Below are 56,651 nucleotides of genomic sequence, written 5' to 3'. Positions count from 1 at the left end.
GAGAGCCCTTGGCTTGAAAGAAAAGAACGAACGGTACTAGAAAGCGGGCATAGTTCACTGTACGTCTATGCGCAAAAAGATAGAGATATACAATTTGCTAAATGGGCACAAGACGAACATTATGCAATTTGTGGTGGTGGTTTTCCAATTATCGAAGACAGAAAAGTCACTGGTGCTATCTGTGTGTCAGGTTTGGCTCATTTAGAGGATCATAAAGTGATCACCGAAGTATTGAAACAAATGATTTAAGAAGATAGAAAAGGGGAAGCAAGATGAACTTAGCGATTTTAGGGGCAGGCATGATCGTCCATGATTTTTTAACGGTGGCAGGGGATGTCCCACAACTTGAACTGTCCGCTATTTTTGGGACAGAAAATGATTTAGAAAAAATGAATCACTTAAAACAGCAATACAAGATTCAAACCGTCTACACAGAGTTAGGGGCATGTTTGGCGGATCCATCCGTTGACACCGTGTATGTCGCACTGCCCAATCATTTGCATTATTCCTTTGCCAAAGAAGCAATCCTCGCTGGCAAACACGTCATTTGTGAAAAGCCATTTACGTTGCAGACACGAGAATTAGTAGAATTAGCAGAATTGGCTGCTGCCCACAAGGTGCTTTTGATCGAAGCCATCACAAATCAGTACTTAGCCAACTATCAAGGAATAAAAGCGCAGCTTGAAACATTGGGAGAGCTGAAAGTGATTGAATGCAACTATTCGCAGTATTCTTCTCGTTATGATTTATTCAAAGAGGGAACCGTTTTACCTGCATTTAACCCGAAAATGGGTGGTGGGGCATTGATGGATATCAATATCTATAATATTCATTTTGTCGTCGGGCTTTTAGGAAAACCAAAAAGTGTCCGCTATTTTGCTAATGTCGAACAGGGGATCGATACTTCTGGCATGCTGTTTTTAGACTATGAACAAACAAAAGTCGTTTGTATCGGCACCAAAGATTCGACAGCGACGATTCGTTCAACGATCCAAGGGACGAAAGGATCGATCATCGTCAATGGGCCGACGAATATGCTTGCCAGCTATGACGTTGAACCGGTCCATGGGGCAAAAAGCCATCAGGATCGCAGCGTTCACGGACATCGTATGTTTGAAGAATTTGTCCGTTTTGCACAAGCCATTCACGAAAATGATCAGGCCTTTGTCAAGGAACGTCTTGCCCATAGCAAGCTGGTGATGGAAGTCGTGGAAAAAGCATTGGCAGATGCCCAGATCGTATTAGGATAATCGCATCAATGAGGAAAGACACCAGCTTCTTAGAAAAGTTGCTGGAGTCTTTGTCTGTTGTCTTATTTTTTCTTCTTTAAACTCAATAAGGTTAGTGGGATACCCAAGGTGAGGTAGCCGACAATCGTCATCAAACAGACTACCAGCCAAAAGTTATCTACTGCTAGAAATGCAATCAGCCCATATGCCACCAGAATCGAGAGAAAATAAAAAAGAAAGAGCTGAAAAAAACGTTTAAAACTCACAGTCATTCATTCTCCTTTGTCGTTAAACTGACAAGAAAAGTATACCACATCAAATGCAACTTCAAGGGCTGAATGTGATCTTTCGCAGGAGCCGCTAAAGGCGAATTGTTTTGTCGACTGGCCGTGATTCGCTATACTTGAAGGGAACAGAAAGCGCAGGAATATTTTTTTAGGAGAAGGAGGAGACAGATGAAAAAGGTGGATGTACTGATTATCGGAGCGGGTCCAGCTGGAACGGCTGCTGCCTATGGGTTAAAAGCCAAAGGTAAGACAGTGGCGATCGTTGAAGCCGATTTATGGGGTGGCACTTGCCCCAATCGCGGGTGCGATCCAAAAAAACTACTGATGCGAGGCGTAGAAGTCAAAACAGAGGCGAAACGTATGCAAGGCAATGGTGTTCAAGGGCAGGTAGCCATTGATTGGCCGGCACTGATGGCGTTTAAGCGCTCGTATACCGATCGGGTGCCAGAGTCAACCAAACAAGGGTTAATAGCAGAAGGGATCACTACTTACTACGGACAAGCCGCTTTTCGTGATGCCCATACGGTCGTCGTGGACGCAGAAGAGATTCAAGCAGAAAAAATAATTATTGCGACAGGACAGCGTCCAGCCGTACTGCCCATCGTCGGCAAGGAGCATTTACAAAGCAGTACTGATTTTCTTTCCTTTGAAAAGATGCCAGCAACGATTGCTTTCATAGGTGCTGGGTATATTACCTTCGAATTGGCTATGATCGCTCAAGCAGCAGGTGCTGAAGTTCATGTGATCCATCATAATGACCAGCCGCTAAAAGGATTTGATGCTGAATTGACCGCAGAAATGGTTCGTTCAATGCAGGACCAAGGCGTTTCGTTCCACTTTAATCAGAACACGCGGCGAATCACGAAAGAACAAAACCACTATACGATCCAGACACAAGCATTGTCTCTCACCGTAGAAGCAGTGATTGGTGCCACGGGACGCAGACCCAATAGCGATCAGCTGCAACTGGAAAAGGCAGGGGTAGAAACGTCAAAACAAGGGATCGTAGTAAATGAGTTTTTGCAGACTAGTCAAAGAAACATCTATGCAATTGGGGATGTGGTAGCGAAAAAGCAGCCCAAACTGACGCCTGTTGCCAGCTTTGAAGCCGCCTATCTTGTCGATCATATAGATGACCAGAAAACACCCATCCGCTATCCGCTGATCCCTACGCTGGTTTTTGGTGCGGAAAAACTAGCAAGAATCGGGATCAGTGAGCAAGAGATTGCCGATAATGCCTCAGAGTATCATAGCGAGGTGATGGATCTTTCTTCTTGGTATACCTATCGACGAATCAATGATCAAGATGCAAAAATCAAATTGGTTTATGACACATCTGATACCATCGTTGCGGTCACGATTGTTTCTGCATTGGCCGATGAGTTGATCAACCACTTCGTTTTTGTGTTGGAGAATCAGCTATCGAAAGAAGCGCTGGCCCAAATGATTTTTGCCTACCCAACACCTGCTAGCGATTTGTCCTATTTTCTATAAATAATCAAACAAGCCTGCGCTAGTTTCCGCTAGCACAGGCTCTAAATTATTATGTCCGTATTGACTATAGTCCGTGAACCTTAAATGAACCTTAAAGTTAGGCTGGGTTTCATTTAGGCAATGTCTTTGTTTTCTAGTAACCCTAGGTTTAGGCTTTTTTTGACAGTCGGCGGACAGCTGCAATCAGTAAGATCGCTGACAAGAAGAGTCCGACCAAATAGATGATGAAAACAGAATCTGGCTCATAGTGCCGATAATTGAATATTTTTACCATAAAAAAGAGAAACGGGATCGCTGCAATAAGGGTTGAAACGAAACGTTTCCGCCATTGTATGAAAAACGATCCAATCACTAGAAAAAGACAAAACGGGATCCAAAAGACCAAATGTCCGATAAGTTCGATTTTTCACACCTCCTAGCAAGTAAAATCATCATAACGTTTCTTCCTAAAAAGCAAGCGTGAAGGAAAAAATAATCCCATTAGGCATGTATGAAATTATGAGTGGAGTCTTCTGAAAAGTTCACAAGAAATCTGAGAATTTCAAAAGGAAATGAAAAAACGAACGGTTAGGAATATCCCAATAGTCCGAGACAAAAAATACCTCTTGCAGCATTCATTTTGACTTGAATCCTGCAAGGGGTACTCTTTTTTAGAAAATCTGGTGCTTTATTCAATTGATATAAAAGAAATGCCTAGGAAGGAGCAGCAGTCCTTTTTTATGGCAAGATGTTCTTACTATAAAAAAGGGAAATGACCATACCTATGTCCAACAGATCCTTATAATAAAATCCTTTTAGTGGACCAATGTGTAAGAAAAATCCGAGAATCATTAATACAAACAGCAGCAGAAAAAGCAGGTTGAAAGCGGTCATCAAGCGAAAACTGAAATGCCAATTACTCAGGAAATACTGATATTTCGCTGCTCGGTAAACTTTGTTTTGAATCGGAATTTTCTTGAGTGCAGGGATCGATTCATGATAGGACGTAAATAATTCGTAGTCTTTTTTCGTCAGTACTTCTGAGAAAATGTGCGTCCCTGCCTGAAAGTCGAAATAGCCCCAATGGAATTGTTCTTTATCCTCTGGTGATTCGTGCTTCATCAGCTTTCTTGGCTTGATCGTGAACGCCTTGATGGTCTCATAGGGGTAACTGAAATAGGTGTTACTTTCTAAATAGTCGATGATGACCAGAAAAAGCATGCGGGTTTCTGTGAAAACTAACAAACGATTGCCGCGGGTATCATGAAAGATGTCCCGGTATGCTTTTGCTTTCTCGGTTTTTGCATAGGCATAGGCGCCAAGTCCTTGATTGGCGAAGGCGAGGTTTCCATCTGGCGTCAAAGGCAGATAGCCAAGAATCGTTTCGTCTTTTGCTAAAAGCGTCTGAAGCTCCTCTAATAGATCTTGCAAGAAAACATATTGTTTGGACAGCTCGAAAGTTGTTGCTTTTACTTGTTCAGATATTTTTGTCAGTGAATTGTTTTCATTTAAGACTAACTGTTTAAAATCCATCGATAGTCATCCTTTCTTTTAAGCGTTTGCGGCCACGGGAAAGACGATTGTAGATCGCTGAGACATTTAAGTCCGTCTGCTCTGCGATGGTTTCGGGTGACTCTTGGTAAAAATAGTAGAGCAGAAAAATCCTTTGATCGAGGGCTTCAAGGTCTTCAATAAAGCCCAAAAAGGTTTCCTTTGTCAAAGGTGATTCTTCAATAGCTAGTTCCTGCTCATCAACAGGTTTTTCTTCCAGTGAGCGCTTGTTCAATTTCCGCTTGTGGTCAATCGCACGACTACGACTGATCAAAAGCAGCCAAGTAATCAAGCGGCTTCTTTCTGGTTGGTACGCAGCAATCTTTTGCCAAACCTCGTAAAAAACTTCGTTCGCTACATCTTGGCGCTCGCTCACTTCATGCGGTTGGGAGAGGACACTATGAATCGTCCTCAGCATGCTATCACCATAAACAGCTAACAGTTCTTCTAAGCCGGCATAGTCTTTCTTTTTGATTCGTTCAATGATTTCTTCATCCTGCACCTTCTTCACCCCTTCACACTATATACGAAGAATGTTTGCCTTTTCTATCAGAAAAAGAAAAAAACCTCTGTTAACGAGGTTCATGTTCTTTGGCCAGAAGATCTGTTGCCAAGCGCTGGGCCAAATATTCCAAAAGAATGCCGCCAAAAAAAGCGCCTATCATATAAAGAATGACTGCTTGCAGCTCCAATGGATTATTTGCTAGCCAGAAAGAAAATAGCGAGCCGATGATGAATAGGTAGCTGCCAAAAAGCACTTGCCGCCACGAGCGTTTTTTAACAAACTTGCTAATGAGAAAGGTTGAAAGGATCATCAAGAGAATTTGGATGAATGCCAGCGAAGGCAAAAGTGCAAAGTCAGAAACAACCATTTCCCAAAATTGTTGAATCAAGAAAAAGAAAGCAAAGAGAATGAGCCCGCTTGATAATGTACTAAGCCGCAAGGAAGATATTTTTTTTCGCATTGGTTTACTCCTTGAAAGGTTCTCTTTATTATAGCAAATTTTTAATTAAATAATGTAAAAAGATGAACGAGAAGATCTGCAAAAAAACTTCTCCTACATGTGCCTACTTTTAGAATACTTGAAAGAAACGAGTGGATGGACTCGATACATAAGGAGGATTTCATGCCAACGATTCTTTTTGCGCCTGCGGTATTCAACTTGGCTGAAACGACAAGGATGATCGAAGTCGCTAAACAAATGCAAGGAAATCACCACTGCGAGTTCTTTGGTTTTTCAAAAACCTTTGCTTCACTTATCACTGAAAGTGGCTTTACGTACCATTTGCTGACGCCGAATCTGACAGAAAAACAAGAGGAACAGATCATAAAATTAGATCAACTACGCTCAATAAAAAATCCCTTCACCAAAGAGATGGTTGTCGCGCGTATTCTGAGCGAACAAAAGCTGATCGATAAACTTGCTCCTCAGGTCATTGTAACTGGATCGAATGTCACGATCTTTCTATCTGCTCGCAGCAAACAGATTCCCTTAGTCTACGTAAAACCCTATGCGATGAGCGATCCCTTTTTTCGATCAGATAGCGCATTTATCCCTTCTAGTTTGCGTTTCTTCGGACCGCTAAGGAAACCACTTTGGTATTGGATAAGAAAACAATTGGTAAAATCCCGCTGGATGCCCCGAGCATTCAAACACGCTGCTCAAACAGAAAAACTTTTTATGCCTGAAACGAGCTTACGAATGATGGACGCTGATTTAAATCTCATCACCACTCCTGATTTATTTTTAACGAAAGAGCAGCTGCCAGAAAATTATCAAATCGTTGGGCCGATTTTTGCGAAGCTCGGGTCTTCTTTACCAGACGAAGTGTTGACTTTTATTCAACAAAAGCGGCGGGAAAGAAAACGAATCGTTTATTTTGCGATGGGCAGTTCGGGGAATCCGCGCATGGTGCGAAAAATCTTAGCTTTCTTGCGAAACCGTTCGGAACTAGCGATCATTGCTCCGGTTACACATCTACTCAAGGGGAAACACAACGACTCAGAGAATCTGTTCTTGACCGAATATCTGCCAAGTCATCTATTGCATGAGCATATCGATTTTTCTTTTATCCATGGTGGGGAAGGGACTGTTCAAACAGCTTGTGCATCTGGGAAGCCGTTTATCGGAATTGGGATGCACTATGAGCAATGCTGCAATATGCAGTACTGCGTGGCGTATGGCAATGCAATCGCGCTGACAAAACCATTAACTGAGAAAAAGCTGGAAGCTGCCCTGACTGAGGTTGGAGCTCCGAAGATTTGCCAACAAGCCTATCAGTTAAAGAAGGATTTCCCGACAAATGGTCCTCAGAAAGCGATGCAGGAGATTGAACACTTTTTAGAAAAAAACAATTTTTCTAAATTTTCCTATTAAAAAAGAGCGATTATCATTGAGATAATCACTCTTTTTTAATAGAGATCTACTAGCATCAGCAAGCCTGGGACCCACGTAGTGAAGATACCACAAGCGATCGCAAAATAATGAATCTTACGACCAAAGTTTACCTTCACGATCGTATCCAAAAAGCCGCAAAACCATAACGCTCCCCATGCTAACCAAATCAATGCAAAGAGGGGATCTTGCTCCCATTGCCAAGAGACCCAAGCAAAAGGTAAGGTATTGATGGCTACGAATAGTGCGAAAATCCCATAAATACGTAGATCTAAATCAAAAAGGTAAATGATCCCTACCAACAAATACGTGAAGGCAAAGAGAAAGCCAGTGCCTGCTTCATAATAAGCGCCTTGAAGCATATAGATTAGATTGATAATAAAAGATAACGTACCTGTAAAAAGATTGATCAAAGCAAGTGAGCGGTAGTCAATGTGAAGTAAGCTGCCCCAGCCGTTGATTATCAAAGTAATTCCTACAAAAAATAAACCGATCCCTAACATAAAATCCTCCTTTACTTAAATTTAGAATAACAAATTCTAAGAAAAAATAATAGCTCTATTTATTTTTATGTCAATAAAAAGGAAAATAATTTTGAAATTTGCTATATTTTGCTGCTAAATTTGATAAAATCAATACCAAAGAGCGCTGCTAGCCGATGCTTTTCTCGTTAAGGGGAAAATTTCAGCGTATAAAAAGATCTTTTACTCGTTGGAAGAAGGGGAAAAGAGACAGATCAATAGATTTTCAGTGTATTGATCGGACAAAAAGCAGACCAGGTAGCAGTTTATCGGTTTTTACGAATTTGCAGCAGTGAAGACTGTTTTGCGGAAAGGAGGACTTATGCCTAGAAAAGATCGAATCTTACTTTTCATTGACGAATATATGCAAGCTCAAGGTTGCGCACCTACCATACGAGAAATCTGTGCCAATGAAGAAATAAAAACGACCTCTTTGGTTTATCGTCATTTGCTGCGTCTCGAAAAAAGAGGCCTAATTTACCGAGCTTATCGCTTTAAGTCACGTTCGGTTCGTTTTACAGACGAAGGGAAGGCCTATGTCAAAGCGTTGCGACAAGCACTTTTAGCAGACGAAAAACTAACGCATGGCAATGAAGAATAACTTAACACCAAAATAAAAAAGCCTCTAGGCTTTTTTATTTTGGTGCACGGTAGCCAGCGGCTTCCGCTTCAGCGATCGTTTTGAACCATTCTTTCGGATTCGTCGTATCATCATAGTATTTAGATCCTGGTAAATGATAGATGCCGCTTCTTGATCCTTTGATCAAACCATTTCCTTGTTGATCGACATATTCTTTCTGTTTCTCCTCTGTTTCACTGTTTTGAGAAGTGGCTGTTGTCGTGTTGTTCTCACTACTTGTAGCATTCTCCTGTTGCGTCATATCTTCGTTTGAAATCTCGCTGCTGCCATCCGCATAGTTGATCGTGACGCTATCTTGGATGTTGAAGATATAATAGTTGAATTGGATCGTATCGTCGCCAATAGATTGGGCTTGCATCTGTACCCCACGGGCAACCAGCTCGTCATCACGATAGATTGGAGTGACAGAATATCGAACATAATGGTTTTTGTCTTGCTTGAGATAGTAGTTGATATCCATTTCTAAGCGCAACATCTCTGGATTGTTCAATTGACTAGTTCCCGTGATCAAATTCTTCCAGTTTGCATTTTCGCCAGCTAAAGCAAACCCAATCAAATGCGTCCGATTATATAAATATTTCCCATTGGGGAGCTGTTTATTACGCCAGCCTGTCGGTTTCACGCTGGAGATATCGCCACGTTTTTCCGTAGGCATTAAGGATTGATTCAACATTGCTTCAGCCGAAGTCGCTCGATTGAGGTGGTCAAGGTCGCCGTATGCTTCCCAGGCACCATTTTCAAGTGAAAGGTCGTCTTCTGAAAACTCAGGGATGTTTTGATTGACTTCAATTGTTTGGGTGCCTTGGTAGGTTAGCTGTGCCAATTCGTCTGCGCGAATATCTTTAGCAGAAGGGGTGCTTACCTCTGATTGTTGCGTTTCCTGCTTTGGAAATAGGTCATTGTTTTGTAGGAAACCAAAGCCAACTGCTGCGAGTGCGAGAAGCGCAGTGACCGATCCAATCAATGTTTTTTTCTTTGCCATCTCTTTATTGCCTCTCTTTTCATTGATATAGGTTTAGAATAAACGGTGAGTAAAAAAATCACAACTAGTTTATCATACCATTTGCGGGGGATGTTTTACAGCGTCTGCTAGCTTCTTTTGCCTTTTGTTCTTGATAAACTTCAGTCAATTTTCTTTACAAGCGACGTCCTTTAAAAGAATTTTTCGTTTGCGAGTGATATTTTTCATATTTTAAAAAAACTATGTGATATAATGAATAAAGTTGCTGCTCTATCCCTTTGATGCTTGTTTTAATAACAGTCATCTCCAGCTGCGGAACAAACTTTCAGCTGTCTAGCAGACAACGTTCAAACGAAAGAATACTGGACAATTTTCTGAACGATTGCCTTTCTTTCTTTGACCAAAATTATAGGAGAAGGAGTGTATCCCATGAACCAGCAAGAAACCATCTTACATTATTTAAATAAGAAAGACTCTGAAAAGTTAAAAGAACTCGTATCAGGAATGGAAGAGCTGCCGCTATTACAATTATTCAGCAACTTATCCGCGGATGAAAAAGTGATCGTTTTCCGACTGTTACCGAAAGACAAAGCCCTTATCCTGTTTGAAGATTTGACACCAGCTACCCAACAACACTTATTACGCTCTTTCACCGATGAACGAGCAACCGAATTTGTGAATGAGATGGCGCCAGATGTTCGTGTACGGCTTTTAGATGAGTTGCCAGCGACCGTAACACAAAAACTTTTACAATCGTTGGCGCCTGATGAACGAGCTGCAACAAACCTCTTACTAGGGTATGAAGCTGAAACTGCGGGTCGCTTGATGACACCGGAATTCATTACATTGAAAAAAGATATGACAGTCAATCAAGCATTGGAAAAAGTGCGAATGCAAGCCAAAGAAAAAGAAACAATCTATACGCTTTATGTTACTGATCAAACGAAAACGTTAGAAGGTGTTTTGTCGCTGAAAGATCTCTTAATGGCACAAGGGGATCAACGCATCAGTGAGATCATGTCCCAAAAAGTTATTTATGTGACCACTGACACCGACCAAGAAGAAGCAGCCCGTTTGCTAAATGAACTAGATATCATTGCGCTGCCAGTCGTAGACAAGGAATCAAGAATCGTTGGGATCATTACCGTCGATGACGCGATCGATGTCATCGAGTTGGAAACAACGGAAGACATGTTTAATGCCGCTGGTTTGGTCGATGTCGCCTCCAACGAAGCAGACCGTAGTAATGTTTTGATCAATGGCAGCCTGTGGCAAATCTGGAAAGTCCGCTTGCCATTCTTAGTGATCACTTTAGTGGCTGGACTTTTAGCTGGGTCGTCATTGATGAATTTGAACAAACGTTAGAGTCGGTGGCAGCCGTTGCGATTTTTATTCCTTTGATCATGGATATGGGTGGAAACGTTGGTACACAATCCTCTACTGTATTTGTTCGGGGGATGTCGTTAGGGCATATTGATCTTTCAACCTTCACCAGACATTTCTTTAAAGAAGTTTGGATCGGTTTGAGTCTAGGCTTGATCGTCGGGATCATCTCAGGAACCGCTGCTTCACTTTGGCAAGGGATCCCGATGTTAGGGGTCGCTGTTGGGATTTCATTAGTTTTTGCTATGACTTTAGCCGCAGCACTTGGCTTTTTAGTCCCGTTTGTACTTATTAAACTAAACATCGACCAAGCAGCCGGCTCGGCACCGATCATCACCTCGATCAAAGATATTGCTGGCTTGTTTATCTACTTCGTTTCAGTAAATGTTCTTTTGGGTCATTTGCTTTAGCATACTGTCCGTTCCAGTGGTATAATAAAGCGACATCACATGATGAGCACAACATAGAAAGGGGAAATGTCCTATGACAAATCAAATGAAGCAACATCAACTCGGAGGTTTCTCTTTTTAAGTGCGGCCTCCTAATTAACTGGAGGGAAATCATGGAAAAACAAGGAATCGTGGTTTTTCAGGCTAAGGATATCGCAAAAGTCCGCCTGACTACAGGAGAAGAATGTTTAGCAACCGTTTCAGGAAAATTTCGTCAACAGGCACGAGCGCCAAAGGATTATCCTATTGTTGGTGATTTTGTCCAAGGGCAGGTGTATGATCAAGATCATTTCTTGATTGATGCTTTGCTCCCACGAAAGAGTTTTTTACAACGAAAAGTAGCCGGAAATCGGACGGATGAACAAGGGATCGCTGCGAACATCGACACGGTTTTTATTGCTACTAATGCCAATGAAGAATTTAATTTCGCTCGGTTAGAGCGCTTTGTCACGATCGCTTGGGACAGTGGCGCTAACCCAGTGATTCTCTTGACCAAAGCCGATCAAGTCACAGCTGATGAAAAAGCAGAGCTGCTGCAAGCATTAAACGATGCTTTTGGTGTGAAAGCATTCGCTACTTCTATTTATGAACCGAACGAATTGCTGGCAGAAGCCTACTTTTCAGACGGAAAAATCAGTGCATTTATCGGTTCGTCAGGCGTCGGGAAGTCCAGCTTATTAAATCAGCTCATGGAACAAGCCGTTCAAAAAACCAATGACATACGAGAGGATAGTCGAGGACGACACACGACGACGAGTCGCCAGTTGTTCACACTGCCCTCTGGCGCAATGATCATCGATACTCCTGGCATGCGGGAAGTTGGCATCAGTACCGTTCGGTCAGCTTCGATCGAGCAATCCTTTGAAGCGATCAATCAATATGCTGAAGGTTGTTTCTTCAGAGACTGTCAGCATGAAACAGAACCGAAATGTGCGGTAAAAGCAGCTATTGCTGCCGGTGAGCTTTCAGAAGCAGCCTTCGCTCGCTATCGCAAAATGGAAAAAGAGCTGGCGTATTTGAAACGAAAAGAACAGATCAAAGAAATGAAAAAGTAATAGTTAGCACTCCTTTCTATAAGAGGAGTGCTTTTTTGTACGTGTCAAGAGCGCCTTGTTGAGTAAAGAAGAGGAGAGCCGCAGCCAATGTTCTTGTGTTTTCATGAAAAGGCGGCCAATTTCAAAGGGCACTACATGCTAAGTGGTTGAACTAAACTAAGATCGCCTGCCTGGTTACAAGCTGTCGTCAAGAAAAGCAGGATAAAAAAACACAGCGGGGTGTTGTCCCACTGTGTTTTGAGCAATGATTTGCCCCTGCCAAGGTATTTCTAGTATAAAGCGTTGATTCTTAAATAGCAACTCGAAAAAAACGCCTCATTCAGCAGAGCGCAGAATTTTCGTCATGGCTTTTCCTTTCGCCAATTCATCGATCAGTTTATCTAGGTAACGAATTTCTTGAACTATTGGCTCTTCGATCTCTTCTACCCGAATCCCGCAAATCACACCAGTAATCTGTTTTCGTGCAGGATTGAGCTGAGGGGCTTGCTTAAAAAAGCGTCCAAAAGAAACATCATCAGCCATCTGTTGGAGTGTTTCTTGGTCATACCCAGTCAGCCAGGTAATAATCTGATCTACTTCTTCTTTTGTCCGATTTTTCCGTTCTGCTTTGGCAATATACAGAGGATAGACTTTCGCAAAACTCATTTGGGTAATCTTTTGATTTTTCATGATAAACTCCTTTAGTCTTTACACAAAGTATACTTCATTTTTTTCTTTTTGCCGAGATTTTCAACGTTTGTTGTGTGCCAAAATAGGCGAGGGGACTAAAGGATGATTTTTTCTTCTTGTTCACGAAACCCCAATACCTTTTGTCGTGACTCGCCATCCCAATAGAGCAAGTCCAAATTCTTATGCAGCATTAGCTGTGTATATAATTCTTTCAGAGTCAGAGCAGGCTTTTTGGGTTCGAAAAATAAAATCAATTGGTTATGACTATCTTGTGCGATCGTCGTAAAAGGAATCAGGTTTTCTTTGTAAGTTAAATAAATTCCTTGGTAATCTGCTGCACTCGACGACGTTGTCAGTGCTGTCAAGAGGTCTCTTGCTCTCATAGTGAACCCGCCTTTACTGTTTTTTGTCGATAAGCATCGATATCCAACATGATTTTTGTTTTGCCGTACACCGTATACTTTTGCACCACGAATTGGTGGCGCTTATTCCAATAGCCACCCACAGTTAGAAACATGCCCTCATCAACATCCCCTAAAAAATTCAAACTGTGCTTCGCAATCAAACAGTTGGTGGTGCCTAGTGTAAAGCGGACCAAAGGGGAGGGGGCAAAGGAGACGATCCTTATTTTTGAGACAGCGCCTTTTTGTGTTTGCATCAGGTATTCCTCCTTTAGTAAGTAGTAAAAAGCGGATCATTCGTTGAGATCAAACCATTTTTTCTCTTCATAAAAAGCAACATGACGAATCTCATCATAATGGATTTTTTCTATGGTTTCTCCCGTCAAATAAATGCCCAATGTGTCGTATCCGCTGATTTTTCCGACAATATCTGGGGGATAGCCGCCTTCTTCATTGACTTCTTCTCGTTGGATCGCCACAGTTACGTTCTTTTTCATCGCTTCGAATAAGCATTGATTGATTTCTTCCGTTGTGAGTGACGGCTTAGGCGGACAATCAAACGTGCGTGTCGGCTCTTCTTCAATTTCAGTTGTATGCTCAGATAAAAAGAATCCTTGCCACTTTAGCTTTTTCCGATCTTCATATGGTTGCAGCATACCCATAGCAATCACCTCTTATCTATATAATACAAACATACGTTCTCTTTTGTAAAGCGAACAGATTTTTAAATTTCTGATTCTTCTATGAAACATCTAAAAAGTGCATCAAACAAGGGGATAGTGGCGGGTATCGTTTTTTTATACTATATATGTTATAATTTATCCTGAAGGAATCATGAACGTTTTAGAAAATAGCTGGCGAAAAAGGAGAATAGTATGTCTGGATTAATTGTGGTCCTGCTTACGATCTACTTTGCAAGTAGGAAAGATAAAGAACAGTGGCTTTTTGATCGCAAACGATTGACTATTCTGGCGCTTATGTTTGTGATCATCGGCATAAGTTGGGGCTTAAATGACAAAATAATGAAGGATCCTCGGAACCAAAATATTAGAAGTGATTTACTGTTTAATTATTCGTTCCCCTTATTGATATGTATGCTAGGTCTATTTATCAAAGAAATACCACGGTGGGGACGGATCGTGACTTTGTCATTTGGCTTTATGATTTTCGGGTATTTAGCTATGCACTATTTGATAGGGTTTCACAACCCGTATTGGGAAAATCTACAGCTAAGTCCATTGTATTGGCTACCAAGTGACTAGTCATACGAAAGTATCGCCAATGGAAACGAAAAAAAGCACTCCCTTTATTGAGTGCTTTTTTTCGGCTAAATCACTGCAGCAAGATGTTTCTTTTCCCAAAAATTGGGTTGGACCTAAGTAGCAAAGGGATCATATAAGGAGAAGTCACGACTGTTTGAATCAAACCGATTGATTCTTGACTAAACCGTATCTTTTGATCATTGCCAAAGTAAAATATGCGACGAGCGTTCCTGCAATCCCAAAAAGTAAATCGATTCGATCAGGGGTGTTCATAAAGCCCAAGACAGTCTCGCTCAATAGATTGGCAATGAGTAAGAGCAGGGGCAATAGCGTGACGGCTTTAAATGGCGCACCTACGAGAAGCCAAAAGTACCCCAGTAAGCCAATAATCAAACTAATCGAAAAATTGGAGATATGAAAATAAAAGTCAGGATACATCGAAGTAAAGAAAGAAATGTCCAAGTACTTTGATAAGTAGAGGAAGAGGGCTGTGAACACGAAAAGCAAGTAGAGGAGTGACGCCCAGATTTTTGGTAAAAAGACTAGCTTTAATTGCTTCTTCTTTTTCATTTGTATTCTCCTTTTAGAATTGTCAGCTTATACGGATGGAATTGCTTTTATCGGGTGTTAATTACACAAATGGAAAAAACAAGCTGCAAACTAGGCAAATCAGTAGTCTGCAACTCATTAATGGTAAAATGAGTTGAGGTGATAAAATGACAATAATAAACAATCAGCGATTATGGTTCTAGTATTCCAAGGAATGATCAACGGCGCTTTATTCAGACTTTTTTAGCAAAATATGGACGTTTATGGCGACCTATGAACATTACAATTATATTAAATAACGAAATACCCTAAGTTATCTACATGATTTTAGGGTTCTTTTTTATCGAATCATGTAGTAGATATTTGTTGGCATTTGCAACGTCTAACTACTTGTGTCAGAATTTTGAAACGGATTGGCTATATGAATAAAGTTCTAGGTAAAAGCTCAAAGATTTTCAAAATGATTATAGCATACAATCAAACCGATTGGTTCGTGAATCAAGGCTGATAGTTTGAATCTGTATTTGCTGAGATAAAAAAGACGAATCCGTATGTAACTTGCTACAAGACCGTTAACAATCTGTTGATCAGTAAATCATAAAAAAGAATCTGAAGAAACTTGTAAAATAAGAAATTCTTAGCTTTAGTTGAAATTTAGATGAATTAGTGACAATTTCCTGATAAAAGTCATTCGGAGGGAGGTAAAATGATGCAAAATTGACTTGAACTGTCTAAAATATCACGAACTCTTTTTCGAATACAACTTTGTATAATATATATTATGTAAACTAAATTATAAAATTTTTCGAACACCGTATTTAGCGGATAATTTTACGGCTCTCCTCCCTCTTATTTAGGATTATTTCCTTCAAATTCACCTAATTGGCAGCATAATCTAAAAAAATGGTCATTTGAGCGATAGTTTTTGTTTTTGTTTGTTCTACAATTGATAAGAGAATCAACTGACAAATTATCTCTGTACCTTTGTCTGCATTTGATCTTGTTGATTCTTGAATCTTTGAATTCAAGCTTTGTTTGCAGCTGCTGACCAAACTCAATGAATCAGTCAAGTAATCGTTGTTCACGATCTTATCAGTAATGATTCGTACTTAACCCAGCAAATTTGTGCTAACTAATAGCCTAATGGGAATCTTGATCACAGGCAAACCAGCAACGATAAACAAGAAACGTTTCGTTGCGTTCAGTTTTCACCTAAACGGATCAGATTCCCATAGCGAGTCCTAATCAAGGGTGCACAGTCATCTAAGTACAAGTTTCGTTTTGTTGCTGCCAATAAAGCAATGACAGCTACGGAAAGTTTCAAACTATGTAATACAGGATCGCCGAAAAGACAATGATCAAAATGACCAAGACAACGATTAGTTGATTTAAACGTCGAATAAGCAGGTTTTTCTTGTTTTTTTCAAATTCTTTTCCTTCATTTCGATAATATTCTCTATCTTTTGTTCCCACGAGCGCCAACTCCTTTTCCCTGATTTTATCACTATCCTGAAAACAATGGGTGCAATCAAGGTGTTTTGTACAATAAATGGCAGTATTTTGTTAGAGCCTACAATCGTATGCGTATAGCGACTAAATAAGACGACTGACGAGTTCCAAGTGATTCATAACGGCAGCTTTCCGAATAACGCCCATACCAGGAAACGACCTTTGCTGATAGGCAGCAACTAATAGCTGCAGCCCAGCTGTTTGCGTAGGATACTCTTCCTCATGCTGCAACAAAGCTTCCATGACTTCGAAAAACTTTTCTTTCTGACTTGGTAATTCTTCCTCAGAAAATAAGTGAACGATTCGCAAGTCTTGCTCTGCTGTCGGATAGATCCAATGCAAAACCAACCGTTTTGAGGGATAACTGTGCTCATAATAAATTTTGCTATCGACAGAAAAATCACTAAATCCCGCATAGCCCAATTTATGATAAAGATGATGGGTTTTTGAAAATCCTTCCTCCGGACATTCTGTATAAAAACTATTTTTAGGTAAACGGGTAAACGGATCTTCCATCAGTAGTTTCGGGCCGTTGATTTTATTTAACAAACGAAACTCTTTGCTTACCAGCACCGGCAGTGTATTTTCCCGCCAATCACTAGCGAGTGCTTGGTCCGCTTGATGGATGATCCAAAGATCAGGCTTTTCTTCCACTGTCTCAATGGGGCGATCTACGATCATTGCTTTAGGGGCAGTAACATTTTGCAACTCTGCTAACCCCTCTGCCGTCAGAAAAGCCCCCGCCTGTGGATTGCGAACCAGATAAAAAGGATGCTGCTTCCTTTGAAACAGGTCAATGGTCGTCCAAAACGTTTTTGATTGCTTGACTGGTTCAATGATCGGCTGGATCGCGTCTGACAAACAATCTTGTTCCAACAATGCTTTCAACGCCAATAAATCAAATTGTTTGCCACGAATATACGGGAAGTACATCTTCTTCTCTCCTTCTTACTCGCCTGATAAAAAACGTTTTTCCAGCGCTTCATAGGCTGCTCTCGTAGCGGCCAATTCTTCTTTCAAAGCTTCGATCGCTTGCAGCTGAGTATCTTCAATAAATCGATCATAGTAATTGACTCCACCACCGAACAAGTCATACTCAGGCTGACGTTTCTTCAGTTCTTGGTACAAACGTTCTGTTGAAAATACCCGCAATCCTCGAGCAGTCTGTTTTGCTTTGCCGACTTCTCGCGCTTGTGCCGAAATCAACCGAAACAATAAGGCATTTTCTGGAACCTGCAGCTCTTGCCGTTGGGGCTTCTTTTCGACACTGAAATACCCTTTGCTGCCCGTTTCTTTTTCAAGAAATGCATGATAGACCAGAACACCAATTGTAGGTCCAATCTGATCTTTGACTTTTTCATACAATGCCTTAGGTAAGACAAAATAATTATAATTCCCAATAAAGGATAGTTTTGCTTTTGAGCGAAAATCTGCCAAACTAACTTTGAGTTCGTAGCAACGCCATTCAAAGGTATTTTCAGTCGTCAAGCGACAACTCAAAGTATCCACGATGCCGTGATCATCTGGCATGACTACCTCTTCTACCACAATATCACTGTTTTCACGACAATAATAATAAAGTGCCTCTTCCATTTCTAAAGTTAAGGATGTCTTCACAAATTCACGACCTTTGTCTTGTTTCACCTATTATAAAACATACGTTCGCATTTTGGAAGAGGGAAATAAAAGCAGCCTATCATCCCCTCACCCATTCGGGCATCCGTTAACGAGAATCTCTTCAACCGTCCTCTTTGTACCGCGGAATCGTAACAAAAAAAGCAACAAGAGCACACCAAGTTGAGCGATTAATGGACCTTTAATGGGAAATTCAAAAGTAAAGCCTGTGGGAAGATGAAAGAAATGGAAGAAATCCTGCAGTGCTTTTTGACTAAGCCACAAACCGCTGACAAGCCCTATCAAACTAATAACAGTGCTTTGAATGCCTACAAAGAAAAGCTCTTCAAAGGTGACCAACAACGGAGACTGTCCTAACAACAACCGAATACTCAGAGATTGCTGCTCCTCCCCCATCAAATGAAAACGATACATGTGATTGCAGTGCCATAAAAAGGTGGCGATCAAGCCTACAGTTAGAACGCCTAGTACGAAGCGTAGCAACTGCAAAAAGAAAAGCCAACTGGCATACGTGAGATCCATATGATTCTCACTGCTATTTGTTTCATATTGTAGCCATTGATGAAAAAACACTAGCCAATGCTCTGCAAAGATGGCGATGATCAGTAGAAGAATCGCCAAAACACCACTCATCAGCAAATTGCGCCTACGAAGTGCTGCGTGCCAGCCGAATTGGCAAGGATAGTAGAAGTACCGCCATTTGTTCATGATATCCCTCCTTTTGGCGTCTATTTTACAGAACTATCCAAATTTAGACAAATATCATCTTGTTTACATAATATAATTATGATCAAAAAAAAGAGTGCGGCATGCAGTCCACACTCTTTTCCCTTTCCCTTTCGCTATCGACGTTTACAGATACCTTGTTAGTAGCTGCAACAAACGCTGCGGAAATTCTGTTAGATTGGAAAGATCAATAAAGCGTTCTTCCCCATAAATCGCTTTGATCACCTCTTTGTCTTGCCCAATAGCAGCTGCAAGAAACAGCACCCCTTGTCGTTCATAGTCAGCGATCACCTGCTGAATATCTTCTTTGGCTTTTACCCCTGTATAATCAGGAAGAGCTTTTGGCTGGCCATCACTGATATTCAAGAGTAATTTAGTGGTTGCCGGCTGATGAGCGAGCTTTTCAGCTAGCACGCGCAAGACAGCTCCATCACGGTTATTTTGCCGAGGCTTCATTGTCATGAGTTTCTCTGGCACAAATTCAAAGCCTTCATTAAATTCTTTGTATGCAAAAAGCGAGGTTTTTTCACGAGCGGTCACGTCCGCTGTATCGCCATAGATCATCAATGGCAAAGATAAACGTTCGGCAAAAGCATTCACCGCTAAGACCGCCTGTTGGGCATACAATATCCGATCTTCTCGAATCATCGAACCTGATTCATCGATGCGCAAAGCAAGAGCTAAGGAAGGCTGTTCGTGAGGTGGATTCTTCTTGTCAAAGGTCCGGAAATCCTGATACGCAACCTTGCTGGCATCAAAGCGTGTACCACTGTACTTACCTTTACTGTATGCCGAAGCTTGTTCGTTTTCCAATACTTCTTGGGTTTGCTTGATCAATGACTCTACGATCGGCAGCAACGGCTGCAAACGCTGTTGGGCCTCAGTCGCTTTTTCTAAATCGACGGGTGGTCGATGAACGATCAGCCCTTCTTTGGCATGGATCGATTCTTTCAATGCTTGTCGTGCTGCCTTTGATGCCGTGGTTTTCTTTTCTTTCTCCTGGGCTTCATACGCTTCGATCGACAAAGAATGAGAAGCAGGAGCTGCCTCTTGTGTCTCACTCCCAGCTTTTGCTTGGCCATCATGACTATTGCGTTCTAGTTCTTCTGAAAACGTCGCCTCAGTTGCTGCGCTTTTCGCTTCTTGTTTGTCAGAATCACTGGTTTCCATCGTTTCCGCCTCAGTTTCTTGATTGGCGGTCTCAAGGACTTGCTCATTTTTTAGGATGGGCGTGCCTTCTTCCACTACATTGCGTTGGTCAGCCTCTTCGCTGCTGACTCTGCGTCCTTTGATTTGTTCTTTAAAGGCATTTAGCGGTTGTCCAGAAAACAAAAGCCGCAATTGCGCCAATAACCCTGAAGCTTCTAACGCCTGTTGTAACAGAGAAAGCTCATTTGGATCGGTAGTGATTTTGTAGAGCACTTTGCTATCAATTGCTGTAAAGGGATCTTGTCCTTGTTTGACTGCATTTAACCAATAAAAATAAGAACGCATGCCCGCCACCCCTTTGATGGCGTTGGCTTTGGCGGTCACGTCTAGTAAGCGGATGATTTCAGCCATTTTCTCTGCAGTCGTTTTGTCCGGATAACTGGTTTTGGCAATGCCTCGCTGCACCATGACTGCTAGCTCAGGTAAATCCATTTTTTCAGCATGCTGCATCCGATCTCGCAAGGATTCGTTCAAGGGGCGGTTGCCTTGGTAATTCCGATTCGTTGTGATGATCACCACACAGTCAGGGTGTCGTCGAACAAAACCAGTCGGGATATTTAGCATCCCGTTTTGTTCAAGGGCCGAGTTTAGTGCCACTAGTACCGAAGCATCACGAATGACCGTTGGTTCTTGAATCTCAAGCAAATAGCCTTTTTCCAGCGCCCGTACGATTTCGGAGGGATAAAATTTGTATTGAATCGTCGGTTGCTGATCACTGGTTTCAATCCGTTCGATCAGTTCCGCAAATTTCGCCCGTGCCCGCTCACGAGTCAAGGAAAAATGCCGCTGGATCAATGCCAAGACATCTTCAAAACAATCACTTTGATAAATCGCATCCAGCAAGTCCTTGTCCTCTTCTTGGTCGGTGTTGATCACTGGTAATAAAGCACCAAATACATCTGACTTATCCATATCCGCAAAGCAGGTGATTTTGGTGTAGGGCAGTTGCAGGTCGGCAGAAAGTGCCTTTGCCAACTGAGTCTTACCCGACCCAGCATCGCCTTCCAGCAACACATTGAAGATCTTCATCTCTGGATCCGCCCAATTCAACGCGATCTCTGAAGCAATTCGTAGTTCTTCAGCACTGGTCTGATGACTTTGTGGTTTTTTCCAAATCATGGTTTGTTCTAATTTGCTAAAAGCGCGTCCTTTCGTTACGACAAAAGACGGTTGATTTTGTGTCATGGCAATCTGCTCCTTTTCTTAATAACCTAGCTCATCTAAAAGCCGCTTTAGGATTTTGAAGCGTTCGCCGTATAGCTCGCCATCTTTTTGCAAGGAATCATAAAAAAGCAGAATGTCTTCATCGATTTTAGGATTTTCGGTGTCTACTTCAACGGTCATACGATTTCCTTGCAAGCCAATGATCTCGATCAACGGATTTTCAGGATCGTAAAACTTTTCATGGCGATAGGCCTCTTGAAAATACAAACTAGATTGCGCCACTAAGATTGCTAGATCTAAGATTCTAGTGAGGGGTAGTTCTTCTGACTGACGAGACCATTTTTCACCTGTATGGCGCCAAACCTTGCCTGAGATATCGACTTTTCCGCGATCATTCCATTGTGCTAATCCGAGGGAAAGGCCTTTTGCATCTGTATGTAACGCATTTTTTCCGTCAACAGTATCATAGTCTTCAACTTTAATGACGGGCTTATGTTTCAAGTTTTCTGGTATTTTCATTATTCTCACTCCTTGTTTAGTAAATTAGTAATTTACTAGATAGAGTAAGTATAATGAGGAAGCTGGTTTGGAACAAGCAAAAGGTCTTTTCTAGTAGCTAGGGACAGATGTCTATAGAAAAAGCACTTGATAAGAAGCATCTAAAAACAAACGCTCTTAAAAAATGCTTTTTTATGATGCATTACTTCACTAACTCAATTGATTGAAAAAAAGGCGCAACGCTTGTTTTCTCTGATATGTAAGCTGTGCTTTAGGAATGCCTTGGATCGCCCCTTCAATGCCGTAGAACATATGCAAGCAAGCGTCCGTATCACATTGGTGGCGGATAGCGAGAAAAACCTCTTCGGCCGTTTTTGTGCGTAGTTGTTCAGGGGTATTGATGCCGATACGAACCAGGTGATCCGCTAAAACCTGACCTACATTTGGTAATTTTTGCAGTTCATTCATAGGTTTCTCCTTTTTGATTGTGGTCATCTTGCCCCTCTTTCTCTTGACGAACCAACGCATAGAGCTTCATATCGAACAGCTGCTGGTTTTTCTCCGCATGCTTTCGCAAAACGCCTTCTAACGTAAAACCTGCCTTTTCCAACACACGACAAGAGGAATGATTCTTCGCAAAAGATTCAGCAGAAATACGAACGATAGTTGATGTAGTAAATACATAGTCACATAGTTGCTGAACGGCTTGGGTCATCAAGCCTTTTCCCCAATACTCTTGTGCAATCGAGTAGCCAATCTCAGCCGTTCTATAATGGATATTTTCTTTGCGAACAGCACGGATACTGCCGACTGCTCGGTCATCCACAGTGATCGCAAAGGCAAATTCTGCTTCCTCCACAGATCGAATATAGGCTTGTGCATCTGCGACCGTATAGGGGAATGGCAACCCATCTCGTAAATAATCGTGGATGGTTTGATTATTTAACGCATGGGCTAAATCTTGCGCATCGCTCATTTGCCACCTTCTTAAGGAACACTTCATAGCAATTCCTCCTTTGTCAGTCCTTCATTTTGATCTTATTGTACGAGTTTGTGTGATTTATTACAAGCGAATCTCAAAAAAGCAGAAAAAAGAACCAGCTAGACAAACGTCTAACTGGTTCTTACATACATCGTCTTGAAAAGATAATGGCGTGATAAACATAGAAAAAATAAAAATTATTGCGCTGAAATAGCGATCCCAATGGCTTTTTCTCCTAAATGCGTGCCGATAACTGGTCCGAAGTGACCAATCTCAATTTCTGCATTTGGGTATTTCGCTTGTAGCTTCGCTTTTTCTTCTTTCGCTACTTCTAAATTGTTGGCGTGGATTACATAAAATTTAACAGGCAATGCGATTTCTTGCTCCCGTTGACCAATGATATCTTCTGCGCGATTGAATGCTTTTTTACTGGAACGAATGCGCTCGTAAAGCACAATTTTTCCTTGATCAAAGGTCAAGATCGGTTTGATTTTTAATAATCCGCCAATCAAGGCTGCCCCATTGGTTAAGCGACCGCCGCGAACCAAGTTATTCAAGTCGTCCACGATCAAATAGGCATAGGTATTGTCTCTGATAGTGTCCAGATGGGAAATGATCTCTTCGACGGTTTTGCCTTGACTTGACAGATCAAGAGCGGTTTCTACCATGTGACCCATCGGCATACTTGTGATTTTCGAATCGTAAGGAATGATTTGAACGCCTTCGATTTCATCGGTGATTCCATAAAGCGTTCCGATAAATCCAGAGATCCCGCTTGATAAGTGGATACTAATGATCGTGTCGTAACCGCGATCTTTCAATGACTCATATAAGGCTAACACTTCCCCTAATACCGGTTGAGAAGTGGTTGGGAATTCTTTGCTGTTTTTCAGCAAAGCGTAATACTCATCAGCTTCAATGTCGATACCCTCATTGTAGACTTTTCCATCTAAAATAACAGGGATCGGTATGATAAACAAATCTTCATGGTTTTTGATCCGTTCCGGCAGATAAGCTGTACTGTCAGTAACAACGGCTAATTTCATTCTTTTTCCTCGTTTCAACAAATTTCAAACGTCATTAATAATATAGCATAAATTTACTTACTTTCAAATGGTTTTCAGAACTTTTCATTCTGCTTACTCATTAAGAAAATTCCTGATCGCTTGTTGATTGGTTTCAAGATTGACGACTAACACACTTCCAGCACTCGCACTTGAACCGTATTGCCAAGAGTCAGCGACTGGGACAGTCAAGCTGTCGACGCCTCCCGCCCCTCGAGCAATCGAGAAGGTATTTTTTAATAGGAAAGACATTGGTAGGTTGGTGGAAGCATAGCCTAAGACTTTTCCTGCTGCATAAGGCAATTTTAAAATAGCTAAAGGATTTTTCATTTCGCTAAAGATCGCATCCATTACTTGCTGCTGTCTTCTTACACGACCGAAGTCCCCTTCTTCGTCCATCCGAAAGCGTGCGTATTGCAACAGCTCAAGCCCATTCATTTGTTGTTGCCCTTGTTTGATGGCAACTTCAAGATTTTTACTCATATCTTTTTCCGCGTTGATAGCAACGCCTGAGGGAAACAGTGTGTCGATCACTTTTTCAAAGGAACGAAAGTCGACTTTTGCATAATAGTTGGTTTCTAAACCGAAGTTTTCCGCTAACGTTTGTCTAACTAAATCAGCACCACCAAAGGCATAAGCCGCATTGATCTTGTTTTCGCCATAACCGGGAATCGTAACTAAAGTATCCCGCATAAAGGAAAGCAGCTTCGGTTGCTTACTGGGACCATCTAATTGCAAAACCATAATAGTGTCTGCGCGTCCAGCTTCTCCTTCACGACTATCACTACCAATGAGCAATATATTACGAGCACCATTTGTAGCGGCCGTACCATTAAAGGTCTCTTCATCAGTCGTAGCAAAAGCAGCGTCACTTCTTGCGACTTGCTGACCGACAAGAAACGCAATCAATGAATAGGCAAAAAGCACCAATAGTACCCGGACCACAATACGTAGAACTGGGTGCTTCCGCTTTTTCTTTTGTTTGGGTTGCTTGCTCTTCTTAAGCTTTTGCGGTTTTTGTTTGCTTTGTTCCTGGCCTTGATGCATCGCAGGTCCCTGAGCAGATAGCGGGGGGATTGCGCTTTTTCGTCCCTCAGATTTTTTTATTCCTACTTGTGACTGTTCTCGGGAACTTTGAGCCGCACGAGGGTCGCTTGCCCTAGGATGCTCGGTGTTTTGAGACAAAATGTCTCTTACTGGCTCATCAGCAGACGAAGTAGAATCACTCGGTCTGACGCGCTGGTTTCTTCTTTTGGCTTCTCGGCGGGCAAAGATACTTTCTTTGGCTGCCTGACTGGATTCCTTTTCTAGCCGTTCATGCAGTTTTTTATTTTTTTCCATCCTGCTCATTGCTTCTGATCCTCCAACTAAAAAATAGCTCTCTGTCTATAAGGATACCCTAGACCTTATAGAAAGAAAGCTATTTTCTGAAATTTTAACCTTTTTCTAGGAAATTTCTTCATTTTTCTACCTTAGATGCTTTGATGCTCCTTGTCGTGTGCTCACAAATCCTGCTTGCTCATAAAATGATTTCACTTGATTTGCCGACCAAAAGTTTAGTGAGAGATCATCGAAGCCTTTTTCCAGCGCAACGTTTTCAGCAAATGCCAACAATTGTTTCCCAATATGCATCCCTTGGTACCGAGGGTCAACAGCGATCGCTGCAATTTCCAGCCACTTTCGTTCATGCATCATCGCATTTTGTGGCAAACAGACCTCTTGAAGATGCACAAAGCCACAAGGCTGTTCCGCCAACCAAGCGATAAAAAAGTGGTGGCTTGGCTCTTGCAGCTGCTGTGTGATTGCTTGTTCAAATCTTGGCTGATCAAAGGGCTTAAAAATCGTTGGGTACCATTGATGGTGCTGTGTTTGGATCTCTTTATGAAACGTTGCTAAAAGTGTTTCATCTTGGCTAATTTTTATTTTGACTTGAGTCATTTTTTGTCACTTCCTCAACAACATTTACCGAATACACGCCGAGAAGATGGACGTGTCCACCCAACAACTGAATCTCTTCAAAGGCATTTACAATCAGTTGCCACGGTTTGTCCATCACTAGATCGATCACGAAAAAGTATTCCCCTAAGGTGGTTTTTGACGGTCGCGATTCAATTTTGCTTAAATCAATTTCTCGCCAGCCAAAGGTTGCTAAGATTTTGTGCAAGATTCCCGGACGATTTGCTGGCAGCGTCACAAAAATCGTTGCTTTCTCGATGGTCTGCTCTGGTAATTGGGTGTTTGCTGCTTTCTTCGTCAAAGCCCAAAAACGGGTTTGATTAAAGGCAACATCTTGAATATTGGTTTCTTTGATCGTTAACTGATAAGCCAAAGCGGCTTCTTTGGAAGCAATCGCCGCAACTGCTTCTTCTGGATGTTTTGCTACGTAGGCTGCTGCAGTCGTTGTGGAAGCAACCGCCTCAACAGTAGCTCCAGCAAATCGGGCTTCGATGAAGTCGGCACATTGCGCCAAGGCTTGCGGATGAGAAATTATCTTAGTGATAGGACGGTTGTCTTTTGCTGTTTGCTGAGAAACTAACAATTGATGATTGATCGGTAAAATAATTTCCTGTTCGATGCTCAATTGATTTTGACGAAACAGTGTATCAATAGTGGCATGAACGGACCCTTCTAATGAGTTCTCGTTCGGAACGACCGCGCGATCGATCACGCCGTTAGCTAGCGCTTGAATACAAAGTGGAATCGATCCATAAGGGATACAGGCATTTTCTGGATACGCTTCTTGCGCAGCTAAATGCGTAAAGGAACTTTTCGGTCCTAAATAACCAATCTTCATTTTATGCACCTGCTTTGATCAAAATTTCCTGTACGATTTCTTCTGGTGTTTTGTTCGTCGTTTCAACGATCAATGAAGCAGTTTCTTCATAAAGAGGGATCCGAGGACGGTAAACAGCCAATATTTCTTCTGGTGATTTTGAGACGACTAAGGGACGAATGCTGCCAGTATCCGCCTTTAAGCGATGGATCAGTTCCTCGGGATCTGTTTTTAAATACACGACGAGCGGCATCTCTTTTAAAAGTTGACGATTTTCTTCTTTTAACACGATGCCCCCACCAGTGGAAATAATTTGTTCCTTTACCAAAGTTTTAGCTAAAATATCCGTTTCGATTTTGCGAAAGGCTTCCTCACCGTGTTGATCGAAAAAGTCTTGAATGGTCATGCCGATCTCAGCAACGATCAAGTCATCAAAATCCACATGAGACTGTTTCGTTTCTTCAGCCAAAAGACGACCAATCGTGGTTTTTCCAGCACCCATAAAGCCAATTAATACCACTTTTTTCACTCGCTGTTTCCTCCTTTAGCCAAACGTGCAACATCCTCAAAAAAATCAGGATAAGAAACTGCTACGGCTTCGGCTTTTTCTAATTCTACCTCTTCATCTGTCAATAAGGCGGCAATTTGCAGCATCATGCCGATACGATGGTCCCCCCGACTTGACACACGTCCGCCATGCAAAGGGGTTGGACCGTTGATGATCAACCCGTCCTCGGTGGGAGTGATGTCCGCTCCTAGTTTTGTCAACTCTTCGGCAGTTGCATCAATTCGGTTAGTTTCTTTTACTTTTAGTTCTTCCGCATCTTTGATCACCGTTTTGCCATGCGCCTGCGTGGCTAACAACGCAATGATCGGCAATTCATCGATCAAGCGTGGGATAATATCGCCAGCGATGGTTACTGCCTGCAAGGTAGAACTTTGAACGGTAAGGTCAGCTGATTGATTCTGATCGTCTTGATTAGAAAAAGCAATCGAAGCACCCATCTCCTCTAGCACGTCAAGAATTCCTGTACGAGTGGGGTTGATCCCGACATTTTTTAAAACGATCTCACTTTCTGGCATAATCGCGCCGGCTGTTAAGAAAAAGGCAGCGGAGGAAATATCACCGGGAACAACTACTTCTTGTCCTTGGAGTGTTTGAGGTCCCGTCACAGTGATTGTTTTGCCTTGTGTTGTGATGACACCACCGAATTGACGGATCATTTCTTCGGTGTGGTTGCGGCTTGTTTCTTTTTCAATGATCGTAGATGTACCTTGTGCTTGTAGTGCCGCAAAAATCAGCGCTGATTTTACTTGAGCACTTGCTACGGGCATCTGATAATTGATGGGATGTAATGAAGCCGTGCCATTGATGGTGATCGGTGGGAACTCCGTCTGTTCATGCCCTCTCACATTGGCACCCATTTCTCTTAATGGCAGCATCACGCGATTCATTGGTCGTCTATTCAATGAGTCATCACCGAATAAGGTAGTTGTAAATGGCTGTCCAGCCAAAATCCCCATCATTAGACGAATCGTTGTGCCAGAATTACCGATATCGATTGGTTCGTCAGCAGGCTTAAGACCATTAAAGCCCTGTCCTTCAATCGTGATCGTCTGACCGTCATCATGGATCGGAACCCCTAATGATTGAAATGCATGAAGGGTGCTATAGCAGTCTTCTCCACGTAAGAAATTTCGGACAGTCGTTGTTCCTTCAGCTAACGCCCCGAACATGATACTGCGATGTGAGATCGATTTGTCAGCAGGGACCGCTATCGTCCCTTTTAAATGTGTTGCTTTTTTTAGTTTCATCCCAGCCTCCTATTTTTTTCGACACGAATAGGTCGTCTTGTTTTGGATCAGCTGCTCTGCTTGCAGCAAATCATTTTGCGTTTTGAATGAAATCTGTAAAACACCAATGATGTCTTCTCGAGTTTCAAGAATTTTTAAGTTGATCAAAGAGAGCTGATGCTCGCTCAATAGCCCCGTCACTTCAGCGACAACACCGGGATGATCCGGTACATCGATGAATAGATCATAGAATGCCGGGATCGCGCCATTTTGATGAACCGGCAATTGATCCCGTGTTTCCTTCGCGGATTCAAAGAACCGAAAGATCGCCCGTTCGTCTTTTTCCTGCAACCAGTGAGCCATGGTCGTCATTTGTTTTTGCCACTCATCGATCAGCTGCAGCAGTTCCTGTCGATTACTCAATAAGATATCGGTCCACATGCGAGGATCTGAAGAAGCGATGCGAGTGATATCGCGAAAACCGCCTGCTGCAAGTTGTTGCGCTCTGGGGTGGGCTTGGTTGAAAGCGTCTGCCTGATTGACTAATCCAGAAGCAATAATATGGGGCAAATGGCTCAACATCCCTGTGATTTGATCATGCTCTTTTGGCGCAAGCGCCACATATTTGGCTCTGGTGCCGCGAAAAAGCTCTTGCAGCTCTTCCATCCGCTGACTTTTCGTCGGTGTGAAGATATAGTAAGCATTCTCGAAAAGGTTCTCATCGGCTGCTGTGATCCCTGATTTATGAGAGCCAGCCATCGGATGGCCCCCAATAAAATCAAAGGAAAAGGACTCGGCGAATTGGGTGATTTCCGCTTTGGTACTGCCGGTGTCTGTTACTAGCACCGAAGGCTTTAATGAAAGTGCCCCCAGTTCGGCAAGATATTTTTTGGTGATCTCTACCGGCAATGCCAACAAAATCACGTCGGCACGGACAGCACCTTCTGAAAATGAAGGGGGCACTTCGTCTACTAAACTTGTTGCTAATGCGATCTCATTGGTTTCCTGACAATCCCAGCCCATCAAATGCACTTGCGGATGTGCCTTTTTGATACATTTTGCTAAGGAAGCGCCGATCAATCCTAGACCGGCGACAAAGATATTTTGGTTCATGAAAAGAATCCTCATTTCTACTGGAATTTTTGCTGGTTCTTTAATCAGTAGGTTAACAAGTATTCTCGATACGCCTGAACAGATGCGGTCAATTCTGCGAATGAATCACTTGGGAACTTTTCTAATAGTTCATTGGCCACCACTGTCGCCACCACACTCTCACAAACAACGCTGGCTGCTGGTACAGCGGTGCTATCTGAGCGTTCGACGCTTGCTTTATACGGTTCTTTGCTGTCGATATCCACACTTTGCAACGGCTTGTACAAGGTCGGGATCGGCTTCATAACACCACGAACCACGATTGGTTCACCGTTCGTCATGCCGCCTTCAAACCCGCCAAGGTTGTTGCTGCGACGGGTATAGCCTCGTTGTTCGTCCCATAAAATCTCATCCATGACTTTGGAACCTGGCAAAACACCAGCCTCAAAGCCAACGCCGAACTCAGCACCTTTAAAGGCATTGATGCTGACCACGGCTTGGGCGATTTTCGCATCAAGTTTTTTGTCCCATTGCACGTAACTGCCTAAACCAGCAGGAACGCCGCCAACAAGTACTTCCACTACACCGCCGATCGTATCGCCATTTTTCTTCGTTTGATCGATCAGCTGCTTGATTTCTTCTTCGACTGACGGATCTAACACCCTTACTTCTGAAGCTTCAGAGCGTTCTGCGATTTCTTTGACGGTCAACCCTTCAGGAATTTCCGCTTTGATGCCGCCTAACATTGTTACATGACCCGCCACATCGATGCCAAGCTCCTTTAAAATTTTCTTCGCGATTGCTCCGATGGCTACCCGCATGGTCGTTTCACGAGCAGATGAGCGTTCCAAAACGTTTCGTAAATCTTGATGATGGTATTTCATGCCACCGACTAAGTCAGCATGACCAGGTCTTGGTCGTGCCACTCGTCGTAGTTTGCGGTCTTTTTCTGGTACCTCTTCGATCGCCATGACCTTGGTCCAGTTTTTCCAATCTTTGTTCTCAACCACTAAAGTCACAGGAGAGCCTAGTGTTTTTCCATGACGGATACCCGAAGTGATACGGACTTGGTCTTTTTCAATCAGCATCCGTCCCCCACGGCCATAGCCGGTTTGTCGTCTCGCTAATTCAAAATTAATGTCTTCTGCTGTTAATGGCAATCCTGCCGGTAAACCTTCGATAATGGCGGTTAACTCTGGTCCATGTGATTCGCCTGCTGTAATATAACGCATGATCCGTTACCTTCCTTTCTTATAATAGGTAGTCTTTGATTTTTTCAGTCGGGATCGTCACGATTTTCGCCTGTCCGATCGCTTCTAATAGAATAATCTTCAATTGTTGCCCGCGGGCTTTTTTATCATGAGTGATTGCTTGGTATAATTGCTCTTTATCTATTTCACTTGGTGTGATCGGCAAATGAAACTTCTCAACCATTTCTGTAAGCTGCTGGGTCGTACCTTTTGGTGTTAATCCGATGGCTTCTGCATGACGGGTGATCATGATCATCCCCATTGCAACCCCTTCGCCATGACTGGTGTCAAACGCGGCTGTTCTTTCTAAGCCATGCCCGATCGTATGACCGAAGTTCAGTGTCAGACGACTGCCATGATCAAAAGGATCTTCTTCTACTACTTTTTGTTTTACCTTTAAAGAAGCAGTGATTACTTTCTCAGCATGTGCCAAAAGATCGACTTCATCTTTCAAACCTGCTAACGTTTGCCAAAGCTCAGGATCTGCAATAGCGGCTGACTTGATGATTTCAGCAATGCCTTCTTGGACGCGTTTGAGGGGCAAACTTGTAAGTAAATCTGGATCGATCATCACACCGGCTGGTTGTGCAAATGTCCCGACGAGATTCTTGGCACTGCCAGTATTTACAGCTGTTTTTCCGCCGATACTTGAATCGACCTGTGCCAATAACGTCGTTGGAATCTGCAAGAAATCAATGCCGCGCATATAAGTAGAAGCAACAAATCCTCCGAGATCACCGATCACACCGCCACCAAGGGCAATGATCCCATCGCTTCTGGTCATTCCGAGTTGGGCAAGACCATCATATAAATTAGCTGCTTGCTCTAGTGATTTGCTTTTTTCGCCAGCTGGTACGATTAACAGTGTTGCCTCATACCCTACAGCGGTTAAGGAATCGACGATCTGTCCGCCATACAGGGGTGCGACGTTGCTGTCTGTAATGACGGCAATACGCTGTTTGTCCCACAACTGTTGCACCCAGGTTCCGACGTTTTGAAACGCCCCTCGTTTGATGAGGATATCATAGGAATGTTCTTCTAAATGAATGTGTAACATTGATTTTTGCACCTCTTTTATTGGTTGTCTTCACGCTTAATCTTGCAACGCTTTGATTTCTTTCATCGCTTTTTCCATGATATGGACTTCTTTCATCATGTTCATGTACGTTTTTTCGTTAAGTGATTGAGGACCATCAGACCAAGCATTGGCTGGATCTGGATGGATCTCAACGATCATCCCATCGGCGCCAGCAGCAACACCTGCTCTAGCCATAGGCGGTACGAGATCCCAGATACCTGTTCCATGACTAGGATCAACGATGATTGGGAAGTGGCTCAGTTTTTTGATGATTGGTACCGCGCTTAAATCAAAGGTATTACGGGTTGCTGTTTCGTAAGTTCGGATCCCACGTTCAATGAAAATCACTTTACTTTTATCTTGAACAGCGATGTATTCCGCTGCATTCAACCATTCGTCGATTGTGCCAGAGATGCCTCGTTTAAGGCCAATTGGTTTCCCAGTTTTCCCAACGGCAGCTAGCAATTTGAAGTTTTGCATGTTCCGAGCACCAATCTGCAAAATGTCACTGTATTCCGCAACCATATCGATATGTCCTTCGTCCATGACTTCTGTGATGACTTTCATGCCCGTTTCATCCGCTGCTTGACGAATGTATTTTAGCCCTTCTTCTTCCAGCCCTTGGAATGCGTATGGCGACGTGCGGGGTTTGAAGGCACCACCACGTAAGATTTGGGCACCACCAGCTTTAGCGATTCGGGCACATTCACGAATTTGGTCTAAGCCTTCAATCGAACATGGACCAGCCATCGTAACAAAGTTACCGTCACCGATTTTCACGCCATCTACATCCACAACCGTATCTTGCGGATGGAACTCACGAGAGGTCAATTTGTAGGTGTTTGAGATCCGAATGGCATCTTCGACACCCTCGTAGCTGCGAAAAGCAACATCTTGGATGCGGCGGGTATCCCCTTTTAAGCCGATAACGACCTGTTCTTTTCCTTGGTTGACTTGAACATCTAAGCCTTCTTTTTTGATTCTTGTTACAACAACTTCAACTTGTTCTGGCGTAGCGCCTGGTTTCATAATTACGATCATTTTTTCTTCCTACTTTCGTTTTTTTCTGTTTTTTATTTTTCACATGGATTCGATGAGTGCTTTGACTTTTTCAACAGGCATCGCTTTGCCAGTCCAAAGTTCAAATGCGGCTGCACCTTGATAGAGTAGCATGCTTAAGCCGTTTGCAGTTTTGGCGCCGACTGCTTTCGCATCTTTCAAAAGCTGCGTTTCTCTTGGATTATAGATGACTTCATAGACAGCTAATGATTCCCGCAGGAGTGTTTTATCTTTCAGAGGACTTACGGTATCATTTGGTTTCATTCCCACGCCCGTGGCATTTACCAATAAGCTGCTTTGATCGATGGCTGTTTTTAAAGCCATCTGATCTTCTAAGTCGGTTAAGGTAATTTCACAAGCTGTTTTTTGTGCAATCTGTGTTAATTTTTCTTGGATGATTGGATAAAACTCATCCTTGCGGTTAAAGACATGGATCGTTTTGACGCCGTCTAGTGCGGCTTGGCTAATGATCGCTGTCGCCGCTCCGCCAGCTCCAATCACCGTCATGGTGTCGCCAATGATGGATACTTGAATGTCCTCAAGAGCTCGCATAAAGCCGATGCCGTCTGTATTGTGCCCAATCAAGCGACCTTCTTGATTGACGATCGTATTGATTGCGCCGATCAACTCGGCTGCTGGTGAACATTCATCCATCAGCGCTACTGCCGCCATTTTATGAGGCATCGATAAATTGACACCTAAGAGGTCCAACTGACGGATGCTTTGGATACTAGCGGCTAAATCGTCCGGCTCAACATCAAAGGCCAGATACACGGCGTCGATCCCTTGTTCTTCAAAAGAAAGATTGTGCATCGCTGGAGAGATGCTGTGTTTGGCTGGTTTGGCAAATAGTGCCGCCAACCGTGTGTGTCCGGTTATCATTTGTTTCATCTGGTTCATTCCTTTCAACAAAAAAAGATGTCCACCGTAAATTTAAGAATCTACAGTGAACACCTTCAAACATTACATAACGACAGAGCCGATATGTGAATATAAAAAATAGCCACTATAGATTTTACGATCTACGTGGCTGCGAATTCATTACGAAATGCTCTAGCCATCATAGATACAAACTTAGCGTTTGTACCCATGCCTTCATGAATACAAACCTATCTAAAATAGCTAAAGTAATATTTATTCAGTTGTGTGGGGTTCGTTAGCAATAATTTTTGCATAGTCGTTCGCTCCAAACTGATGTAAGATTGTCCTAAGTATAGGTTTAACTTTGAAAGATGTCAATGATTTTTTCTTATTTTTTTCATTTATTTGATTGTTTTTTTGAAAACACTGTTCTATCAAGGGTTTATAAGTCATCCTCAAAGAACAATAATAGTTCAGGTAAGCTTAATTGCGCTTTTTCCTCTGCTGAAAGATCTTTGACGATCTCCCCTTTTCTGAGCAGGATCAAGCGGTCTCCGTATTTTAATGCATCTTCCATCCGATGGGTGATCATTAGACAGGTCAGGTTTTGTTCTTCCACGCGTTTTGCAGTGATTTGCATCAGCTGTTTGGAGGTCTTTGGATCTAACGCAGCCGTATGTTCATCTAGCAACAACAGTTTTGGAGTTTGGATCGTTGCCATCAATAAACTTAATGCCTGTCGTTGACCACCAGATAAACTGCCCGTTGGCGTATCCAAATGATTTTCCAACCCGTTGCCGATTTCTTTACAAAGCGCAAAGAACATTTCCCTTTGTCCTTGGAGTTGTCGAAGACCAAGTGACCGTTTTTGCCCTCTTTTTTGGGCTAACAGCAGATTTTCTGCCACTGTCATACGGGGAGCAGTGCCCATTTTCGGATCTTGGAAAACCCGCGCCAAAAAGCGTGCGCGTTTTTCTTCCGAAAGTGTAGTCACATTTTGATCATCGATCATCACTTGCCCACTCGTCAAGGGCATGGTGCCTGAGATGCAGTTGAATAACGTGCTTTTGCCGGCGCCGTTTCCTCCAACGACCGTGACAAATTCTCCTGGCTTTAAAGAAAGATCGATTTTATTCAAGAGTACTTTTTTCTCATTTGGTCCGTTGCCGACAACTTTAAAGGCTTTTTTTAAGGCTAACATTATTCGTCCTCCGTTTCAAAACCAGTGCGTAGATGCAAGGCTTGTTTAAATTGAGGGATCAACAAGCAGATCGTCAAGACGATTGCAGAGAAGATCTTCAAGTAGGTCGTATCAAATCCAGCTTTGATCACAAATAGGATCAATAATTGGTAAATAATGCTGCCGATCACAATAGCGATCAAACGTTCCAGCAAGGTCAGTTCCCCGTATAACACTTCACCAATGATGATTGACGCCAGTCCAATAACGATCACACCGATACCTTTGCTTATGTCGGCATAGCCGTCATTTTGCGCAATCAATGCGCCTGAGAGTGCGATCACGCCATTGGAGACGATCAATCCAATGATTTTCATTCGATCGGTATTGATCCCCATCGATTTTGCCATATGCTCATTATCACCTGTAGCGATGTAAGCTTGACCCAAATTTGTATGGAAAAAGTAAACCAAGACGCCCCCGATCAACAAGACCATGATCAATCCAATGATCACCGTATCATAATAATTCGGTAAATTCATTCTAGTAAAAAAATCTTGAATTTTCGGTTGGTTTAATAAAGAGAGGTTGGGTGAGCGCATCACAAACAGCATGACCGAGTTCAATGAAGACATCACCAAGATTCCAGCTAAAATCACGGGAATTTTGCCTTTTGTATAAAGAAGTCCTGTCACACAGCCCGCACACATCCCAGCCAATACTCCTAAACAAGTCGCTAAGACGGGCGACACCCCATGGGTGATCGCTGTCACACAGACAGCACCGCCTAACGGAAAGGACCCTTCCGTCGTCATATCCGGGAAATTTAAAATTCGATAGGTCATAAAAATCCCTAATCCCAGGATTCCCCAAAGTAGTCCTTGCCCTATTGCTGAAACAATCATCATTCTTCCTCCATATTCTTACAAGTTTTCTCTTTCAAGACCCTCTCGATGATCGCAGGTGGTCGCTGTTCTTGGTTGTTACTCGTCACTTGCTTCGCTTTCTGGCGTGGTTGTAATCAGTTTCGCCTCGTCTTTGAGGTTTTCTGGGATAGTGATGCCCAATAACTGCGCCTGAGTTTCATTGATGATCGTTTCGCCATCGCTGAATGTATAGATCGGTGTTGTCGCAGGTTCTGCTGTCCCATCAAGAATTGCTGCCACCATCTTCCCAGTTTCCACGCCTATCGTAAATTGATCTTGTCCGACCGTTGCCAAACCGCCTTGTTCCACCATCGTGTCTACGGAAGTAATGATTGGTGTTTTTGATTTATTGGCTTCTTGAACTACGGTCTGCATAGCATTTGCGATCGTATTGTCTAACGGAATATAGATAAAATCGACTTCCCGTGCCATCACTTGCACCATTTGCGCAATTTCATTACTTGAAGGAACGGCATACGATTTGCTGGTCAAGCCATTTTCTTCGGCAGCAGCTTCTGCTTCTGCCACTTGGTATTTCGAATTGTCTTCGGTCGAAGAATACAAAATACCGACTGTTTTTGCCTCTGGCAGCAAATCTTTTGCTAGTTTGATTTGTGCAGCAACTGGTGCTTTATCGGAAACACCAGTGATATTGCCGCCGGGTTGATCCATATCTGCCACCAGATTTGCCCCAACTGGATCAGTGACCGCTCCTAAAACGATCGGTACATCCTGAGTGACATTCGCCAACGCTTGTGCTGCGGGTGTTGCTACCCCAACCAAAACGTCGGCATCTTTATTTAGCAGCTGCTGACTCATCGTTGCCAATTTGCTTTGATCCGCTTGACCGTTCTGGAATTCGATCGTCAAGTTGTCCCCTTCGGTATAGCCTGATTCTTTAAGGCCTTCTTTGATCCCCTCGGTGATCGCATCCAGTGCTTCATGACTGACAAATTGTAGGATCCCGACTGTTTTTTCAGCTTTTTCTACTGGTTCCGAAGTCTCACTAGCTTGATTGGTCCCACTTCTCATTCCTAACTGATAGACAAATGTCGCTCCTAAAAATAATAAAATAACGGCAACCGATGCAATTAATCCCTTGTTTTTCATTTTTCATTCTCCTTTTTCTGCTTACGTTTTTCGTGTTTTTCATTTTATGGTTTTTGAGAACAAAAAAAACAACTGCCTATGTGACGGCAATTGCAAGTAAGCAAAAGCCGCATAGAAGCTTGTCCTATGCGGCGATAAATTCAACTACCAGCATAGATACAGCACTTTAGAAGGTTCTCTAAAAAGTTGTATCTATGGAATGAGGTCCCATCAATACAACTATCTACGCCAGTTTTGCCATGATTTCACTTGCAATGGAATAAATAGTTTCATGATTGTTCCTCCTTCTCAACTTGTTTTCTTTCTTGATTGAATTCAGTTTAGCTTATTGATAAAAAAACGTCAACAATTTTCTGTCAAATTGTCAGATTTTTTTATCGATCATTGGCAGAAGAACGAATCGTCCACATCGGTAAACGATTCAATTCTGGGATGAATTCCGTCGTTGGCTGCTCAAATGAATCAAAGGTAAAGCGATTTTTCTCAACCCCTTCTTCATAAAAAACAAACGTCACTTTATCAGGATCAACGCTGTATTCATTGGAGAAAAAAGCCGCATCATAGACGATTGGATAATAAAAAAATGTCCGATTCAGCTCATCTTCTTGCGCTTGGATCAGATCAAATACTTGATCGAGTTGAGGTCCGTTGGGCTTACTAAACATCACCGAGATCGCTCGTGTTTCACGAATCGTCTTGTCTGCAGTCAGATAAGGCAATGGCTGTACTTTTTCTGACGGCAGCTTGTCAAAAGCGATCCGATCCACTAAAGAAGCATTGATACGATTTTGAGAAAAGACGATCAAACCTGCGAAGACCAGTGCGAAAAGAATTCCCCCGATCAGCGTGAAAATCGTTTTTTTCTGATCTCGATAAAGATCATCTAAAAAAGCTTGCCAGCTTTCAACTATTTTTTCTTTCGTGTAATGAACAAAGTTCCTAACTTGTTCCATAATTTGCCCACCTTTTTTAAAAATCCTACTATTAATTCATACTATCAATTCCCTCCTAGAACGTCAAGAAACTTCACATTTCTTCGATAATTCGGTAAGATAAAAGAAAACGGTAAAGGAGTCATTATGCATAATCTAGCTGATTCATTGATGTCTGGAGCCAATCCAATCTTCGATTTCATCGTTGTCTGTTTGAACTTTCTCTCCATTTTTGTCATCGTTTGGGGTGTATTGATCGCAGGCATTGACTTTGTGCGCTACGAATTAACAGAAAAGGATCGATTGGTGGCAGCCAGAGAGAATAATTTTATCCGCAATTATTTAGGGAGTTATGTTTTATTAGGTCTGGAGATCTTGATTGCAGCAGATATTATTGAGACGATCATCCACCCTACTTTCGAAGACATCGTACGTCTAGCTGCCGTCGTTATTATTCGGACAGTCATCTCTTATTTCTTGAATAAGGAAATCGAGCGTGCACTGCAAACCACCGATCACCAACCTACCAAGAAAAAGGAAAGCTAGCTGCCATGGCTTTTCTTTGGATTCTTCGGTATAATAGATAGGAATATTTGACATTGGAAGGATCAATCCCTCAGTCAAACTATCCTTAAAAGAAAAGAGGGAAACAATATGTCTTTTGATGGTGTCTTTACCCATTTAATGGTCCAAGAATTACAAAATCAATTAACCAGTGGACGTGTAAACAAAATTCATCAACCTTATGAAAATGAGGTCGTATTTGTGATTCGTTCCCAAGGGAAAAATCACAAACTTTTGCTATCGGCACACCCCACCTATGCTCGTGTACAATGCACAACGATCGCCTATAGCAATCCAGAAACCCCACCGAATTTCTTGATGATGCTACGGAAATATTTAGAAGGGGCGATCTTAGAATCAATCGAACAAATCGACAATGACCGTGTGATCCATTTTCATTTCACGCGACGAGATGAATTAGGTGATTTGCAAGCCCTCGTCTTGATCGTCGAACTAATGGGCCGTCACAGTACGATTTTATTAATGAATAAGACGAGCGGAAGAATCGTCGATACGATCAAACACATTGGTCATTCACAAAATACGTATCGTACCTTATTGCCAGGTGCTGTCTATGTTGCACCACCAAAGCAATCGACGCTTAATCCTTTCACAGCCTCTCGCACCAAAATTTTTGAAGAATTATCTACTCTTGATCCATTGACGGCAAAAGAACTTCAACAACGATTCCAAGGCTTAGGCCGCGATACAGCAGAAGAATTGATCGCTCGAATCAATGCCAATCCCAATGAAAAACTGCGTCAGTGGGAAGCTTTCTTTACAGAGCTTACCCAGGAGCTAGTACCAAGTTATCTCCAGTCAGAGAAAAAGGAATATTTTACACCAATTCCCTATCCATCATTGATCGATGCGACCACCACTGTCACCCATTATCAGAGTCTGAGCGAGCTTTTAGATGCTTTTTATCACGACAAGGCGGAAAGAGATCGGGTCAAACAACAAGGTGGCGAATTACTAAAGAAGATTGAGAATGAACTGAAACGGAACCAATTGAAGTTAAAGAAACGCCAACAAACGTTGATCGATTCAGAAAACGCCGAAGAATTCCGTCAAAAAGGTGAGCTTTTGACGACCTTTATGAATCAAGTCCCTCGTGGTGCTGCTTCAGTTGATTTGGAAAATTATTATGATGAGAATCGGCTTTTGACGATCAAACTCGATCCTGCTCTTTCTCCCAATCAAAATGCTCAGAAATATTTTCAACGTTACCAGAAATTAAAAAATGCAGTCAAACTGATCCATCAGCAGATTGCCGAAACGAAAGAAGAAATCGCGTATCTCGAATCCGTGTTAGCCCAATTAGAAATCGCCTCTCCCATGGATCTGGCGGTTATTCGGGAAGAACTGATCGCACAAGGCTATGTCAAAAATCGGGCGAAACAGCGTAAAAAAGCTGCTCCTTCGCAACCAGAACGATTTCTTTCTTCAGACGGAACTGAAATTTTCGTCGGAAAAAACAATTTACAAAATGACCAATTGACCTTAAAAACAGCTCGTAAGAGTGATATCTGGCTGCATACTAAAAATATTCCTGGCTCTCATGTCATCATTCGTTCGGATGATCCTAGTGAGACAACCTTAATGGAAGCTGCAGAGCTTGCCGCATATTTCTCAAAATATCGTCAATCTGCCCAAGTACCGGTGGACTACGTGCAAGTCAAACATATTCGGAAACCGAATGGTGCCAAGCCTGGATTCGTCATTTATGAGAATCAAAAAACACTTTTTGTGACACCTGATGAGGGAATTTTGAGATTAAAACAGTCCTAGCTGTTTCTAAGTTTATTCTGAAATCGTATCAAAACTGCAAACAACGTAATCCCGAGCTGGTAGCGTCCATTCACTGAAGGTCGATCCCTGTGAGTCATCACCTACTTGGCCAACAAAGTAACTCGAATAGCCTTCTGGCGCATCTCCTGGAAACGAAACACCGATCTGGTAGTTGGCATTTCCCGGTTGATTGGCAATCTTTTGAAGAAATTCATGCCAAATTTCTTCAATCGGGTCGATCCCTGTCCGTTGCCCTAGCATTTTCCCATAGTTGAATGGGTAGTAACCGACGATCCCATAGAAGACCAGCGGATGCGGATTGCTTTTTTTCTGGATTTCTAAAACAACCCCTTCACTGATCAATGGGATACCCTCTTCCGTCACAATATAGCCTAATGAAAGATCTGGCTTATCAAAGTTTTGTAAGCCAATGGGCTTTTTCTGATAAAGCGAGGGTGAAATTCTATAGACCGTTTTAAACGTTCTTGAAAAAACGGCATGACTGCTAAAGCCGACTTCAAAAGCGACATCAATGACTCGCTTCTTTTGGTTTTTCAATAAAAGCGCACCTCTTGCCAAACGACGCAGTTTTATATATTCCCTAACAGAAATTTTAACCAAACGAGTGAATAAGCGCTGATAATAAAAAACGGACAATGATGCAACTTGCGCCAACGTTTCGATCTCTAACGGCTCGGTAAGATTGTCTTCAATATAATCGATTGATTTTTGGATTGCCTCCCATGCATGCATATGAATTTCCTTTCTTTTACTATAAAATAATTCGCTAAAAAAGCTTTACCGTGTCTGCTCTTTTTCAATTGAATTAATTGTGTTTTATTTCACAATAAAACGAATGCTTAGAACTTGCTTATTAATTAGTTTAGCATAGCCTTTGTGCTCGATGGCCATGAAAATAAAAAAAGACGAGAATTTTCGTCTTTTTTTCCGTTCGTTTTAAACTATTGTATTGCTTGAAGGTTCCCACTACGTCGGGTTTTATAGGATAATCAGAAGAGAAGTCCGAAAAAAAATACGTAAAAGGAACCATTTTTATAAATCAATAGAAATAAATAGGCCGATCTTTGCGGTCTTGTAATGGGCGATTATTATTTTCTAATACTTCTTCGCGGAATTCTAAAATGAAGCGACGGCTCATCTCCCCAATCCAGTCAAAGACAAACCAGTTGATTGGCCCTTTCGTTGGTGGGGTCGTCAAGGAACCAACATAATGAAAATGGTGGGTGCGCTCTGGCAAGAACATGCTCGGATCAAACCATTGGGTGTGGTTCTCAAAGTCCCAGATGCTGTCGTCTTGCTGATTGCAGATCCAGTTGAGTTTATCCGTCAGTTTGAATAAGATACCCACCACCAAGTTTTCACCGTCATCATTCATATGAACGAGGTGAAACTCTAACTCTTGCTGCTCGTCATCGATAATGTGTTCAGACGGCATGTGAAAATGAATATCCGTCAAATAGTAGTTGATCCCTTTAAATGTGACATAGCTTTCTTTGTTATAAGGAACGAAGTGAATCGTATTTTTGAATTCTTTTTCCGTGAACCGCTCTCGTTTATAGTGAAAAGCCAAGTCCTGATCGATGGGTTCTTCGGTCTCATCGTGGATTAAAGCGATTGGGGATTGGTAAGGAAATTCGGCGCCTTGTGCATACCAGTCGCATAAAGTGTGCCAATGTTCAGGTCCATTGTCTCCGGAATAACTCCAGGGAACGTCCATATTTCTTTTCAAAAAAAACAGCCTCCTAATTCAAGTTGACAGCAAGGTATAGCCCTTCCTATCAAAAAACTTTCTCCCAATGCTATCAGAAAATAGGTAAAAATAAAACGAATATGCTTGGTCATTTCCTCACATATCCGTTTCTTATTTCAATTCCTTATTCACTCAACCAAGCAGCAGGATCTTTACGCCACTCTTGTAACAGGGCAACATCAGATTCTTGAATAGCACCCGTTTCTAAAGCCGACTCGATCAACGCTGTATAGTTTGTCAAAGTCACATAGGATAAACCTGCTTGATCAAAATTTTCTTGGACTTGAGGCAGCTCGTAAGTAAAGATCGCAGCGACGCCTAATACATCGGCTCCTTCTCTTTTGGCTGCTTCACAAGCTTCTAAGACACTGCCACCTGTTGACAATAAATCTTCAATGACGACCATTTTTTGATTTGGTTGAATACGCCCTTCAATTTGATTGCCTTTACCGTGTTCTTTTGCTTTGCTGCGAATATAAACCATTGGCAAATCTAACAATTCAGCGACCCATGCAGCATGGGGAATCCCAGCTGTTGCGGTCCCTGCAATCACTTCTGCTTCTGGGTAAGTCGTTTTGATGACTGCAGCTAAGCCTTTCGCAATGGCGCGACGTACATGTGGATAACTCATAGTAATTCGATTGTCGCAGTAAATAGGGCTTTTGATGCCGCTTGCCCAAGTAAATGGTTCATTCGGTCGTAAGAAAATCGCCTCGATGTCTAAAAGATCTTTGGCGATTTGATTGGATTGTTCTTTCATTGGCTAGCTTCCTTCCATTCTTGTTTTATTTGCAGATAACTTTCATACGGTGCCTTAGATTGGGTGATTGGACGTCCCACAACGATCATGGTAGCCCCTGCTTTACGAGCTTGTGCAGGTGTCATGATCCGTTTTTGATCACCAACTTCACTGCCGGCTGGTCGGATACCAGGGGTCAAGCGTATGAAGGCATCCGTTGTCTTTTGTTTGATCTGCTTTGCTTCGTGAGCGGAGCAAACAACACCGTCTAACCCAGCTTTTTGGGCACAAGTGGCGTAATGCATGACACTTTCTTGCAGTGACGTCATGATCTGCTGATCATGATGCATTTGTGCCTCACTAGTGGAGGTCAATTGGGTAACTGCAATCAAATCAGGAACTTTGTGCCCTGCGGGGGTTCCTTGCTGCAGGCCTTTTTTAGCAGCAGTCATCATTTCGATCCCACCGGCTGCATGAACATTCGTCAAAGCCACACCTAAAGAAGCTAAGCGTTCCATTGCTCGTCCTACTGTATTGGGAATATCATGTAGTTTTAAATCTAAAAAAATATCATGACCACAGTCTTTTAACCAAGTAACGATCGCTGGTCCTTCTTGGTAGAAAATCTCCATTCCCACTTTCACAAACAACTTTTCCTCTTTAGGAAAATGCGCTAAAAAAGTTTCAATAGCCTGTATGTTAGGAAAATCTAAGGCAATAATTGGCCGTTCACTCATCACATGTGCTCCTCTCTCACTTCTTTTATCAGCTGTTCCAAAGAAGGGATTCCTAATTCTGCCATTCGTATAGGCAATTCTTCAATCAACTTTGGGCAAATGTAAGGATCGGTAAAGTTTGCGGTTCCGACTGCAACAGCACTAGCACCTGCCAGATACATTTCAAGGACATCATCCACTGACATCACGCCCCCCATGCCAATAATTGGTAATTGAGAAACTTGCGCCACTTGTTTGATCAGGCGAATCGCCACTGGTTTGATTGACGGACCAGACAAGCCCCCCGTTTGGTTAGCTAAAATTGGTTTCCGTGTTTTTAGATCGATCCGCATGCCTAAAAGTGTATTGATCATCGTAAACCCGTCGGCGCCGCCTGCTTCGATCGCTTGCGCAATTGGGACGATATCCGTCACATTCGGCGAAAGTTTGACATAGATCGGCACTTGCGAGACTTTTTTGACCGCTTCAGTCAATGCACCAGCAACCGTAGGATCGGTTCCGAACGTGATACCGCCATGCTTGACGTTCGGGCAAGAGATATTCAATTCGATCGCTTTGACATTTTCTGCCTGACTGATTTCCTGACACACAAGAACATAATCTTCGACGGTCGAACCGGCAACATTCGCGATGATTGGCAAATCGGGGTGTTTTTGAGCCAAGTCGGGCAAAATTTGATTCATGACCGCTTCTAACCCAGGATTTTGCAACCCGATGGCATTTAACATACCGCTAGGCGTTTCTGCTACCCTTGGGGTCGGATTGCCGAAACGTGGTTCAGGTGTGGTCGCTTTGATCATCACCGCACCTAATTGACTGATGTCATAATATTTATCATATTCTGCACCAAACCCAAAACAGCCGCTGGCAGGCATGATCGGATTTTTTAGACTCAATCCGGGTAGCTCGACATTGATCGACATTAAATGACCACCTTTCTCGCCTGAAATACAGGCCCTTCGTCACAAACTTTGACACTTTTTGTGCCTTGTTCATCATCTTTCGTATGGCAAACACAGGCATAACAGGCACCCATCCCACAAGCCATTCGCGCCTCCATTGATAATTGAACATCTGGAAGGTCTTCGAAAAGCTGGGCGGTGGTTTTTAAAAGACCGTTATTTCCGCAAGCAAAGACCGCCGCAGGTGTTTGCTCTGCAGCTAATAACAGGTTGCCAACATTTCCTTGTAAACCCGCGCTGCCATCATCGGTAGCGATCCTCGTATCTCCCAGTGCGCGAAATTCCTCTTCATAATACATGACGTCTTTGCTGGCAAAGCCCAAAAAGTGAATGACGTGGACGCCTTGTTGTGTCAGGCGTTTCGATAATTCATAGAGCGGCGGTACACCGATACCGCCACCTACGATAAATGCAGTGTCCCCCTGGTTTAAATGATGATAGCGAAACCCATTTCCTAACGGCCCCATCACATCGATTGGATCACCAACAGTCATTTCTGAAAAAATTCTTGTGCCATCTCCTTCGACCCGATAAATGATTCGGCATTCTTTTTTCTCAGCATCAATATGATTGATACTGATCGGTCGGCGAAGAAGAAAGGCATTTTGAGGAACCCGCAGGTGTAGAAATTGCCCTGGGGTCCTCATCTCATTGACTAATTCACCCGTCAATGTCATTTCAAAAATCCGCGGTGCCAGTTGACGCTGTTTGCTGATGGTCATGATTTCTTGCTTCATCAAAAAACTCCTTTATCTGCGTTAAATTGCTTTTGTTGAAAAACTGCGGGATTCCATCACTTTTAGAATCGCATCCGCTGTATCAAGAGAAGTAAAGGTCGGTACACCATGTTCCACCGCTTCTCGGCGGATGATAAATCCGTCTTCCGTTGCATTTTGGCGATCTTTGTCCATGGTATTGACTACAACTTGGGTCGTTCCTTTACGGATCAAATCAACAACCGTTTCTTCTGCTTGCTGTTCGGAAATCTTGGCAACCCGAGTCACTTGTAGTCCTTTTTCTTCAAAGTAATCGGCGGTTCCATTGGTAGCCAATAAGGTGAAGCCGACCTCTACGAAACGCGCTGCCAGTGCTGCTGCCTCTTCTTTGCTTTCGTCTGCAACGGTGAAAAGTGCTTTTCCAAATTCAGGAATATGCAGGCCTGATGCCTCAAAAGCTTTATAAAGTGCTTTTGCCAAATCTTTGTCTGATCCCATTACTTCACCCGTTGATTTCATTTCAGGGCCTAAGTAAGTATCGACTTTTAAAAGTTTTGTAAAGGAGAAGACAGGTGCTTTGATGTGTACTTCATTTGGCGTTGGCGCAAGTCCGTCTTGATAACCTAACGCTGTGATCTCTTCCCCGAGAATCGCCTTCGTGGCAATTTGGGCCATTGGGATCTCTGTTACCTTGCTTAAAAATGGTACGGTTCGGCTAGCACGAGGATTTACTTCAATGACATACACTTTGTTCTCATGGATGACAAATTGGATATTCATCATACCGATACAATTTAAACCTAATGCCAAGCGTTTGGTATATTCTTCGATCGTAGCAATTAGTTCATCCGAAAGATTTTGCGGTGGATAGACCGCCATTGAATCTCCTGAATGGACCCCTGCACGCTCGATATGTTCCATGATTCCAGGTATCAAAACAGTTTTGCCGTCACAGATAGCATCGACTTCACATTCTTTACCGACCAAGTAACGATCGACCAAAACAGGATGTTCTGGTGATGCTTTCACTGCATGACGCATATAATCTTCTAAATCGGCTTGGTTTTCCACGATTTCCATCGCACGTCCCCCTAAGACATAACTTGGGCGGACTAAAACAGGATAGCCGATTTCTTGAGCGATGGCGATCGCTTCTTGTTCATTCGTCGCTGTATCCCCTGGTGGTTGCGGAATATCTAGCGCTTGTAATGCTTGCTCAAAGAGATCACGATTTTCGGCACGATCAAGATCTTCAATGCTGGTGCCTAAGATTTTGACCCCAGCTTTTACTAAAGGCTCTGCTAAGTTGATCGCCGTTTGCCCGCCAAATTGGACGATGACCCCAATTGGTTGTTCCAAGTCGATCACGTGTAAGACATCCTCTAAGGTCAATGGTTCAAAGTACAGCTTGTCGGAGATAGAAAAGTCAGTCGAAACCGTTTCAGGATTACTGTTCATGATGATCGCTTCATAGCCAGCAGCTTGGATCGCTTTCACCGAGTGCACTGTTGCATAGTCGAACTCCACCCCTTGTCCGATTCGGATCGGTCCAGAACCTAGGACAAGAACAGATTCTTTTTCACTGCGCTTGCTTTCATTCTCAAACTCATAGGTGCTGTAGAAATAAGGTGTTGCTGATTCAAATTCTGCGGCACATGTATCTACCATTTTGTAGACGGGCAAAATCTTTTGCTCATGACGCAGCGTGCGGATCTCAGCTTCCGTTGTTTCCCACAGCTCAGCAATCTTTTTATCCGTAAAGCCGTTTTGCTTGGCTTTTTTCAACACATCAAGGGATTGTGGTTCGTTTGCTAATGCTTGTTCGATCTCAAAGATGTGAAGCATCTTATCCAAGAAGAACAAGTCGATTTTCGTCATTTCGTTCAAATCTTCGATGGTGTACCCTCTTCGGATGGCTTCCATGACGTAGAATAGGCGATCATCTTGCGCCTTGATGACTTTTTCCATCAGATCATTGTCAGAAAGAGCTTCTAATTCTTTCATTTCGATATGGTGTGTGCCGATCTCCAATGAACGAACGGCTTTTAATAATGACTCTTCAATATTACGACCGATCGCCATCACTTCACCAGTCGCTTTCATTTGTGTTCCTAATCGACGTTCCCCAGTTTCAAACTTGTCAAACGGCCAGCGAGGAATTTTTGCGACGACATAGTCAAGGGCGGGTTCAAATTCTGCATAGGTGGTTTCTGTGACTGGGTTTTTCATTTCGTCCAATGTTAAACCGACGGCAATTTTCGCTGCCAGTTTGGCAATCGGGTACCCTGTAGCTTTACTTGCTAACGCAGAGGAACGTGAGACCCGTGGATTTACTTCAATGACATAGTAGTTGAAGCTATGAGGATCAAGCGCCAATTGAACGTTACAGCCACCTTCGATTTTTAACGCGCGGATGATTTTTAATGAGGCATCCCGTAACATTTGGTATTCATGGTCTGACAAAGTTTGGCTCGGCGCAAAGACGATGGAATCGCCGGTGTGGATACCGACTGGATCGAAGTTTTCCATATTACAAACGACGATCGCGTTGTCAGCAGAATCTCGCATCACTTCATATTCAATCTCTTTATATCCAGCAATACTCCGTTCAATCAAGCATTGGGTCACTGGCGAGAGCTTCAAGCCGTTTTCAGCGATTTGGCGAAGTTCTTCTTCATTGTTACACATGCCGCCGCCCGTTCCCCCTAGCGTAAATGCAGGACGAACAATGATTGGAAAGCCGATTTTTTTCGCAAATTCAACTGCTGCTTCCACCGTTGACACGATTTCTGATTCTGGGATCGGTTGATCCAATTCTTCCATTAATTGTTTGAATAAATCTCTGTCTTCTGCCTGGTCGATTGCTGCTAATTTGGTTCCTAGCAACTCAATTCCTAATTCATCCAAAATACCTGAGTTGGCTAATTCCATCGCCATATTCAAGCCCGTTTGTCCGCCTAATGTCGGTAAAATTGCATCAGGCTGTTCTTTACGTAAAATCCGTGAGACGAACTCAAATGTGATTGGTTCAATGTAGACTTTGTCAGCAATTTCTTTGTCCGTCATGATCGTTGCGGGATTCGAATTGACTAACACCACTTCGTAGCCTTCTTCTCGTAAAGCTAAACAAGCTTGTGTACCGGCATAATCAAACTCTGCCGCTTGTCCTATAATAATCGGTCCAGAACCGATAACCATGATTTTCTTGATATCTGTACGTTTTGGCATATTAGTTCTGCTCCTTCCATGCATCGATCATCTCTAAAAATTCGTCAAATAAGTGGACTGCATCATGCGGGCCCGGTGCCGCATCTGGGTGGTATTGGACACTGAATGCTGGGTAACGGCGATGACGAACTCCTTCGATCGTGCCATCGTTTACTTCGACGTGGGTCACCATTAGTTTTTCTGGATCGATGGATGCTTCATCCACAGCAAAGCCATGGTTTTGTGAGGTAAAATCGATCCGACCAGTGGCGATCTCTCTTACCGGATGATTTAGTCCGCGGTGACCGAACTTCATTTTATAGGTATCTGCTCCATTCGCTAATGAGAAGAGCTGATGACCTAAACAAATCCCGAAGATTGGTACCTTGCCTTGAATCCCTTGTATCATTTTAATTGCTTCTGGCAAGCTTTTGGGATCGCCTGGTCCATTCGTCAGCATTACGCCATCTGGTGCGAGGTCTAAAATTTCTTGCGCTGTCGTATTGTATGGCAAAATCGTTAAATTGCAGTTGCGGCGTGACAACTCCCGTAAAATACTGTGCTTCAAGCCGAAGTCGATGACCACGATATTGCGACCCGTTCCAGGACTTGGATAAGGTTTTGAGGTAGAAACTTGTGCCACTTGATTGGTTGGTAAAACCGCCGCTTTTAATTGATCAAAGGCATGATCAAAGACATCGCCTGCATCAACGATACTCGCTTTCATGGTTCCGTGTTGACGAATCTTTCTCGTCAGCGCTCGTGTATCGATTCCTGCGATCCCTGGAATATTTTTGCGTTTTAAAAATTCGTCTAACGTCAGCTGTTTCCGCCAATTGCTCGCTAGACGCGCGTGTTCTTTCACAACAACCCCTTTACAAGTTGGTGAAATTGATTCGTAATCGTCTCGGTTGACGCCGTAATTGCCAACCATCGGATACGTAAACGTAATGATTTGTCCGTTAAAGCTTTGATCCGTAATGGCTTCTTGATACCCTGTCATGCTTGTGGTAAAAACGATCTCACCAAAAACATTGACACTGGCACCAAACCCTTCGCCTTCAAAGTATGTTCCATCTTCTAAAATAAGCCAACGCTTCATATTATTGCCCACCTTTTTGCCATACTGTTTTACCATTTACAAATGTATAACTCGTATCCCCATATAACGTCCATCCACCGAAAGGCGTATTGACTCCTTTTGATAGGAATTGCTTAGGATCCACGTTATAAGCTGATTCTAAGTCAAAAATTGCCAGGTCGGCTTTGTCTCCGACCATCATCGTTCCAGCACTTAGACCAAAGAGCGACGCTGGTTTCACGGTCATCCAATCCACTAGCTGCTGCAAGGTAAAGCGTCCTGTTTTCACAAAATGAGTGTACAACAATTGGAAGGCATATTCTGATCCGACGATGCCAAAGGGTGCTTTTAAAAAGCTTTGCATTTTTTCTTCATAGCCATGTGGGGCATGATCCGTCGCGATACAATCGATCGTGCCATCCAACAGACCTTCGATCAACGCTTCACGGTCTTCTTGCCCACGTAGCGGTGGGTTCATTTTCCAAAAGCCTTCATCGGCAGGAATATCTTCATCGATTAGAAGCAAATGGTGGGGAGAAACTTCGGCTGTCACATGGATCCCAGCTTTTTTGGCATCTCGAATCACTCGAACACTTTCTTTCGTAGAGACATGGCAGACATGGTAATGGGCTCCTGTTGCTTCCGCCAAAAGCACATCCCGAGCGATTTGAGAAGCTTCTGTTACACTCAAGATCCCAGGCAATCCAAGTTCTTCCGCTTTTTTACCAGCATGCATCACGCCGCCAAAGAGTAAGGAATCATCTTCTGTATGGGCAACCAAGGCCAAGTCATTTTCGGCGGCTTGCTTCATTGCCAAATACATTGTGCCAGCAGTCTGAACCCCGACACCGTCATTTGTTAAGGCAAATGCCCCCGCGGCTTTCATTCCAGCTGCATCCGTCAACGTTTCGCTGCGCAAGTTTTCGGTGATCGGAGCGTATTGTAAGACATTGATTGATGCATCTGCGCTGATTTTTTCGTAAACAGCTGCTAATTTTTCTGGTGTATCAGGAACTGGGTCAAGGTTTGGCATTGCGCAAACTGTCGTAAACCCGCCACGAGCGGCTGCCATGCTGCCCGTTTCGATTGTTTCTTTGTATTCAAAGCCCGGTTCTCTGAAGTGTACATGAACATCCACTAAACCTGGTGTGATCAATTGCTCTTTGGCATCGATGACTTCGTCAAAATCTGTTTCGGGAAATGCTGTACTGATCCCGCGAATGATTCCGTCTTCGATCCAAATTGCTGCAGGCACACAGTGATTGTCTTTTTTGATGATTTTACCGTTTTTAATGAGTGTTTTCATGTAAACTTCCTCCTCTAATTCATTCCTTTTTTCCTGTTAGGCCTTACCGTTCAACACCGCTTCAAGAATTGCCATTCGAACAAAGACGCCATTGGACATCTGGGTGATGATTCGCGAGCGTAAGCTTTCAACTAAGGCATCAGCTAACTCCACATCGCGATTGACTGGTGCTGGGTGCATAATGATCGCATGCTCTTTCATTCTTGCGGCGCGTTCGACGGTCAACCCGTGATTTTTTAAGTATTCTTCTTTTGAAAAGCTTTCCGTTCCATCATGGCGCTCGTGCTGGACACGAAGCATCATCATGACATCGACTTCTGCGACCAATTCGTCGAGTGGCATCCAGTGACCGTATACTTCAAATTCTTCGTCATACCATTCCTTTGGACCTGAGAAGAAGACTTTCGCGCCGAGACGCTTCAACATTTGCATGTTTGATTTTGCGACCCGTGAGTGGGTGATATCGCCTACGATTGCGACTTTCAAGTCACCAAAGTGCCCGAACTCTTCATAGATCGTCATCAGATCTAGCAAACATTGCGTTGGGTGTTGGCCGCTGCCGTCCCCGCCATTGATGATACTGCACTGGATCGTTTTGCTTTGGATCAAAGAGTCGTAGTAGTTTTCATCGCCGTGGCGAATGACCGCAACGTCTACACCTAAAGCCGACATCGTCAAGACCGTGTCATACAAGGTCTCGCCTTTTTGAACAGAACTGGTGGAGGCTTCAAATTCGATGACTTCGATCCCTAGTTTTTTCTCAGCAACATCGAAGCTTTTGTGGGTTCTGGTACTGTTCTCAAAAAAGAGATTTGTTGCGAAATATTGTTCTTTTTGGGGCATCCATTTCGCCCCTCTTTTGAATTCTTGTCCTCTGCGGATGAGTCCCATCACTTCACGGTCTGTCAATGCTTCGACCGTCAAAAGATGCTTTAAGCTGATTCTTTCGGATTGAATAATCATGAATGAATTCCTCCTTTGATTCTGTTTAAACGATGAGTTGGCACAAGTTATTTTTCTTCGCTGCGAGAGCTGTCAGGTAAAATAAGATTCAAGAAGATTCCTAGGACAGTTGCTAACGCCATTGCGGATAAGGTGAAGGTACCGACCGTGAAGACAAGCCCGCCGATTCCTACCACAAGGATCACTGACGCAATGATCAAATTCTTCTTACGATCAAAATCGATTTTATTGTCGATCAAAATTTTCAACCCGCTGGCAGCGATGACGCCAAAGAGCAGGAAGCTGATCCCTGAGATGACTGGACCAGGAATACTTAAGATCAATGCGCTTAGTTTTCCAACGAAGCCTAGTACGATGGCTAGAATTGCCGCACCACCGATGACGAACACACTGTGGACCCGTGTAATGGCTAAAACCCCGATGTTTTCTCCGTAACTTGTCACTGGGGGTCCCCCAACGAGACCGGCTGCGATTTGAGCAAAACCATCGCCCAAAAGTGTTCGGTTCAAGCCTGGCTCTTCAAAAAAGTTCCGCTTCGTTAATTTGTTCAAGACCATCAGATGACCGATGTGTTCGGTCATGGTAACAAAAGCGATCGGCGCCATCGTCGTGATCGCATTCAGATACAGTTTTGGTTCATAGTTAATGAAGGGAATCTCGAAGCTCGGCATGCCAAACCAGTTGGCGTCAATGATGGGCTGTACATCGACGATTCCCGCTGCTAAGGCGATCAAGTATCCGCCCACGATCCCCAGAAGGATCGGAATCAGTCCTAAAAACCCTCGCAGAAACATATTGAAGAAAACCGTTAATCCTAAGGTAGCCAAGGCTACCAGAATGTACTTGAAATCGTAGACTGAGTCATTGTACATCGCATTCTGAGCTGCGTTAGCGGCTAACCCTAATCCAATCACCATAATCACAGGACCGACAATGATCGGTGGTAAGATCTTATCCAACCAAGCAGCACCTGCACGTTTAATGATCATCGAAACGATCACGTAGACCAACCCAGTCGTGATGGCGCCTTGTGCAATAGCTGGGTAGCCGTCAGATTTCATCAGCATCTGCATCGCTGCGATAAACGCAAAGCTGCTGCCTAGATACGCTGGAATCTTCCCTTTCGTCGTAACCAAGTAAACCAATGTTCCAATACCTGAACTAACTAATGCGATGCTGGGGTTGATCCCAACGAGGATCGGAACTAAAACGGTTGCCCCAAACATCGTGAAAAGATGTTGTAAGCTTAGGCCTAACCAAGGCAGTGCTTTGGGCCGATCTTTGATGTCTAAAACTGCGTCTGGATTACGAAATTCTTGCTTCTGCATGTTGCTGTCACTCTTCTTCCTAGTCGTTTTCTTTATTGATCATGATCCGGTCAGAACCATCTGATTCTTCCATCTCCACGATAATTTCTTCACTTAAAGCAGTTGGAATATTTTTTCCAACAAAATCTGCCCGAATCGGCAGTTCACGATGACCGCGGTCAACTAAAACGGCGAGTGAGATTCTTTTTGGTCGACCAATATCCATGATTGCATCCAAAGCTGCCCGAATCGTCCGTCCTGTAAACAAGACATCATCGATCAAGATGACTTCTTTGCCATCAATGGCAGTCGGGATGTCTGATGAATGGATCTCTGGATCATCTTCTGTCTTTTTGTCATCTCGGTACAAGGTGATGTCCAATTCACCGACAGGTACTTCTACGCCTTCTAGTTGTTTTAAACGTTCTGCTATTCGTTGCGCGATATAGATGCCGCGGGTTTTGATCCCTACCAGCACCAAGTTATCAATGCCGCGATTTCTTTCTATAATTTCATAGGTGATCCGCGTTAACGCTCGTTTCATTGTTACTGCATCTACTACTTCTTTCGCTGCCATATGTTATTCCCTCCTAATTTTGAACATAAAAAAACTCCTACCTGCTTGAGGTAGGAGTCATGTTTTCCGATCGTTGCCTAAAATCCCATTCTGTGGATTTTGGGTACACGTTATCATCTAGTAAGGGTTCGAATCTCCAACGCGGGAGTCGTCTGCTTACTCATTCCTTCTTAGCCTCACGGGACTACATTTAAAGGAGCTATTTAGTTGTTACAATTACTATACAGTTCTCACACAAAAAAATCAATCATTTTTTCGCAATTTTTTTAACGTGTCCGCGAACAGCTCTGGTAATGGCGCTTCAAAGACCAGCGACTCGCCTGTTGTTGGGTGGGTGAAGCCTAGAAGCTTGGCATGTAAAAACTGCCCATTGCCTTTTAGCGTGCGTTTAGGTCCATATAGTGGATCGCCAGCTAGTGGAAAACCGATGTACTGCATGTGGACTCTTATTTGATGGGTTCTTCCTGTTTCCAGCTGTAGTTCTACTAAGGTGAACTGCTCGAAGCGCTCCAACACGGTGAAGTGAGTGACAGCGGGTTTGCCATTTTCGATCACGGCTTGCATTTTGCGATTGACTTTTGAGCGACCGATTGGTGCATTGATGGTGCCTTTTTCGTGGCTGATCGTACCATGAACCAATGCTACGTACTTGCGTAACGATGTTTTGTCTTTCAATTGTTTCGCTAACGACTCATGTGCCTGATCATTTTTGGCGATCATTAACAGACCCGACGTATCTTTGTCGATTCGATGAACGATTCCTGGCCGAACAACATCATTGATCGTGGATAAATCATCCATATGGTACAATAACGCATTAACCAAGGTGCCATTTGGATGCCCAGCGGATGGATGAACCACCATCCCTTGCGGTTTGTTGATGACTGCCACATCAGCATCTTGATAGACGATCGTCAAAGGAATATTTTCTGGTTGTAAGTCTACAACTTCAGGTTCTGGTACTTGGATGATCAAGTGATCACCTGCTTTTACCTTATAATTTGCCCGAACCGTTTCGCCCTTCAATGTGACCGCATCTTCTTTTAGCCACTGCTGGATTTGTGACCGACTATGATTTGGCAAGCGTTCAGCCAACACTTTGTCGACCCGCCCTTTTTCTTCTTTAATGATTACTTCAATTTGCTTTTCCATTTGATTCTCCTTGTTTCCCTTTTGCTTCGTCATCTACCAGTGCATAAATAAAAATCAAGATCACCCCGAACACTAATGACATATCAGCGATATTGAAAATTGGGAAATTGATAAAATCAAGCTGGAACATATCGACCACAAAGCCATGCTGCAATCGATCGATAAAATTACCGATCGCCCCACCTAGAACAAACGCCAGTCCGAAACGAAACCATAGACTGCTTTTTTGGTAGCGAAACAATAGGTAAACAACAACAGCAACCGCGATAACGGTGATGATCGCAAAAAAGGTGATTTTTCCTTCTAGAATACTCCAAGCTGCGCCCGTATTCTGAAGATAGGTCAGGGACAACACATTGTCGATCAGAGAATGTGTTTCACCCAGTTGATAATTGGCAACGATCCAAATTTTCAGCCATTGATCCAAGCCAATGACAACAGCACTTAACAAAAAAAACAACGCGATCATAAATTTTCCACTCTTTCTTCTTTAAAAATATCTCGTGGACGGATGATGCCCAAGAGATTTCCATTCGGATTTTTATCCTTGGTGATCAAAACCGCCTCAAGCAGGGCATTTTTTTGAAACAATTCTTCCACTTCTACGATGGTCGTTTCAGCCGACACGAAACAATAATTTGATCGTTTCCCATCTCCTGCTAATAATTCATCTGCCGTTCTGCCTGCCAACTTGATTTCACCATGGAGGCTTTCTTTCGCTAACCAGTAACCCAGCATACGCAAGGTGATCAAGCCCAAAAATCGACCATTATCATAGATCGGAAATTGTGAATAGCGCTTTTGGGCAACGATTTTCAATAACTCTGGTAATGGCAGGTACTTTTCAAAACCAGTCACTCGTTTCGCAAAACGCGGCATGACTTTTTCAGGTGCCAGTAAGGAGTGTTCAATTTCTTGGATGCGATTGACGACCCATTCATTCGGTTCTGCAATGACAAAGTTTTCTCCGATTTTTTCATGTACGATGGCATTGCGCAGCTGAGCCATTTGTAATAGATCATCTTCTGCTCTTCTGACATTGATATTTTTGCTTTTTGACAAGCGACGAACCATTTCAGAAAAACCCATATTCCGCGGATTATCCAATTCGTCACGAAGCCGCTTTTCGATTCGATTAAAACTGCTCAAAAATTGATCTGCACCACTAGCCATGAGGAACCTCCTTGATAAGATACGCTTTTTTTAAATAAATCAAAACAAAGACAAAATATGCCACTAAATACACACCGACAAAAAGCAACGAGTAAAGGGAGATGGATAATAAGCCCAATACCCCCATCATGAGAAAAAGGCTTAAATAAAAGCCGATATATATTCTTTTAAGCGCAGGATTCATCACGACCTCCAGCTTGAGCGCTGATTGGCCTTTTGGTAACTGAAAAGGCTGACTTTCTAAAAAAAACATGCGCACACGAATCGGCGTCTGCTCAGCCAGCGCCAAAAAAATCGTTTGCTGATGATTGATGGCAGCGATTCTTTTTTTTCCTTGCATGACCTCCAAGGGACTGCCCATTCCATAAAAACCAGTCCTCCTAGTTAGTTGTAGCTCCATTGACAAAGATCACCTCAATTGGTTAAGTATACTTGATTATCAAAAGAAAGAAAATAGACTTTTGCTTGCTTCCTTGATTATTATAACAAGAATCCCTACTTTTATCTTCCATCACGTCTAATGAACGAGAAAAAGACGAATGCCGCTTGCACCCGTCCTTTCAAATCATCTCTTTCCGTTTTTCCGTTTCAAATGCCGCGAATGCCTTCTTTGTTTGTGAGTGCTCTTTTAGAAAAGACCGATCGCTTGGCCATCAGAAGTCACGTCCATATTGATGGCGGCAGGTTTCTTCGGTAATCCTGGCATCGTCATCACGGCACCTGTCAAGGCTACGATAAAGCCAGCCCCTAATTTTGGCACGAATTCGCGAATCGTTACTGTAAAGTCATCTGGTGCGCCCAATCGCTTTGGATCATCACTGAAGGAATACTGGGTTTTTGCCATACAGATCGGCAGCTGATCCCAGCCTTGTTCTTTGAAGCTTTGCAACTGTGCCTTGGCTTTCGGCGCAAACTCAACCTCTGCCCCGCCATAGAT

61 protein-coding genes and 1 pseudogene (2 of these 62 only partly in view) are annotated in these 56,651 nt (G+C 43.0%); 10 read left to right on the top strand and 52 right to left on the bottom strand.

What is annotated here, in order from left to right; all coding sequences use genetic code 11:
- Together IGJ05_RS03355 and IGJ05_RS03350 are read left to right on the top strand one after the other, a co-directional pair.
- On the top strand, positions 1–249 hold the 3' portion of the coding sequence (locus IGJ05_RS03355; protein ID WP_311948300.1) for a heme-binding protein. Its footprint begins 192 nt before the window's first position; 249 of the gene's 441 nt are visible here — the last part of the coding sequence; its start codon lies off the left edge, out of view; its stop codon occupies positions 247–249.
- Between the two features lie 23 nt (positions 250–272).
- A complete protein-coding gene (locus IGJ05_RS03350) occupies positions 273–1,250 on the top strand; it encodes a Gfo/Idh/MocA family protein (RefSeq protein ID WP_081117171.1) in 978 nt (325 codons plus the stop codon).
- A gap of 62 nt (positions 1,251–1,312) precedes the next feature.
- On the opposite strand, the gene IGJ05_RS03345 is transcribed toward IGJ05_RS03350, so the two are convergent.
- Positions 1,313–1,501, bottom strand: coding sequence for a hypothetical protein (locus IGJ05_RS03345; protein ID WP_005226063.1), 189 nt, complete (start codon positions 1,499–1,501; stop codon positions 1,313–1,315).
- 183 nt (positions 1,502–1,684) lie between these two features.
- On the opposite strand from IGJ05_RS03345, the gene IGJ05_RS03340 reads away from it, so the two are divergent.
- Positions 1,685–3,010, top strand: a complete 1,326-nt coding sequence (locus IGJ05_RS03340; RefSeq protein WP_317719828.1) for a dihydrolipoyl dehydrogenase family protein — start codon at positions 1,685–1,687, stop codon at positions 3,008–3,010.
- A gap of 242 nt (positions 3,011–3,252) precedes the next feature.
- Here IGJ05_RS03340 and IGJ05_RS03335 read toward each other — a convergent pair whose 3' ends face one another.
- From IGJ05_RS03335 to IGJ05_RS03320, 4 genes are all read right to left on the bottom strand, one after another.
- Positions 3,253–3,420 (bottom strand): hypothetical protein, encoded by a 168-nt coding sequence (locus IGJ05_RS03335; protein ID WP_005235914.1) that lies wholly within the window; start codon positions 3,418–3,420, stop codon positions 3,253–3,255.
- Positions 3,421–3,727: 307 nt separating this feature from the next.
- Positions 3,728–4,522, bottom strand: a complete 795-nt coding sequence (locus IGJ05_RS03330) for a hypothetical protein (protein ID WP_438725023.1) — start codon at positions 4,520–4,522, stop codon at positions 3,728–3,730.
- Positions 4,512–5,051, bottom strand: coding sequence for a sigma-70 family RNA polymerase sigma factor (locus tag IGJ05_RS03325; RefSeq protein WP_051095336.1), 540 nt, complete (start codon positions 5,049–5,051; stop codon positions 4,512–4,514). The genes IGJ05_RS03330 and IGJ05_RS03325 overlap by 11 nt, the downstream gene beginning before the upstream one ends.
- Positions 5,052–5,112: 61 nt before the next feature.
- On the bottom strand, positions 5,113–5,505 hold the full coding sequence (locus tag IGJ05_RS03320) for a hypothetical protein (RefSeq protein ID WP_081117175.1): 393 nt from the start codon (positions 5,503–5,505) through the stop codon (positions 5,113–5,115).
- A 162-nt stretch (positions 5,506–5,667) separates the two neighbouring features.
- Between IGJ05_RS03320 and IGJ05_RS03315 the strand changes: the two genes are divergently transcribed.
- A complete protein-coding gene (locus tag IGJ05_RS03315) occupies positions 5,668–6,918 on the top strand; it encodes a glycosyltransferase (RefSeq protein ID WP_081117176.1) in 1,251 nt (416 codons plus the stop codon).
- Positions 6,919–6,953: 35 nt separating this feature from the next.
- Here IGJ05_RS03315 and IGJ05_RS03310 read toward each other — a convergent pair whose 3' ends face one another.
- Positions 6,954–7,439 (bottom strand): AmiS/UreI family transporter, encoded by a 486-nt coding sequence (locus IGJ05_RS03310; protein ID WP_231472681.1) that lies wholly within the window; start codon positions 7,437–7,439, stop codon positions 6,954–6,956.
- A gap of 340 nt (positions 7,440–7,779) precedes the next feature.
- Here IGJ05_RS03310 and IGJ05_RS03305 point away from each other — a divergent pair, with 340 nt between their 5' ends.
- Complete coding sequence (locus IGJ05_RS03305) at positions 7,780–8,058, top strand: LexA family protein (RefSeq protein ID WP_225000835.1); 279 nt, start codon at positions 7,780–7,782, stop codon at positions 8,056–8,058.
- A 34-nt stretch (positions 8,059–8,092) separates the two neighbouring features.
- On the opposite strand, the gene IGJ05_RS03300 is transcribed toward IGJ05_RS03305, so the two are convergent.
- Positions 8,093–9,079: a DNA/RNA non-specific endonuclease gene (locus IGJ05_RS03300; RefSeq protein ID WP_074933894.1), complete on the bottom strand. Its 987-nt coding sequence runs from the start codon at positions 9,077–9,079 to the stop codon at positions 8,093–8,095.
- Positions 9,080–9,487: 408 nt separating this feature from the next.
- Between IGJ05_RS03300 and mgtE the strand changes: the two are divergent.
- Positions 9,488–10,851 (top strand): annotated as a pseudogene (gene mgtE / locus IGJ05_RS03295) (magnesium transporter).
- 152 nt (positions 10,852–11,003) lie between these two features.
- Positions 11,004–11,945 carry a ribosome small subunit-dependent GTPase A gene (gene rsgA, locus IGJ05_RS03290; RefSeq protein WP_438725020.1) on the top strand — a complete coding sequence of 314 codons (942 nt, stop codon included), beginning with the start codon at positions 11,004–11,006 and terminating at the stop codon, positions 11,943–11,945.
- A gap of 315 nt (positions 11,946–12,260) precedes the next feature.
- On the opposite strand, the gene IGJ05_RS03285 is transcribed toward rsgA, so the two are convergent.
- From IGJ05_RS03285 to IGJ05_RS03270, 4 genes are all read right to left on the bottom strand, one after another.
- Positions 12,261–12,614, bottom strand: a complete 354-nt coding sequence (locus IGJ05_RS03285; RefSeq protein WP_081116305.1) for a DUF2200 domain-containing protein — start codon at positions 12,612–12,614, stop codon at positions 12,261–12,263.
- Positions 12,615–12,709: 95 nt separating this feature from the next.
- Positions 12,710–12,997 carry a hypothetical protein gene (locus IGJ05_RS03280; RefSeq protein ID WP_005226077.1) on the bottom strand — a complete coding sequence of 96 codons (288 nt, stop codon included), beginning with the start codon at positions 12,995–12,997 and terminating at the stop codon, positions 12,710–12,712.
- Positions 12,994–13,272, bottom strand: a complete 279-nt coding sequence (locus IGJ05_RS03275) for a hypothetical protein (RefSeq protein ID WP_010748343.1) — start codon at positions 13,270–13,272, stop codon at positions 12,994–12,996. Before IGJ05_RS03275 ends, IGJ05_RS03280 begins: the two co-directional genes overlap by 4 nt.
- Before the next feature lie 36 nt (positions 13,273–13,308).
- A complete protein-coding gene (locus tag IGJ05_RS03270) occupies positions 13,309–13,677 on the bottom strand; it encodes a hypothetical protein (protein ID WP_034868585.1) in 369 nt (122 codons plus the stop codon).
- 213 nt (positions 13,678–13,890) lie between these two features.
- Here IGJ05_RS03270 and IGJ05_RS03265 point away from each other — a divergent pair, with 213 nt between their 5' ends.
- Positions 13,891–14,277 carry a hypothetical protein gene (locus IGJ05_RS03265; protein WP_081116306.1) on the top strand — a complete coding sequence of 129 codons (387 nt, stop codon included), beginning with the start codon at positions 13,891–13,893 and terminating at the stop codon, positions 14,275–14,277.
- Positions 14,278–14,436: 159 nt separating this feature from the next.
- On the opposite strand, the gene IGJ05_RS03260 is transcribed toward IGJ05_RS03265, so the two are convergent.
- From IGJ05_RS03260 to IGJ05_RS03145, 24 genes are all read right to left on the bottom strand, one after another.
- Positions 14,437–14,847 carry a hypothetical protein gene (locus IGJ05_RS03260; protein WP_081116307.1) on the bottom strand — a complete coding sequence of 137 codons (411 nt, stop codon included), beginning with the start codon at positions 14,845–14,847 and terminating at the stop codon, positions 14,437–14,439.
- Positions 14,848–16,146: 1,299 nt separating this feature from the next.
- Positions 16,147–16,299 carry a hypothetical protein gene (locus IGJ05_RS03255; RefSeq protein ID WP_010748347.1) on the bottom strand — a complete coding sequence of 51 codons (153 nt, stop codon included), beginning with the start codon at positions 16,297–16,299 and terminating at the stop codon, positions 16,147–16,149.
- A gap of 120 nt (positions 16,300–16,419) precedes the next feature.
- Positions 16,420–17,268, bottom strand: a complete 849-nt coding sequence (locus IGJ05_RS03250; protein WP_010748348.1) for a sce7725 family protein — start codon at positions 17,266–17,268, stop codon at positions 16,420–16,422.
- A gap of 15 nt (positions 17,269–17,283) precedes the next feature.
- Positions 17,284–17,952: a hypothetical protein gene (locus IGJ05_RS03245; protein ID WP_015509702.1), complete on the bottom strand. Its 669-nt coding sequence runs from the start codon at positions 17,950–17,952 to the stop codon at positions 17,284–17,286.
- A gap of 87 nt (positions 17,953–18,039) precedes the next feature.
- Positions 18,040–18,678, bottom strand: coding sequence for a hypothetical protein (locus IGJ05_RS03240; RefSeq protein ID WP_231472682.1), 639 nt, complete (start codon positions 18,676–18,678; stop codon positions 18,040–18,042).
- A 144-nt stretch (positions 18,679–18,822) separates the two neighbouring features.
- On the bottom strand, positions 18,823–21,090 hold the full coding sequence (locus IGJ05_RS03235) for an AAA family ATPase (RefSeq protein WP_231472683.1): 2,268 nt from the start codon (positions 21,088–21,090) through the stop codon (positions 18,823–18,825).
- Positions 21,091–21,108: 18 nt separating this feature from the next.
- Positions 21,109–21,588 carry a DUF6530 family protein gene (locus IGJ05_RS03230; protein ID WP_005235941.1) on the bottom strand — a complete coding sequence of 160 codons (480 nt, stop codon included), beginning with the start codon at positions 21,586–21,588 and terminating at the stop codon, positions 21,109–21,111.
- A 189-nt stretch (positions 21,589–21,777) separates the two neighbouring features.
- Positions 21,778–22,035 carry a TfoX/Sxy family protein gene (locus IGJ05_RS03225; protein ID WP_010748352.1) on the bottom strand — a complete coding sequence of 86 codons (258 nt, stop codon included), beginning with the start codon at positions 22,033–22,035 and terminating at the stop codon, positions 21,778–21,780.
- Positions 22,028–22,570 (bottom strand): GNAT family N-acetyltransferase, encoded by a 543-nt coding sequence (locus IGJ05_RS03220; RefSeq protein WP_010748353.1) that lies wholly within the window; start codon positions 22,568–22,570, stop codon positions 22,028–22,030. Before IGJ05_RS03220 ends, IGJ05_RS03225 begins: the two co-directional genes overlap by 8 nt.
- A 176-nt stretch (positions 22,571–22,746) precedes the next feature.
- The gene (locus IGJ05_RS03215; protein ID WP_005235946.1) at positions 22,747–23,595 is read right to left on the bottom strand and encodes a DegV family protein; all 849 of its coding nucleotides are present in this window, start codon (positions 23,593–23,595) and stop codon (positions 22,747–22,749) included.
- Between the two features lie 93 nt (positions 23,596–23,688).
- Positions 23,689–24,963, bottom strand: coding sequence for an LCP family protein (locus IGJ05_RS03210; RefSeq protein WP_010748354.1), 1,275 nt, complete (start codon positions 24,961–24,963; stop codon positions 23,689–23,691).
- A gap of 117 nt (positions 24,964–25,080) precedes the next feature.
- The gene (locus IGJ05_RS03205; RefSeq protein WP_010748355.1) at positions 25,081–25,551 is read right to left on the bottom strand and encodes a GNAT family N-acetyltransferase; all 471 of its coding nucleotides are present in this window, start codon (positions 25,549–25,551) and stop codon (positions 25,081–25,083) included.
- The gene (pheA, locus tag IGJ05_RS03200) at positions 25,526–26,407 is read right to left on the bottom strand and encodes a prephenate dehydratase (protein ID WP_081116310.1); all 882 of its coding nucleotides are present in this window, start codon (positions 26,405–26,407) and stop codon (positions 25,526–25,528) included. The genes IGJ05_RS03205 and pheA overlap by 26 nt, the downstream gene beginning before the upstream one ends.
- A 1-nt stretch (position 26,408) precedes the next feature.
- Positions 26,409–26,915: a shikimate kinase gene (locus tag IGJ05_RS03195; RefSeq protein WP_010748357.1), complete on the bottom strand. Its 507-nt coding sequence runs from the start codon at positions 26,913–26,915 to the stop codon at positions 26,409–26,411.
- A complete protein-coding gene (gene aroA, locus IGJ05_RS03190) occupies positions 26,912–28,201 on the bottom strand; it encodes a 3-phosphoshikimate 1-carboxyvinyltransferase (protein WP_005226096.1) in 1,290 nt (429 codons plus the stop codon). The genes IGJ05_RS03195 and aroA overlap by 4 nt, the downstream gene beginning before the upstream one ends.
- 9 nt (positions 28,202–28,210) lie before the next feature.
- Positions 28,211–29,293 carry a prephenate dehydrogenase gene (locus IGJ05_RS03185; protein WP_010748358.1) on the bottom strand — a complete coding sequence of 361 codons (1,083 nt, stop codon included), beginning with the start codon at positions 29,291–29,293 and terminating at the stop codon, positions 28,211–28,213.
- Positions 29,294–29,337: 44 nt separating this feature from the next.
- On the bottom strand, positions 29,338–30,504 hold the full coding sequence (aroC, locus tag IGJ05_RS03180) for a chorismate synthase (RefSeq protein WP_005226098.1): 1,167 nt from the start codon (positions 30,502–30,504) through the stop codon (positions 29,338–29,340).
- A 19-nt stretch (positions 30,505–30,523) separates the two neighbouring features.
- Positions 30,524–31,579, bottom strand: coding sequence for a 3-dehydroquinate synthase (aroB, locus tag IGJ05_RS03175; RefSeq protein ID WP_438725015.1), 1,056 nt, complete (start codon positions 31,577–31,579; stop codon positions 30,524–30,526).
- A gap of 36 nt (positions 31,580–31,615) precedes the next feature.
- Positions 31,616–32,641 (bottom strand): 3-deoxy-7-phosphoheptulonate synthase, encoded by a 1,026-nt coding sequence (gene aroF / locus IGJ05_RS03170; RefSeq protein WP_010748360.1) that lies wholly within the window; start codon positions 32,639–32,641, stop codon positions 31,616–31,618.
- 39 nt (positions 32,642–32,680) lie between these two features.
- Positions 32,681–33,550, bottom strand: a complete 870-nt coding sequence (locus tag IGJ05_RS03165) for a shikimate dehydrogenase (RefSeq protein ID WP_010748361.1) — start codon at positions 33,548–33,550, stop codon at positions 32,681–32,683.
- A gap of 412 nt (positions 33,551–33,962) precedes the next feature.
- Entirely contained in the window at positions 33,963–34,721 is a 759-nt protein-coding gene (locus tag IGJ05_RS03160) for an ABC transporter ATP-binding protein (RefSeq protein ID WP_005226102.1), read from the bottom strand.
- Positions 34,721–35,605, bottom strand: coding sequence for an ABC transporter permease (locus tag IGJ05_RS03155; RefSeq protein WP_010748362.1), 885 nt, complete (start codon positions 35,603–35,605; stop codon positions 34,721–34,723). The genes IGJ05_RS03160 and IGJ05_RS03155 overlap by 1 nt, the downstream gene beginning before the upstream one ends.
- Positions 35,606–35,683: 78 nt before the next feature.
- Positions 35,684–36,736 carry a tryptophan ABC transporter substrate-binding protein gene (trpX, locus tag IGJ05_RS03150; protein ID WP_010748363.1) on the bottom strand — a complete coding sequence of 351 codons (1,053 nt, stop codon included), beginning with the start codon at positions 36,734–36,736 and terminating at the stop codon, positions 35,684–35,686.
- Between the two features lie 374 nt (positions 36,737–37,110).
- Complete coding sequence (locus tag IGJ05_RS03145) at positions 37,111–37,689, bottom strand: hypothetical protein (protein ID WP_010748364.1); 579 nt, start codon at positions 37,687–37,689, stop codon at positions 37,111–37,113.
- 126 nt (positions 37,690–37,815) lie between these two features.
- On the opposite strand from IGJ05_RS03145, the gene IGJ05_RS03140 reads away from it, so the two are divergent.
- Positions 37,816–38,214 (top strand): DUF1622 domain-containing protein, encoded by a 399-nt coding sequence (locus IGJ05_RS03140; RefSeq protein ID WP_010748365.1) that lies wholly within the window; start codon positions 37,816–37,818, stop codon positions 38,212–38,214.
- A 108-nt stretch (positions 38,215–38,322) separates the two neighbouring features.
- A complete protein-coding gene (gene efbA / locus IGJ05_RS03135) occupies positions 38,323–40,023 on the top strand; it encodes a fibronectin-binding protein EfbA (protein ID WP_010748366.1) in 1,701 nt (566 codons plus the stop codon).
- A 12-nt stretch (positions 40,024–40,035) separates the two neighbouring features.
- Here efbA and IGJ05_RS03130 read toward each other — a convergent pair whose 3' ends face one another.
- The 17 genes from IGJ05_RS03130 to IGJ05_RS03050 all read right to left on the bottom strand — a co-directional run.
- The gene (locus IGJ05_RS03130) at positions 40,036–40,776 is read right to left on the bottom strand and encodes a helix-turn-helix domain-containing protein (protein WP_010748367.1); all 741 of its coding nucleotides are present in this window, start codon (positions 40,774–40,776) and stop codon (positions 40,036–40,038) included.
- A gap of 307 nt (positions 40,777–41,083) precedes the next feature.
- On the bottom strand, positions 41,084–41,761 hold the full coding sequence (locus IGJ05_RS03125) for a carbonic anhydrase family protein (protein ID WP_034695625.1): 678 nt from the start codon (positions 41,759–41,761) through the stop codon (positions 41,084–41,086).
- 157 nt (positions 41,762–41,918) lie between these two features.
- Positions 41,919–42,554, bottom strand: coding sequence for an orotate phosphoribosyltransferase (gene pyrE / locus IGJ05_RS03120; RefSeq protein ID WP_005226111.1), 636 nt, complete (start codon positions 42,552–42,554; stop codon positions 41,919–41,921).
- Positions 42,551–43,270, bottom strand: a complete 720-nt coding sequence (pyrF, locus tag IGJ05_RS03115; protein WP_010748369.1) for an orotidine-5'-phosphate decarboxylase — start codon at positions 43,268–43,270, stop codon at positions 42,551–42,553. Before pyrF ends, pyrE begins: the two co-directional genes overlap by 4 nt.
- Complete coding sequence (locus IGJ05_RS03110; RefSeq protein WP_010748370.1) at positions 43,270–44,193, bottom strand: dihydroorotate dehydrogenase; 924 nt, start codon at positions 44,191–44,193, stop codon at positions 43,270–43,272. Before IGJ05_RS03110 ends, pyrF begins: the two co-directional genes overlap by 1 nt.
- Positions 44,193–44,969: a dihydroorotate dehydrogenase electron transfer subunit gene (locus IGJ05_RS03105; protein WP_005226114.1), complete on the bottom strand. Its 777-nt coding sequence runs from the start codon at positions 44,967–44,969 to the stop codon at positions 44,193–44,195. Before IGJ05_RS03105 ends, IGJ05_RS03110 begins: the two co-directional genes overlap by 1 nt.
- A 21-nt stretch (positions 44,970–44,990) precedes the next feature.
- Positions 44,991–48,176, bottom strand: coding sequence for a carbamoyl-phosphate synthase large subunit (gene carB, locus IGJ05_RS03100; RefSeq protein ID WP_010748371.1), 3,186 nt, complete (start codon positions 48,174–48,176; stop codon positions 44,991–44,993).
- A gap of 1 nt (position 48,177) precedes the next feature.
- Positions 48,178–49,257 carry a carbamoyl phosphate synthase small subunit gene (locus IGJ05_RS03095; protein WP_010748372.1) on the bottom strand — a complete coding sequence of 360 codons (1,080 nt, stop codon included), beginning with the start codon at positions 49,255–49,257 and terminating at the stop codon, positions 48,178–48,180.
- Between the two features lies 1 nt (position 49,258).
- Complete coding sequence (locus IGJ05_RS03090; protein WP_010748373.1) at positions 49,259–50,542, bottom strand: dihydroorotase; 1,284 nt, start codon at positions 50,540–50,542, stop codon at positions 49,259–49,261.
- A 36-nt stretch (positions 50,543–50,578) separates the two neighbouring features.
- On the bottom strand, positions 50,579–51,505 hold the full coding sequence (locus tag IGJ05_RS03085; protein WP_317719803.1) for an aspartate carbamoyltransferase catalytic subunit: 927 nt from the start codon (positions 51,503–51,505) through the stop codon (positions 50,579–50,581).
- 47 nt (positions 51,506–51,552) lie between these two features.
- The gene (locus tag IGJ05_RS03080) at positions 51,553–52,833 is read right to left on the bottom strand and encodes a solute carrier family 23 protein (RefSeq protein ID WP_438725011.1); all 1,281 of its coding nucleotides are present in this window, start codon (positions 52,831–52,833) and stop codon (positions 51,553–51,555) included.
- A 19-nt stretch (positions 52,834–52,852) separates the two neighbouring features.
- Positions 52,853–53,389: a bifunctional pyr operon transcriptional regulator/uracil phosphoribosyltransferase PyrR gene (gene pyrR / locus IGJ05_RS03075; RefSeq protein ID WP_005231374.1), complete on the bottom strand. Its 537-nt coding sequence runs from the start codon at positions 53,387–53,389 to the stop codon at positions 52,853–52,855.
- Between the two features lie 243 nt (positions 53,390–53,632).
- Positions 53,633–54,541 (bottom strand): RluA family pseudouridine synthase, encoded by a 909-nt coding sequence (locus IGJ05_RS03070; RefSeq protein WP_005226121.1) that lies wholly within the window; start codon positions 54,539–54,541, stop codon positions 53,633–53,635.
- The gene (gene lspA / locus IGJ05_RS03065; RefSeq protein WP_005226122.1) at positions 54,525–55,010 is read right to left on the bottom strand and encodes a signal peptidase II; all 486 of its coding nucleotides are present in this window, start codon (positions 55,008–55,010) and stop codon (positions 54,525–54,527) included. The genes IGJ05_RS03070 and lspA overlap by 17 nt, the downstream gene beginning before the upstream one ends.
- Entirely contained in the window at positions 55,007–55,714 is a 708-nt protein-coding gene (locus IGJ05_RS03060; protein WP_010748375.1) for a CBS domain-containing protein, read from the bottom strand. The genes lspA and IGJ05_RS03060 overlap by 4 nt, the downstream gene beginning before the upstream one ends.
- Complete coding sequence (locus IGJ05_RS03055; protein ID WP_010748376.1) at positions 55,707–56,114, bottom strand: hypothetical protein; 408 nt, start codon at positions 56,112–56,114, stop codon at positions 55,707–55,709. Before IGJ05_RS03055 ends, IGJ05_RS03060 begins: the two co-directional genes overlap by 8 nt.
- A 228-nt stretch (positions 56,115–56,342) precedes the next feature.
- Positions 56,343–56,651 carry the final stretch of a formate--tetrahydrofolate ligase gene (locus tag IGJ05_RS03050; RefSeq protein ID WP_010748377.1) on the bottom strand. Its footprint extends 1,362 nt past the window's final position, so 309 of the gene's 1,671 nt are visible here — the last part of the coding sequence; its start codon lies beyond the right edge, outside the window — the gene reads right to left on this strand; its stop codon occupies positions 56,343–56,345.

Source organism: Enterococcus sp. AZ167 (genome assembly GCF_051714025.1).
In the GTDB taxonomy this organism is placed as follows: domain Bacteria; phylum Bacillota; class Bacilli; order Lactobacillales; family Enterococcaceae; genus Enterococcus_D; species Enterococcus_D casseliflavus.
Note: the sequence above shows the minus strand (reverse complement) of the source record. Positions and strands in the feature narration are given on the sequence as shown.

Coding starts and splice junctions, on each gene's coding strand:
- IGJ05_RS03350 (WP_081117171.1), top strand. CDS start 273: ATGAACTTAGCGATTTTAGGGGCAGGCATGATCGTCCATGATTTTTTA.
- IGJ05_RS03345 (WP_005226063.1), bottom strand. CDS start 1,501: ATGACTGTGAGTTTTAAACGTTTTTTTCAGCTCTTTCTTTTTTATTTT.
- IGJ05_RS03340 (WP_317719828.1), top strand. CDS start 1,685: ATGAAAAAGGTGGATGTACTGATTATCGGAGCGGGTCCAGCTGGAACG.
- IGJ05_RS03330 (WP_438725023.1), bottom strand. CDS start 4,522: ATGGATTTTAAACAGTTAGTCTTAAATGAAAACAATTCACTGACAAAA.
- IGJ05_RS03320 (WP_081117175.1), bottom strand. CDS start 5,505: ATGCGAAAAAAAATATCTTCCTTGCGGCTTAGTACATTATCAAGCGGG.
- IGJ05_RS03315 (WP_081117176.1), top strand. CDS start 5,668: ATGCCAACGATTCTTTTTGCGCCTGCGGTATTCAACTTGGCTGAAACG.
- IGJ05_RS03310 (WP_231472681.1), bottom strand. CDS start 7,439: ATGTTAGGGATCGGTTTATTTTTTGTAGGAATTACTTTGATAATCAAC.
- IGJ05_RS03305 (WP_225000835.1), top strand. CDS start 7,780: ATGCCTAGAAAAGATCGAATCTTACTTTTCATTGACGAATATATGCAA.
- IGJ05_RS03300 (WP_074933894.1), bottom strand. CDS start 9,079: ATGGCAAAGAAAAAAACATTGATTGGATCGGTCACTGCGCTTCTCGCA.
- rsgA (WP_438725020.1), top strand. CDS start 11,004: ATGGAAAAACAAGGAATCGTGGTTTTTCAGGCTAAGGATATCGCAAAA.
- IGJ05_RS03285 (WP_081116305.1), bottom strand. CDS start 12,614: ATGAAAAATCAAAAGATTACCCAAATGAGTTTTGCGAAAGTCTATCCT.
- IGJ05_RS03280 (WP_005226077.1), bottom strand. CDS start 12,997: ATGAGAGCAAGAGACCTCTTGACAGCACTGACAACGTCGTCGAGTGCA.
- IGJ05_RS03275 (WP_010748343.1), bottom strand. CDS start 13,272: ATGCAAACACAAAAAGGCGCTGTCTCAAAAATAAGGATCGTCTCCTTT.
- IGJ05_RS03270 (WP_034868585.1), bottom strand. CDS start 13,677: ATGGGTATGCTGCAACCATATGAAGATCGGAAAAAGCTAAAGTGGCAA.
- IGJ05_RS03265 (WP_081116306.1), top strand. CDS start 13,891: ATGTCTGGATTAATTGTGGTCCTGCTTACGATCTACTTTGCAAGTAGG.
- IGJ05_RS03260 (WP_081116307.1), bottom strand. CDS start 14,847: ATGAAAAAGAAGAAGCAATTAAAGCTAGTCTTTTTACCAAAAATCTGG.
- IGJ05_RS03250 (WP_010748348.1), bottom strand. CDS start 17,268: ATGTACTTCCCGTATATTCGTGGCAAACAATTTGATTTATTGGCGTTG.
- IGJ05_RS03240 (WP_231472682.1), bottom strand. CDS start 18,678: ATGAACAAATGGCGGTACTTCTACTATCCTTGCCAATTCGGCTGGCAC.
- IGJ05_RS03235 (WP_231472683.1), bottom strand. CDS start 21,090: ATGACACAAAATCAACCGTCTTTTGTCGTAACGAAAGGACGCGCTTTT.
- IGJ05_RS03230 (WP_005235941.1), bottom strand. CDS start 21,588: ATGAAAATACCAGAAAACTTGAAACATAAGCCCGTCATTAAAGTTGAA.
- IGJ05_RS03225 (WP_010748352.1), bottom strand. CDS start 22,035: ATGAATGAACTGCAAAAATTACCAAATGTAGGTCAGGTTTTAGCGGAT.
- IGJ05_RS03220 (WP_010748353.1), bottom strand. CDS start 22,570: ATGAAGTGTTCCTTAAGAAGGTGGCAAATGAGCGATGCGCAAGATTTA.
- IGJ05_RS03215 (WP_005235946.1), bottom strand. CDS start 23,595: ATGAAATTAGCCGTTGTTACTGACAGTACAGCTTATCTGCCGGAACGG.
- IGJ05_RS03210 (WP_010748354.1), bottom strand. CDS start 24,963: ATGAGCAGGATGGAAAAAAATAAAAAACTGCATGAACGGCTAGAAAAG.
- IGJ05_RS03205 (WP_010748355.1), bottom strand. CDS start 25,551: ATGACTCAAGTCAAAATAAAAATTAGCCAAGATGAAACACTTTTAGCA.
- pheA (WP_081116310.1), bottom strand. CDS start 26,407: ATGAAGATTGGTTATTTAGGACCGAAAAGTTCCTTTACGCATTTAGCT.
- aroA (WP_005226096.1), bottom strand. CDS start 28,201: ATGAAACTAAAAAAAGCAACACATTTAAAAGGGACGATAGCGGTCCCT.
- IGJ05_RS03185 (WP_010748358.1), bottom strand. CDS start 29,293: ATGAACCAAAATATCTTTGTCGCCGGTCTAGGATTGATCGGCGCTTCC.
- aroC (WP_005226098.1), bottom strand. CDS start 30,504: ATGCGTTATATTACAGCAGGCGAATCACATGGACCAGAGTTAACCGCC.
- aroB (WP_438725015.1), bottom strand. CDS start 31,579: ATGTTACACATTCATTTAGAAGAACATTCCTATGATATCCTCATCAAA.
- aroF (WP_010748360.1), bottom strand. CDS start 32,641: ATGATCGTAATTATGAAACCAGGCGCTACGCCAGAACAAGTTGAAGTT.
- IGJ05_RS03165 (WP_010748361.1), bottom strand. CDS start 33,550: ATGAAACAAATGATAACCGGACACACACGGTTGGCGGCACTATTTGCC.
- IGJ05_RS03160 (WP_005226102.1), bottom strand. CDS start 34,721: ATGTTAGCCTTAAAAAAAGCCTTTAAAGTTGTCGGCAACGGACCAAAT.
- IGJ05_RS03155 (WP_010748362.1), bottom strand. CDS start 35,605: ATGATTGTTTCAGCAATAGGGCAAGGACTACTTTGGGGAATCCTGGGA.
- trpX (WP_010748363.1), bottom strand. CDS start 36,736: ATGAAAAACAAGGGATTAATTGCATCGGTTGCCGTTATTTTATTATTT.
- IGJ05_RS03145 (WP_010748364.1), bottom strand. CDS start 37,689: ATGGAACAAGTTAGGAACTTTGTTCATTACACGAAAGAAAAAATAGTT.
- IGJ05_RS03140 (WP_010748365.1), top strand. CDS start 37,816: ATGCATAATCTAGCTGATTCATTGATGTCTGGAGCCAATCCAATCTTC.
- efbA (WP_010748366.1), top strand. CDS start 38,323: ATGTCTTTTGATGGTGTCTTTACCCATTTAATGGTCCAAGAATTACAA.
- IGJ05_RS03130 (WP_010748367.1), bottom strand. CDS start 40,776: ATGCATGCATGGGAGGCAATCCAAAAATCAATCGATTATATTGAAGAC.
- IGJ05_RS03125 (WP_034695625.1), bottom strand. CDS start 41,761: ATGGACGTTCCCTGGAGTTATTCCGGAGACAATGGACCTGAACATTGG.
- pyrE (WP_005226111.1), bottom strand. CDS start 42,554: ATGAAAGAACAATCCAATCAAATCGCCAAAGATCTTTTAGACATCGAG.
- pyrF (WP_010748369.1), bottom strand. CDS start 43,270: ATGAGTGAACGGCCAATTATTGCCTTAGATTTTCCTAACATACAGGCT.
- IGJ05_RS03110 (WP_010748370.1), bottom strand. CDS start 44,193: ATGTCGATCAATGTCGAGCTACCCGGATTGAGTCTAAAAAATCCGATC.
- IGJ05_RS03105 (WP_005226114.1), bottom strand. CDS start 44,969: ATGAAGCAAGAAATCATGACCATCAGCAAACAGCGTCAACTGGCACCG.
- carB (WP_010748371.1), bottom strand. CDS start 48,176: ATGCCAAAACGTACAGATATCAAGAAAATCATGGTTATCGGTTCTGGA.
- IGJ05_RS03095 (WP_010748372.1), bottom strand. CDS start 49,257: ATGAAGCGTTGGCTTATTTTAGAAGATGGAACATACTTTGAAGGCGAA.
- IGJ05_RS03090 (WP_010748373.1), bottom strand. CDS start 50,542: ATGAAAACACTCATTAAAAACGGTAAAATCATCAAAAAAGACAATCAC.
- IGJ05_RS03085 (WP_317719803.1), bottom strand. CDS start 51,505: ATGATTATTCAATCCGAAAGAATCAGCTTAAAGCATCTTTTGACGGTC.
- IGJ05_RS03080 (WP_438725011.1), bottom strand. CDS start 52,833: ATGCAGAAGCAAGAATTTCGTAATCCAGACGCAGTTTTAGACATCAAA.
- pyrR (WP_005231374.1), bottom strand. CDS start 53,389: ATGGCAGCGAAAGAAGTAGTAGATGCAGTAACAATGAAACGAGCGTTA.
- IGJ05_RS03070 (WP_005226121.1), bottom strand. CDS start 54,541: ATGGAAAAGCAAATTGAAGTAATCATTAAAGAAGAAAAAGGGCGGGTC.
- lspA (WP_005226122.1), bottom strand. CDS start 55,010: ATGATCGCGTTGTTTTTTTTGTTAAGTGCTGTTGTCATTGGCTTGGAT.
- IGJ05_RS03060 (WP_010748375.1), bottom strand. CDS start 55,714: ATGGCTAGTGGTGCAGATCAATTTTTGAGCAGTTTTAATCGAATCGAA.
- IGJ05_RS03055 (WP_010748376.1), bottom strand. CDS start 56,114: ATGGAGCTACAACTAACTAGGAGGACTGGTTTTTATGGAATGGGCAGT.